Here is a 57,671-nt window from a genome sequence, read left to right on the forward strand (position 1 = left end):
CAGCGAGAGATGCTTACGGAAGATCCGAAGAAATTTATCAAAGATAATTTTAAACTGGATCCGGACAGGAATGTAAAAATTATTGATAAAATAACAATTCCATTATAATTTCAGTTTCAAAACAACGATAACCTCAAAAACCAAACTCATGGAAACTAATTTAAAAAAACCGGCTCATGATGATCATAACGGAGTTCTGATCTCCTATTATCAATTGCGAATGTTTATCGGACTGTTAGGATTTCTCCTTTCATTTCTTCTTATTTTGACCACTTATTTTCTGAAGGATGAACATCCGTTCAAAGTAAGTATCAGTCATTATTACTATAGTTTCGGACATGTGATCTTTGTTGGGACCTTATGTATTCTGGGTGGATTATTTGCTACCTACAGAGGGAAAGACAAATATGAAAACATGCTTTCCAATTTTGCCGGGGTAATGGCCGTTTTGGTTGCTGTATTTCCCACAAGATTTAAAGGGTATGGAGGAAATATTTACATCAATATCGATAAAGTAAATTACCAGGACTGGTTCAGCTGGGTGCACTATATCAGTGCTGGATTGCTTTTTCTGTCATTTGCCGTTTTCTGTCTCTATTTCTTTCAAAAAAGTGATAAAAAACAGGAAGGGAAACCTATTTCTGAAGAAGAAGCACTTAAAAAAAGCCGTAGAAATCTGTATTATAAAATCTGTGGCTGGGGAATACTGATCAGTCTTGCCTGCATTGGCCTTATTGCTCTTTTGGTGGATGATTCGGCTTCTGATAATCAATTTTTAATATATTCTACCCTTATTTTTGAAACCACATCCCTGTTTTTCTTTTCTACTTCCTGGCTGTTAAAATCCAGTGAATTCTGGAACAAAAATATCCCGTTGGTAACCTATTTCAGATGATAATCTGTCGGTATATAAAGGGTTGAAAGTCTGTGTTTACAAAAGAATTTATCTATGATTGTGTTTACTTATTCTAAATAGGTGAAAAATGCGTAAATTTGTAAACAATTTATATTTATATGTTGACGAAAGAAAAGGTTCAGGATTTCCTTAAAGAAATAGAAGTAGACGACTTGGTGAGTAATTTTCAAATTATGGGTAATGATGTTTATATTGACATGACTGCTCATTCGCCTGCAATGCACGAAAAGAAAAAACTGGAGGCTGCCATGAAACAGGCTTTTGCCAGTGAGTTTGGAGAAGACGTTCATTTAAAACTTAAGATCGTTTCTCCGGAGCCTAGTGAAATTCAGCAAAGTCAGATCAAAGGAAAACAAATTCCGGGAATTCAAAATATTATCGCTATTGCTTCCGGTAAAGGAGGAGTGGGAAAATCTACAGTGTCTGCAAATATGGCAGTAACATTGGCTAAAATGGGATTCAAAGTAGGATTATTAGATGCTGATATCTATGGTCCTTCAGTTCCTACGATGTTTGATACAGAAGGTGAAAAACCAATTTCTGTAGAAGTGAATGGTAAGAGCCTGATGAAACCTGTTGAGAATTATGGCGTGAAAATGCTTTCAATCGGGTATTTCTCAGGAGCTAATCAGGCGGTAGTGTGGAGAGGTCCTATGGCTTCAAAAGCATTAAACCAGATGATCAGAGATGCTGCATGGGGAGAACTGGATTTCTTATTAATAGATCTTCCTCCGGGAACAGGTGACATTCACTTGTCTATTATTCAGGAAGTGCCGGTAACAGGAGCAGTGATTGTAAGTACACCTCAGCATGTTGCATTGGCAGACGTAAGAAAAGGAATTGCGATGTTCCAGATGGAAAGTATCAATATTCCGGTTCTTGGATTAATCGAAAATATGGCGTATTTTACACCGGAAGAACTTCCTGACAATAAATATTATATCTTTGGAAACCAGGGAGCGCAATATTTAGCTGAAGATCTTGGAATTCCTGTATTGGGAGAAATTCCGTTGATCCAAAGCATTAGAGAAGCAGGAGATGTAGGAAGACCGGCTGCGCTTCAGGAAGGATCTAAAATTGCAGAGATCTACACAGAAACTGCCAGAAAAATGGTAGAAAGCTTAGTGGAAAGAAACAAAAGTCTTCCTCCTACTGAAGCCGTGAAGATTTCAACAATGGCAGGATGCTCTCCAAAAGCAAAATAATAATAACTTTCAATAAAATTTGAAGAAACCGAATCGAACTGAAAAATATGGAAACAAACATAACACACGAAGATACAGTAACAAGAGTAATGGAAGCTCTCGAAAGCATCAGACCATTTTTGAATAAAGATGGAGGTGATATTGAGCTTATTGATGTGAAAGATAATCAGGTGTTTGTGAAACTTTTGGGTAACTGTTCCGGTTGTTCACTGAATTTTTCAACCTTAAAATTAGGGGTTGAAAATACCATCAAACAACATGCTCCGGAAATCGAAAAGGTAATCAACGTAGAGTAAAATTATATCTGAGATATTTTTAAAAAGACAGGCTTTTTTAAGGCCTGTCTTTTTTATATTAAACCTCACAGGTTTTCAAAACCTGTGAGATTTCTGATGATAAATTTAATTCAATAGAACCTTTATATTGTAATCTTCAAAGATCTCTACAATTTCTATAAACTTTGTTTTAAGTATTGCTTTACTCCTTTTATGATTGAGCCAATTGATTTCTGAGATGGATTTTACTCCAAAATCTCCACGCAGACAATCATACAAAGAATATATATTGCGTCCGAAGTATCCTGAGATCCCATGTATTTCCTCTCCCAGTGTACAGAAAAAACCATCTAAGCTGTGAAATTCATTTCCATCAATTTGAATGTTAATATTTTCTCTGATTATTTCAGGTTTACAAGAATGTAAAGCATACACAAGCCATCCTTGAAGTTCGTCTTTTCTAAAATTTTTCCAGATATTTTTTTCAATCATTTCATTATTGAATTTCATATCCATGGCTTTTTGATACCCTTTAGGACTGGTCCATGCAAAACCACTTAGAATGATATTTTTTTTGGATTTGCTTATTTTTATACTACTGATAAAAGTACCCGATATGATGTTATTTTCCTGATCAAGGTTATAAATGAAACCATTGTTTTCATAAATTTTAGAGGCGTTTTCTATAGCAGAAATAAGACTGGGTACGTTATGAACATTCACCAGCCTTATTTTTTTATAAGCAATAGGATTAGCTCCTTCAATATTCTTTACCTGATCTATGAAAGTGATAATTTCAGGATCATTTCCTGTATCTAATGCAAATCCAAACATGCAATTAGTCTTTTTAAAATATTTTTATTGTTTTACCACTTTATTTCCTACTCCCGTAATGGAAACATCAGGTTTTCCGGACTTTGTTCCGGAAGTTCGGTAATAGACTACATTGTCACCACCTTCCATGGAGATTTTGTCCACTTTATCAACATATACTTTATTACCTGTTCCGGAGACCTCAATCTTCTTTGCACTTCCTTTGATTGTTAATGTATTATCACCACCTTCTACCTCAACTGTCCCTCCATTGAGAGCATAATTGAGGGTGTGGCCTACACCTTCCACATGTACAACTTTATTACCTTCTGTTTTTTCTACGCCTTTTTGGGATTCTACTTTTCTGGATTGTGAAAATGCGGTTCCTGTTCCTAGTAAAAGGAGAATCAAAATTCCTCCTGTTTTCATATTTTTCATTGTGAATTGGGTTTTTGTTGAAGGTAAATATAGATATAAAATGATTTTTTCAAGAATTTTAAAAGTTAAATCATCTTAAATTTCGCCATAACAAAAAAGCCTCGGATTTTCCGAAGCTTTACAATAGAATGGTATACTGTAATTTATGTTTACTTTACTATGACTCTCTTAATTTGTCCTTCTGACGTTTTTACAAGATAAACACCGGTAGAAAGATTGGAAGTGCTTATTGTTAATGCATTCTTCTCTTTTCCGATTAATTTTCCGGACATATCATATAATTCGTAATCTTGCTTTCTGTTAAAGTAAAGTGTATTTCCTTTGTTGACAGGATTTGGGAATACGTTGAAAGTCGACTGTTCAGTTTTTACCTCGCCGGTTCCAAGTGTTGCTGGCATCGCTACTTCATACATGGATAAAGTTCCGCTGATCTCATTGGCGATAATCACATAACCTTTATTCGTAGTTGTATTTTCAGGAGCGATGTAGATGATTCCTTCAGGGCCATTATCCCCTCCGTATGCTGAGGTAGAACGGGAATGTTTATAATCTGTGAACGTAGGATTATTAGGATCTGTGATGTTATAAACCATAACTCCTCCAGTTCTTTCTAGTGTGATGAAAGCATAAGTCTGTCCGTTTATCTTTCCTAGTGCTACACCTTCCGGTTCAGGACCTTTGGCACGGCTTCTGTTTTTAGCACCATTAGATTCATTATCTGCATTGAAAATTAATGGATGATTAGCGGCAATATACCGTTCAAACTGATCTCCACTGTCGTAGACAATCTGTTTAGTATCTGCATTGAAAATGGAGAAAGAACGGGCTCCTAAAGCGGCCATTTCTTCAAACTCTGCATCTCCGTCCGTATTTCCTGTAGCTGAGGAAACCCTGAACCTTCCAAGATTATAAGAAGCCTTTAAAATATTGGAATTCGGAAACAATACAGGATCTAAAGTATAGTTGTTTGCTCCTACGGTCGTTCTTTCACTGTATCCTGAAAGATCTTTTTCGTCACCTTCATTGGCTGTTACAATATAATTTGTGCTTCCTACTTTATAATTTTGTACTGCATCCGGTACATAATAAGCTTTTACGGGCCAATTGGCAATTAAAACCTCTCCGTTATTGTCCGAAGCATCAAATCCATTACCAGGAAGGCTCATGTCTTTTTTGCCCAATCCCCAAACTCCTGTGATGGTTTTAGTAGCCAGATTAACTTCGGCAATGGCATTGTTTTCCTGAAGCGTTACCCATGCTTTCTGACTGTCGGCACTGATGGTTACGTATTCAGGCTCCAGATCCTGAGAAAGCGTGTTATTCGTTCTTACTTTTCTTAAACCGGTAGCCGTTAATGCTGCTACCTGAGAATCAAAACTGTTGAAGTTAAGAGTCGTTACATTGCTTTGGGTAAGACTTCCTATACCTCCGGAAATATCAATGATGCTGATGGTTCCTTCAGGATCTACCGTATAGGCGTCATTAGGTTCTCCTTCATTGGCAGTAACCACTTTTGTCCCGTCAGGAGAGAAAGTTATCATATCCGGTAAAGCTCCTACAGTTACCTGCTTCAGGAAATTTCCATTGATATCAAAGAATACGACAGAACCGTTTTGCTGAGGATCGGTATTTGGGGAAGCGGCTGCAATGATTCCGTTTTTCACGGCAATACTTGTGATTCCGCCATAAGGAGTCATATTCACTGTTTTTACCACTGATGGTGTTGCCGGATTACTGAAGTCGATAATGTCAAAAACATCTGTAATGGAGCTGATCGTGAATAAACGTTGTGTTGATGGATCATGAACTACAATTTCCGTAGAACTGTTATTACTTCCTGAGGGATCAAAACTTAGGAGATAATTCAGCTGAATCTGATGGGAAGGAACCGGGGCCGGTTTATCATTATCTACAATATAAACGGTTGCAGAATTGTCTCCTGAAATAGTAGCTCCAACCGGATTTTCAAGGCTTACAACAAAATATTCTGACTGTTGTTCTGCCAAGGTGTCATCAATAATCGGAATATTAACCGTATAACTCGTTGTAGACGGAGTAATATTGATTGTTTGATTGGCTAAAGTAAAATCATTACTGTCAGCTGTACTGAATGGCGCTGGTTTTACAACAAGATTGACCGTAGAGGTTGAAGGATTGGTGATATTGATTTTAAATGCAAGGGTTCCTGCATTTTCATTCACTTTTATAAAATTCTTTTCTAAAGAAATCGTTGTTCCGACAGTTGTAAAAGTGCTGGAAGTAACAGTAGTAACTCCATTATCACTGAAGTCTTCTACCGTATTAGGTTTAAGCGCTACATAATAAGTCTGTCCCAGCGCGAGGCCGGAAGTTGGGATTACAGTGATGGTATTGTTGCTGAAAGTTGTAGTGAAGGGAACTTGGGTACCTGCAGCATTTCCAAGACGGAATTCAATAAGGTTTTGTGCATTAGAATCGTTGATCGCAGAATTATCGGTTAATCTTACATTTTCATTAAAAGATAAAGTAGGATTTACAGTAGTGGGAATGTTATTCGTATTATTAGCGGGAAGATAAGTGACTGAAGGTGGGGTAGTATCAACGCTTCCTATCGGGGCTGCGTCTACTGTAAAGTTATCAAAACGATTGTTTCCTCCTGTTCCGCCTCCCGTTGCAGAAAATTCTACCTTTAATTTAAAGTTAGGATTGTTATTGGCTCCCTGTATAGCGGAGAAATCCAGGGTCACCAGCTGTGGATCGGCATCCTGAGGACTCACCGTCTGGAATGGTACAAAAGTAGTTCCGTTGGTAGAATAAGACCAGGTTTGAGTTCCTGCTCCCTGCGCAGATCTTCTTGTAGTGAACTTAGCAATAACATTGTTGTATCCTGTCGTAGGAAGGTTGAACTGCAAAGCTCCACCAATCGGATTATTGAACCTTAAATGAGTTCCGGATGCATCACCGTTTCTGGCATTTAAATTTTGAGAACTAAAATTCTGTCCGGTACCGCCTGCAAAGTCGATTATACTTGTTCCTCCTACTACAGCTGCCAGAGAACCGTTCACCAATGTAGATGAAGGTGCAGTGACTGTAGCCGCAGAAGAGTTATCGTTAAAATTCCAGTAATGAATCAGTGTCTGTCCGAAAAGACCGCTCTGAAAAAAGAATGCGGCTATCACAGACCCTTTTAATAGGTAGTTGTTGATCATTTTTACTTCAATTAGATAAATGCAAAAATGAACTTTAAATTTCGCAACTATTTTAATGGAATTTTAAGAAATGTTTAAAAAATAGGTTTATTTCTAATAAAAGATAAAAATGTGATGGAAAAAAGAATTTTAGGATGATATTATTTGCCGGATTTGCCGGAGAAGTTTAAAATTGTTCCTGATTTATTTCCTTCCAACGGATGTTTCTGCATATAAAAATATCCTGAAACAGCAGTCACAAGCAAGAGTACAAAAATAACCAGAACAATTCTTTTTAACATGTCTCTCATATCGCTAAGTTTTTAATATCTCTAATTTCTAAAGTAGATGTAGGGTATCCGTTTTGTGTCACTTTGATCATTGCTCTACCCACTTCGTGTAAAGTTAATGATTTTGACTGAAAAAAAACAGGAAAAATCCAAATAAAAGGTTTAAAAAACCATTTTACATTCAATTGACCCTCAACTGGTTTCATAAATCCGGGACGGAAATTATAAGCCCCTTTGAAATTCATCTTTTTTAAAGCATTTTCTGTTCTGCCTTTCACGCGTGCCCACATCAGTTTTCCACTCTCTGTGCTGTCTGTGCTTGCTCCGGAAACATAGCTGAATACCATGTCCGGATTTTGGTTCAAAACAGCTTTCGCAAAGTGAATGGTTGTATCGTAAGTGATTTTGGTATAATCTTCTTCATTCATTCCTACACTGCTGATTCCGGCACAGAAAAAACAGGCATCATAACCTTTCAGTTTTTCATCATGAAGGTCTATGGATAAAAAGTCGGAGATAAGATATTCTTTCAGCTTGGGATGTGTTTTTCCAGAGGGTTTTCTGCTTACGCTCAGGATCTCGGAAACATTCGGATTTTCAAGACATTCCATTAAAACACCTTCGCCTACCATTCCTGTAGCCCCTGTAAGAATTATTTTGATTGAGTTCATTGCTTTGCTATTGATATGGGTATGACGGATGAGGATGATGTTTTACTTTAAATTTTTTTGATAAATGATGTTGTCTTAAATGTCTGGATTTAATAATTCAATAGGGGTGGGCTTTAGCCCGCCTTAAAAAATGAGCCACCTTCTATTGGCTTTAGCCAAAACTTAATAACAGAGATTGCTTTGTCACTTATGAACCATGTTCGCAAACCTTCAGCCTGTTCGCAATGATAAAATAAAAAGCCAGCACAAAAATGGCTGGCTTTCAATAGTATCGTTTGCTGTTACTTTTTATTTTGCAGCTGACTGTAAATATTATGAATCAATCCGTCTGCCACAGAAATTTTTGGGACAAAAATCCTGTTGATGTCAGACCATGACATAACATTATTGAAGATACTAAGAGCATGTACCAATACGTCGGCACGGTCTTCTCTAAGATTGTAGTTGGTCATTCTTTCTTCCACAGACAGTTCATTGAACTCTTTATAAACCTTTTTCAGATGAGCTAAAGACATCGGTTTTCCGTCTTTGGTTTTGCTCATAGAGAACACTTTGTTGATGTTTCCTCCTGATCCGATGGCAACAATCGGTTTTTTGCTGACAATATTGTCTTTGATTTCATCCTTCATTTCTTTCCAGTTTTCCATGGTAACCAGATTATTAAGAAGACGGATGGTTCCGATATTGAAAGATTTTTCGTAAACCATTTTACCGTTTTCGTAAAAGGTAAGCTCTGTAGAACCTCCACCTACGTCAATGTATAAATAGGCAAATTCTTTGTCAAGACCTTCTGCGACATGGTTTTCATAAATAAGAGTAGCTTCTTCATCACCGGAAATGATTTCAATATCAATTCCTGATGCATCTTTTACCAGATTGATGATTTCATTACCATTAGCTGCATCACGCATGGCACTTGTGGCACAGGCTCTGTAATGATCCACTTTGTATATTTTCATGAGGTCACTGAAGATTTTCATGGAATCAATAACCATTTTTTCTCTTTCCGGACCTATTTTCCCAATAGTGAAAACATCCATTCCCAGTCTCAGAGGAATTCTGAGAAGGTTCAGCTTGATGAATTCGGGTTTTCTGTTATTGATCTTTACTTCATTGATAAGAAGGCGGGCTGCATTACTCCCTATGTCTATCGCTGCTATCTTCATTTTTTAGTTGTTTTAGCTTTTAAATATTTATAGGTTTCTATTTGTGAACGACATTCTTTTTTATCATTTCTTATATATTCATTACCCAGTCTTTTATCCAGAATTCTGGCTTTTACATTATCCCTAAGCTGAATATCAAGAATATCTTTTAATTCTTTCTTAAGGTTTTTGTCAGTGATTTTAGCGGCTGCTTCAATCCTGTAATCCAGGTTTCTGGTCATCCAGTCAGCGGAAGAAATGTACATGTCTTCGGAACCTTTATTGTAGAAATACATTACTCTTGCATGTTCCAGATATTCGTCTACAATACTTATGGCTTTTATTTTTTCTTTAAAATCCTTTTGGTTTACGGCACAATAGATTCCTCTTACGATTAATCTGATTACCACTCCGGCTTTGGCTGCATCATATAGTTTTTCTATCAGCAGTCTGTCGCTCATAGAGTTTACTTTTACGATGATTTCTGCCCTTCGTCCGGCTTTGGCTTCTTCAATTTCTTTATCAATATGGTGAACAATCTTTTCACGCATAAATTGAGGGCAAACTAATAAATTTTTACAAGTTTTCAAAATCGGAATGAAATCATCTTTCGGTTTTTTCAGTACATTGAATACTTTATTGATGTCTGCCATGATTCCACGGTCTGCAGTCAGCAACAAATGATCTCCATATATTCTTGCCGTTTTTTCATTGAAATTTCCGGTACTTACAAATCCATACTGGATGGTTTTATTGTGTGCTCTTTTTTTGATGATACACAGCTTGGCATGTACTTTTTTGTTAGGAATCCCGACAAGAACATTGATTCCTTCCGGTTCCAGCATATCTTTCCATTCCAGGTTGGATTCTTCATCAAACCTTGCCTGAAGCTCCAGCATTACAGTCACTTCCTTACCATTTCTGGCAGCATAGATCAGGGCATTGATAATTTTTGAACTGCTTGCCAGACGATAAGCAGTAATTTGTATAGATTTTACATCCGGATCCATAGCGGCCTCACGCAGAAGGTCAATCACCGGATTGTATTTGTGGTAAGGGAAAGTAAGAAGAATGTCTTCTTTTAAAATAACATCTGTCACTCTTTCTCCGTGTTCAAACGCCTGATGCGTAAAAGAAGTTCTTTCCACGGGTCTTTCATACTTTTCAAAAACATCTGGAAAATCCATGAAGTGCTTGAAATTATGAATTTTTCCTCCTGGAATGATGCTGTCTTTTTTGGTTAAATTCAGTTTTCTGATAAGGAGCTCCAGCAAAGCTTTATCCATATCTTTATCAAAAACAAAACGGGTAGGTTTTCCTTTTCTTCTGTTTTTAAGCCCTTTTTCTATTTTTTCTGCGAAGTTGGTTTTGATGTCATTGTCAAGATCAAGCTCAGCATCTTTTGTTACTTTAAAAGCATTGGCAGAGAATTCATCATATCCGAAATAAGAAAATATATGCGGAAGATTAAAGGTAATCACATCCTCAAGTAACATCACATTTTTCTCTTCCGGATCTTCCGTTGGAAGTAATACAAATCTTCCTACAAAACGGGACGGAATTTCAATAATTGCATAATTGCTGGAATACTGCCAGTCTTTTTTTCTCATTGCAACACCCAGATACAGACTCTTGTCTCTAAGATAAGGCATTGGCGTATTTTCGTGAAGAAGAATCGGAATCACATTAGATTCTACCACTTCATCGAAATATTGGCGGACAAACTCCTTTTGTTTTACAGTCAGGTTTTTGGAGTTTTTAATAGAAACTTTATGATCAGCCATTTCAGTCTGGATTTTTTTCCAGGTTTTATCAAAATTCAGCTGTTGTCTCATCACAATTTCATTGATGCGCTGAAGAATTTTGGACGGCGGCTGGTAGAAAGATTCGGCAATCACTTTTTCCTTAAAATCCATGGCACGCTTTAATCCTGCAACACGCACTCTGAAAAATTCATCTAAATTGTTGGAGAAAATTCCGAGGAAACGTATTCTTAAATGTAAGGGAACTTTTTCATCCATGGCTTCCTGCAAAACTCTTTCATTAAAGGCCAGCCATGTGATATCTCGTGGATTAAAGTGTATTGACATTCTAAATGTGTATATTTTATCAAAAATAATAATTCGCCAAGATTCTTACTCTATTTCTTAGGTTAAACTTTGATTAATTTTTAAAGATTGGTGAATTAATTTGCTGTGTTGATAATGAATATATTGATAATCAGTCTGTTTTGTAAATTTTAATATTGAGAGTATCCTGATTTTATGGAGCAAATGATATTGAATGTATAGGAAAAGGTTATACTGTAAAAGATTTCATGACAGAGAAGGATCAATGAATGTGTTTAAGTATCTGTTGAAAATGCAGAGAGTCCTGATATGTGGCATTCTGCTAAAGTTAATATGAAAAAATTACCATTTTAAATCATACAAAACCTCGATTTTATCGGGTTTTTTATTTTTATTGTGTCATTTTGTCATAATTCTTTGAATGGTACAGATATTGAGAAATTGAGAGTGTAAATTAAATTAAAAATAGAAAAAATATAAAATATTATGAGTAAAATAATTGGAATTGACTTAGGAACAACCAACTCTTGTGTTGCTGTAATGGAGGGTAAAGACCCTGTTGTTATTCCTAACGCAGAAGGTAAGAGAACTACTCCTTCTATCGTAGCTTTTACGGAAGACGGAGAGAGAAAAGTAGGTGATCCTGCAAAAAGACAGGCTGTAACGAATCCAACAAAAACTGTTTACTCTATCAAAAGATTTATTGGAACTCACTTTAAAGATGATGCTTCTGAAATCACAAGAGTACCTTATAAAGTGGTTGCCGGACCAAACGATACTGTAAAAGTAAAAATCGACGATAGAGAATATACACCACAGGAAATTTCTGCAATGACACTTCAGAAAATGAAGAAAACTGCTGAAGATTATCTTGGACAAGAAGTAACAAGAGCGGTAATTACTGTTCCTGCATACTTCAACGATGCACAGAGACAAGCTACTAAAGAAGCTGGAGAAATTGCAGGTCTTAAAGTAGAAAGAATTATCAACGAACCTACAGCTGCAGCATTAGCTTACGGTCTTGATAAAAACCATAAAGATCAGAAAATCGCAGTATATGACCTTGGAGGTGGTACTTTCGATATCTCTATCCTTGATTTAGGAGACGGTGTATTCGAAGTATTGTCTACAAACGGTGATACTCACTTAGGAGGTGATGACTTTGATGATGTGATCATCAACTGGATGGCTGATGAGTTCAAAGCTGAGGAAGGTGTTGAATTAAAATCTGATGCAATTGCTCTTCAAAGATTGAAAGAAGCTGCTGAAAAAGCTAAAATTGAATTATCTTCTTCTCCTCAGACTGAGATCAACTTACCATATATCACAGCTACTGCTACAGGTCCAAAACACTTAGTGAAGACTTTAACAAAAGCTAAATTCGAGCAATTATCTGCTGATCTTGTAAGAAGATCTATGGAGCCTGTTGCTAAAGCATTAAAAGATGCTGGTTTATCAACTTCTGATATTGACGAAGTAATCTTGGTAGGTGGTTCTACAAGAATTCCGATCATCCAGGAAGAAGTAGAAAAATTCTTCGGTAAAAAACCATCTAAAGGAGTGAATCCGGATGAGGTTGTAGCTATTGGTGCAGCTATCCAGGGAGGTGTATTGACAGGTGATGTAAAAGATGTATTACTACTTGACGTTACTCCACTTTCTTTAGGTATCGAAACAATGGGTTCTGTATTCACTAAATTAATTGAAGCGAACACTACGATCCCAACTAAAAAATCTGAAGTATTCTCTACAGCTTCTGACAACCAGCCAGCTGTAAGCATCAGAGTAGGACAAGGTGAAAGATCTATGTTCAACGATAACAAAGAAATCGGTAGATTCGATCTTCAGGATATTCCACCAGCACCAAGAGGAGTTCCTCAAATTGAAGTAACATTCGATATTGATGCTAACGGTATCCTAAGTGTATCTGCTAAAGATAAAGGAACTGGTAAAGAGCAGTCTATCAAAATCCAGGCTTCTTCAGGTCTTTCTGACGAAGAAATCGAAAGAATGAAGAAAGAAGCTCAGGAAAACTCTGCAGCGGATGCTAAGAGAAAAGAAGAAGTTGAAATCTTCAACAAAGCTGACGGATTGATCTTCCAGACTGAAAAGCAATTGAAAGAATTCGGTGAGAAACTTTCTGCTGACAAAAAAGCAGCAATCGAAGCAGCTCACGCAGAATTAAAAACAGCTTTCGAAGCTAAAAATGCTGATGACGTAAAAGCTAAAACTGAAGCGTTGGATGCAGCATGGATGGCAGCTTCTGAAGAATTATATGCAGCTGGTCAACAGCCGGGTGCTGATGCAGGTGCTGGAGCTCAGAACGCTGGTGGAAACGCCGGAACTGAAGATGTACAGGATGCAGACTTCGAAGAAGTAAAATAATTATTGATTAATTTCAGTTATAAATAAAAAAAACAGCAAACATTGTTTGCTGTTTTTTTTATTCCTAATCCTCTTACAGTTGTAAAATTCAACATTTAAGTCGTATTTGGGTTGACGATTTTAAGCCATGTCTTCGTTAAGATGAAAAATTTATATAATATTGAAAGGAGAGGAATAAGCTGCTTTCAATGTTTTTTTTTGATGATAAAAATTTGGCTTGTTTTATGCTATATTCACCAAGTTAATTAAAAAAAAATGACAATATGAAAAAGAAGTTATTCACCTTATTAGCTTTTGGATTATTTACAATAGCTATTAATGCTCAGGAAACTGTAAAGCAGGAAGCTAAAAATGTAGGCAATGCTATTCAGAGAGGAGCAAAAGCAACAGGAAAAGGAGTGAAAGATGGTGCAGAATGGGTTGGAGATAAAACTCAAAAAGGGGCAAAAGCTACAAAAAAAGGTGTTAAAAACAGCACAAAATGGGTTGGAAAAACGGCTACCAAAGGTGCAAAAAGTGTGAAGAATGTTGCTGTGAAAGGCGCAGATGCAGTTTCAGATGGTTATAAAGATGTAAAAGCAGATTTAAAAAAATAATTTTTCTGAAGAATAAAAAAAAACGACTCTTATTAGAGTCGTGGTTTTTTTTTTTTTTTTTTTAGAGTAATAATAAAAAAAAAAAAAATAATAGTTGGGGGTGGGGTTTTTTTTTTTTTTTTTTTTAATTTTTTAAATCTTTTTAAAAAAAATTTTTTTTTTTAAAAAAAAAAAAAAAACGACTCTTATTAGAGTCGTTTTTTTTTTAATATTACTTATCCAGATTAAATAAAAACCACTTTCAGATTATAGAAGGTGGTTTTTATTATTATTTCTTAGAATATATTATAAGAAAAAAAGTTGAGGCTGCTCATTATAATGTGCCTTTGAAGTCATTATTTGTGGTGATTTGTATTATTATTTTATTCTTTATGTAGGGAATTGTATATCGATATTCTTTAATTTTAAGTTAAAATAACTTAAATAATTTCAATAACTTACTTTTTATTTAGAATAATTATAATTAATTTTGCCGTCTAAATATTTTAAGGGTGAAATTATCGTTATTAGTTGGTGTTGCTTTTCTGGCAGCAGGCGGATTCTTGTCTGCCCAAAAAGTTGAGTTTTATCATAATGGGGAACTTAAAAGGGGAACCATAAATACCAACGGTTATTCTCCGTTGAAATGTAAGCTTATCATTGCTGATCAATTTAAAATGTCTTTTATAGGACAATGTGAAATAAATTTTCGGAATGAGAAAAATAAACGAGAAAAAATCACCTTAAAAGACGGAGAGGAGCTGAAGCTGAAAATAATTCCTGATAAAGAAAGTCCTTTAGGAAAGTCTGAAATCAGAATAGAAGGAGTACAGCTTACTGCAAGAAAAAAACAGTTTTCTGAAATTGCTATCCAACAGGAAGCCCTTCAGAATTTACAGTCTTTTTCTCTTGGAGACGTACTTCAGCAATTACCTGGTCAATACGTACAACAATTTGATAACACGCAGTTTAAAAATATTGTTTTCAGAACGGCCAGTGGTGCTTCAGTAACAGGCTCAGGAAATATTCCCGGAGGTGATGATTTTGGGAACAGGGCATTTGGAGTACAATTGATGGTCAACGATATTGCATTATCCAATAACGAAAACATGCAGAGCTATGATTCTGCCAACAGCGGTCCTTTCGGAATAAGCTTTAATACTACCACTAATGGAGGAAACTTAACGCCAAGCCAGCCGAATTATGGTGTCGATTTAAGAGAAATCCCGACTGAGAATATCGAAAGTATTGAAGTAATACAGGGAGTTCCGGATGCCAAGTACGGGGATTTAACATCAGGACTTATTAAAGTAACAACCATTGCTAAAGCATCACCGCTCCGTTTGGATGCTTCCCTTAGAGAAGGAACTTATCAGGTAGGGCTTACAAAAGGTTTTAAGCTTAAAAACAATAATGCGCTTAATGTGTCTGTAGACTACATGAATTCACTTTCTGATCCAAGAACCAGTCTGGTAGGATATGACAGAACGAATGTGAATTTCCTATGGTCATCAAGAAGTAAAAACGGGTTTACCAATAAACTTTCAGCATCATTTTCTACCAATACGAGTAAAGGAAAGAGAGATCCGGATGATCTTGACGGAATGATCATCAATGTAGACAATAAAAGCTTTTCATTAGGAAATAATATCAGTTATAATTTTTACCAAAATGGAAGAAAACCATTTTTCAGAACGATAAATGCAGATGTAGGAATCAGTTATTCAACACAGCTTACAGAGCGCAGGTACTGGCTGAACCAAGGTGCGCGCCCTTATGGAAACTCAACCACAGATGGGGTTTATTATGCTCCTTATACACCGCCAAGTTATGAGAATCAGGCTTTTTCCGAGGGTAAACCTCTTAATATCTTCACGGATGTAAGTGTAAACGGTAGTAAGATTACAACCTCAAAATGGGTTCACATGTACAGCATAGGTGCCAATTTCAGATATGGAAACAATTTTGGAAAAGGGCGGTATGGAACAGCAGGACAGTTTACAACATTCAGTGCTGCAGGACAGGGATCCAATGGAATGAGAGATTTTAATTACCGTGATAATGTTTTTGCCACCAAGCAGTATGCATTTTATATCCAGGATAATATTACGAAAGCTTTTGCCAACAAACATATCTTAAAAACCAATCTGGGACTTCGTTACGATCTGCAAAATTCATTTTCTACTTATTCACCAAGGGTTAATACCTCATACCAAATGGGGAAATTTTCTGTGAGAGGAGGTTTTGGACTGACTTCCAAGGCTCCATCATTGAATCAGATCTATACCGCACCAAGATATTTTGACTTCCTTCTTGGGGATTATCGTTTGCCGGGATATTACTCGGCTGCTATCATGCAGACCGTAGTGACTCCGGGGGATAATGCCAATCTTAAACCGTCACGAAGCTGGAAAACCGAAGTGGGAGTTGATTACAGATTTCCTTTTGCAACGGTTAACCTTACGGCTTATTACAATAGACTATTTGACGGATTTACCACAGCAAGTGTTCATAAAATCATGGACAAAGCGAAAGTGAATGTCAATATATCAGGAACCAATGTGCCTACTTTCGAAATTGTCGGAACGGAAAAATTTAACTATCTCCAGAATCGAATTGTGAATGGATACTCATCAGTGGATAAAGGACTGGAGCTGATGGCAAGTTTCAAAAAGATAGAAGCCTTAAATCTTGTAATTGGGTTCAATGCCAGTTATGTAGAAACTTCCGGTCATAAGGATGAAGGTCTTTATAAAATCAGTGCTCCTGCTATTGTTGATAAAGATTATGAATACGGAATTTACAATGATTCAAGAAATAAAAGTTCCATGGCCAGAGCCAGTTTCAGTTTTGATTATCATCTTGCTTCATCAGGATTGATTATTGGTCTTAGAACAGATCATTTCCTTTCAGACAGAAGACTGAATGGTGCTAATGATATTTATCCGATAGGCTATATCAAACATGACGGAGAATCACAGATGATTCCTGAAAACGACCGTACCAATCCGAAATACCAAGGACTTTTCCTGAAGCCTTCAGAAGAAAAATTATCAGGGTTATATAACAAAACCTTGCATAATATCCATTTAAGAGTCACTAAAGATTTCTTAAGCGGTTTCAGACTGTCCATCTATGTAAGTAATGTTTTCAATTTAAAAGCATACGACGAAAGAGGAACCGTATACGGAAATTTCACTTCTACCTCATTCGGAGGAAATATTTCATACAGATTTTAATACTATTAAAAATAAACTTGAACATAATGAAACGATTAATACTATTACTAATAATTCCTGTCCTTGTACTTATAGGCTGCAACAGAGATGATGACTTTGGAAAGAATAACGAGATCAAACCTGTTCCGTTTACTGTAAATATTAAATATGATGCATCCAAATATCCATCCGTTGCAGATAAAGGGGTAGCGAATGTAACCGTTATCATGAAGAATACAGCAACAGGAGATCAGATTACAGGGAAAACAGATGCTAACGGTGATCTTATATTAAATGCTGTTTTACCGGGAAACTATAGCGTTCAGGCAGAACTGCAGTTAAAACAAAGTGAATATGAGCAGCAGATTGGAGAAGAAACAAGCTATGAAATTGTACACTTTGGAGGTTTTGATGAGAAAGTAACGATTAATGCCAATACATCTTCAAAATTGATCAGAATTACCAGCGGAAACCTTGGAGATCTTGTTATTAAACAATATTATTATGCAGGTTCAGATACAAAGCTGGGAGCCAATTTCAGAGATCAGTTTATTGAAATTCATAACAATTCTGACCAGACTATTTATGCTGACGGTTTATATCTGGTTTTTCTGGAAGGTAATACGAATAACAATCCGACCACTTATACTTTATCTAACGGACAGTACGACTGGAGCAAAACTGCCGGTGGCGGATCTGCTGCCAATACAGACTATGTTTATTCCAACATACTCATTAAAATACCTGGAACTGGAAGTCAATATCCGATTTTACCGGGAAAAAGCATTGTTATAGCCCAAACAGCTATTAACCATAAAATGCCTTTTGATGATATTAACGGTACAGGAGTCGCCATTCAGGAGCCTGACAGAACGGTAGATCTTAGCCATGCAGACTTTGAAACCTATATGGGAGACTATAATACGAGTATCGGGAAGAAGCCTTTTGCTTGGGATATTCAGAATATTATGGTGCCGGATATGCTGGTTTCATACTGGAGTATTGCCTCCAATGACTTAATTCTTAATGTGAATTCAATGTTAGGTTTAGGGATTCTGAGAGCAACTGATACAGAAGTGACAACATGGAAAAAAGTAGCCTCTCCAAAGGCGCCAACCGGAACGCTGTTCCTGCAAATCCCCAAAAACTATATCATAGACGGAATTGATATTACAGACAAAGAGCAAAAAGCACCAAAAGATTTTCCTGCAGACATAGACGCATCAAGAACTTTTATTGTGAATGCAGTAGGACAGGCAGAAGGCACTTTTACAGGACTTTCTGTGATCCGTAAAACAAAGGAAATTATCAATGGACGTGTGGTATTGCAGGATACAAATAATTCTGCCAATGATTTTGTAACGATTAAAGCAAACCCTCGAGGATATGCACAATAATAAAAATAAGACGATTAAAGTTTTTCAATACAGCATTTTGGGATTGGCTGCATTAAGCAGTCAGTTCTTTCATGCTCAGGCAACTCAGTTAGACAGTATTAATATAAGTTCTGTAGAAAAGAATATCAGGATCAATGATCCCTATATTGCATTTTTCCAGCCTTTGGATTTTTCACGTACAACCTTTCAGTATTCTTCTACAAAACAAAATTTTAAGAGAGTACAGACTGCGGGAGAAACGGGAAGCTTTAGTTTCCTTTCTGAAGGTGTTTACAAGCTCAATGATAAAATTGCACTATCAGGAAGACTTAAAGCAGACAAAACTACCGAAGAAGATGTTCCTTATATTTTAAGTGATGAGAGAACTACCAATTCTTCCTTTATCTATAACCCCTCTTATTATTGGGTTCCTCGTACGGCAAGATGGCAGAAACAAAGCTATTTTATCAATGGACAGTTTGCCTATAATCCTGTAAAACCAGTGATTCTTCAAGTAGGAGGAGAAGGTGTTTATGCTAAATCTTACCGCCAGAATGCAGATCCGAGACCTAAAGTAGACGATTATAAATATAAAGCATTTGCAAAATTAGGATTGAAATGGAAGCAGCATGCTGTTTTTGGAAAGCTGAGCTATGTACATCATTATAAGGGAAATGATATCATGTTTGTGAATATGAAAGGAAATGTACCTGCCAATGACAGTATTTATATCCGTTATAATGAAGGTTATGGTAATCAGTACATTGGAAATACCCAATATAAAACTTCCGAATATAAAATGGGAGGATATATCTGGGGAGGAGAATATGCTTATAACACTGCTAATACTCATTTTTCCGCAGGATATGATTATAAAAATCTGATTGAACGTTTCTACAGGGTTTTTGAATATCAGGATGCAAGTTTCAACTGGCAGAAAGACTATACAAAATATTCCGGACTGAAAACTGATCTGCATAGCTTTTATCTTAATTTCCTAGGAAATTATAATGGTAAAAAATGGGCATCCATGATGACTTATCAGGATCAGCTGGATACGAATTATAATTATCCTTTGGAATACACATCATACCGTCTGGAACAGAAAAACCTTTTCTGGCAGAATAGCGTAGTTTGGTTCAATCATAAAAATGAAGCTTTTAAAATTCTTTTTGATGCAGCCTATGGAAAAAACCATGTAAGGGATTTATCTGTAGTGATGGACAGAAAACTGTCTTTTTTCAATTACCGTATCGGAGCAGAAAAGGAATTTGCTTTACAGCCTTCGCATAAACTGGCAATCGGGCTTTCGCAGAATCTTTATGTGCCTTTGGAAAAAGAATTCAATTATCAGCCTTATCAAAGCACAAAAGAGAATATCTTTGCAACGAAGATAGCTCAGCCGGACTTTGCCTATGATGCAACGCCTAAAATTGGTCTTAATTTTAATACAAGTTATATTTTTGATCAGAACAAAATCAGGTATGAGCTGTTTGGGAGTTTTTCTCAGACCTGGCTGATGAACAGTACTTATAAAAATCAGGTAGACTACAATGGCAGAGCCAATCATGTTGCCCTGGTAGGATTGAATGTTTATTATTAAAAAAATAATGAAAGACAGATATATTGCTTTTCTGGCAGTTGCCGGAATAATATCTTTACTAAGTTATACTTCTAATGACCCCACGGGATATTCCGTGGAAGAGCTTCGTACGCTATACAGCAGCGGAGATCAGAGCAAATGGCCCGTTCCCCATTTATTTGATGAAGCCAAAGAAGGTTTTCAGGATATCGGACCTTTGTCTAAAATGAGTTTTCCTGAAGACAACCCTTATTCCGAAGATAAAATGGAACTGGGAAAAATGTTATTCTTTGATCCGAGACTTTCCAAAAGCGGACAAATTTCCTGCGCCAACTGTCACAATCCTGAAATAGGATGGTCGGATGGAAGCAGAGTTTCCTTTGGTCATGACCGACAGACGGGAACCAGAAATGCACCTACTCTGGTGAATATAGGATATGCCAAAACATTCTTCTGGGATGGCCGTTCAGCTACTTTGGAAGAGCAGGTGAAAGCGCCTATCGAAAATCCGGTAGAAATGAATCTCCATATGTCCATGGCGACGAAAAATATCAGAAAAATTAAAGATTATAAACCTTTCTTTGTAAAAGCTTTCGGGAATGGAGAAGTAACGGAGGAGAAAATAGCAAAAGCCGTGGCAACATTTGAACGTTCTCTGATCAGTCCGCCATCAAAGTTTGATAAATTCGTTTCCGGGAAAAAAGATGCTTTAACGGATTCTGAAATCAATGGTCTTCATTTATTCCGGACTAAAGCGAATTGCATCAACTGTCACAATACTCCTTATTTCTCCGATCAGAAGTTCCATAATTTGGGACTGACTTATTACGGAAGAAAATATGAAGATCTGGGAAGATATATCGTTACGAAAAAAAATGAAGATGTAGGAAAATTCAAAACGCCTACACTGAGAGAAGTTTCGGAGAACAAACCTTATATGCATAACGGACTTTTCCCTGAGCTGGCCAATATCGTCATGATGTACAACGCCGGAATGGGCAGAGAAACCCCAAAAGCAGATCAGATGAATGATCCTAAATTTCCCCACAAATCAGGAATGGTAGAAAAACTGAATTTGACAGATGATGAAGTATTTGATATCGTAGCATTTTTGAAAACTCTGAACAGCTACAAATACAAAATGCGCCCACCAGAATTACCGAAATCTTAATCGTTATAATAAAACTCTTCCAATCGGGAGAGTTTTTTTGTGAAAGATAGTAGTCATTTCTTTTTTGTCAGATTCCATGACTCATTATTGGTTTGAATATATGTAAATAATTAATCGTAATTATTCTTTAATGCTGTAACAAATCTTTAATTATTAATATTTTATGAAAATTGATTAATGAATTATGAAAAGTAGTTTTAATTTGTATATTTGATTTTTATTTAGAATAAATAAAAATATAGTTTTAAAAATAATTAATGATTACAATTTTATCCATCTAATCCACATTTTCACTAAAAAACTATGGAACAACAAAACAAAAGAATCCTCACTCTGGATTTAATAAAAGGTATAAGCGTCATTGGAATGATCATTATACATACCTTATTGGTGTATGCCAATGTAAAATCACAATATGAAACAGCCATCGGCAGTTTTATTGTTTTTCTCGGAAGAGGAACTTCCATTTTCCTGATCTGTATGGGAATCACCTTCATGACTTCCAGTCATCAAAGTCTTAAGAGCGCATTAAAGCGAGGTGTTTTACTGGTATTTGCAGGTCTGTTCATGAATTTTATGAAGTTTATGATCCCCGTGATTTTTAATTTTGCTCCCGATAATTTTATGCAAAAATACGGATGGCATGCACCTATTGAACAGCAGTATGTATATCTTGTACAGCTGGGAGATATTTTACAGCTGGCAGGAATGTCTTTATTGTTCGTTGGGTTTATCAGAGAGTATATTAAAAATAAATATATCATGCTGGCTATAGGTTTATTCGTTGCCCTGATCTCCAGAGAAGTGAGCGCAATTAACCTGGACTATCCTATGATCAATTATGTTCTCGATCTTCTTTTTAATACGGATTATCCGGCCTATGTTTATTTCCCGGTTTTCCCATGGATGGCTTTTATTATCATAGGAATGTTTTTCGGGAAATGGTTTCAGGAACTGAACTATAATACCAAACAGATATTTAGAAAGATGCTGTATGTGGGACTTTTGTTCATTGCGATAGGGGCACCATTGGTTTTTCTGTATGGTGACTATAATTATAACGGTTTTTACCATATGGGGCCTGGCGGGGTTATTTATTTTGCAGGCTGGACGTTGTTCTTTTTATGGCTGATCAATACCATTACGGCCAATGTGAAAGAAAATGGCTTTATGCGTGTCCTGAAATACTGCAGTAAAAACTTAACTTCAATGTACATGATCCAATGGATACTGATCTCATGGGGAAAAGGTATTTTCGGATACAGACAGCATGAAATTGGCTATGTGTCAGTACTCATTGTGTTGTATATCATTCTCACTTTTTCAGTTCAGACTCTGGTGGATCTTATAAGAAAGAAAAAAACTTTAATTGATTTCAGACCGATTTCACCGAATAAAACCGCGTTAAAATAACGCCAATCCTATTTTTTTTTAAATTATGATCAACCACAGTAAAAAATTTACTGTGGTTTTGTTTTATCAGTGGTTTAAAGAATTTCTACTTCCTCAGGCACTATAAAAAGAATGGTACAGCCTTGTTCAGACTTCACGGAATGTTTAAAATTTGGTGGAGTATACAAATAATCTCCCTTTTCAAGTTGGGCTCCTGCAATTGTGGCATCACCTTCCATGATAAACAATTCTTCTCCGGCAGGATGATTGTGATAAGGATAGCTGGCCCCCGGTTCAAATTTTAAAAGTATACTGGTAGAGCGGTTTTTTTCAGCATCAAATTTTAAAGATTTTACAAAAATACCTTCATAATGAATCCCTTTTTCAATTAAAGGCTGCCATTCTTTTTGTTCTGTTTTTACGATGTAATCGTGGATGTTGGTGTTCATGATATATAAATTTTAATTGTTGTTAATGTAGAAGCTGGTCTAAACTCCATGTGTAACGGGAAAAAGTACTCAGGAGAAAAGCTCCGGCGCTGAATGCAAAAACCGAATAATCCAGAGGCTCTTTAATCCCAAAAGAAATGCTCATAGCAGTTGCAAAAAATAAGGTGAGAACAGAGGCGCACCATGCAGTTTTTTTTACCTGAAAACCCACAAGAAGCAGAATCCCAATTGACAATTCAGCAGTTGTAGATAATACTGCAATAGAAGCTGCCCAAGACTGTGGTAAAAATGAATTGGTTTCAGCAGTATAATGAACAAAATTTTTCCAGCCGGAAGATCGTGTTCCCCAAAGATTCAGTCTGCTTGCCACAGCAGATAAAAATCCGAAGGCCAAAGCAATTCTTAATAAAAAAGTGGCGGCATCCTGTTGAGTTTTCATACGTATAATTTTTAGGTCTTAATTACAGTACAAAGTTCAGCGAAAGCCGTCGTATAAAGAATAGACAATTCCGGAAAAAGCATATAATATTTGAAGGAAGCGGAAAGAGGAGAGCTGGAGAATGGAAGTTAATATGAAGCTGCTGATTTCTTCTTTCAGATTTCCTTTACTGTTTTCTGATAATCTTTAGGAGAACGTGAAGTATGTTTTTTAAAGAAATTAGAAAAATAAAAAGGATCATTGAAACCAAGCTGATAAGCAATTTCCTTTACCGTTAGTTTTTCATAGAGTAAAAGTCTCTTGGCTTCAGAAATAGTAAGACTGTAGATCACATTCTGAGCGGTTTTGTTGGTATGGAGCTTTGAGATCTCATTCAGTTTTGCTTCAGTGGTTCCAAGGATATCAGCAAAATGAGAGATCTGATAATTGTTTTTAAAATGATCCCTTACACTTTCAAGAAACTTTAGAAATAAAGCATCCGGTTTCCAGATTTCATCGCCATTGGCTATTTTACTGCGGTTGATTTCCACCAACAGCAATTCAACAAGAGAATGTGTAGAGATCAGGTACTGGTAAGGCTGTTCCTGAATTTCTTTTTCTATGATATTCAATGTTTCAGAAAATATTTCAGGATGTTGTACCGTTATCATTTCATTCATTCCGAAATGACAAAAAAGCCCGTTGTGAAAGATAAGTTCAATATCACTGTCACTTTTACAGAAAAAATCCAATGTGAATTCCAATGCAGTAATTTCTCCTTCCACAGATTTTAATTGATGAAACTGTCCCGAAGTAATGGTTACAGCCTGACCGGTTTTCAGAATAAAAATATTTTCGTCAATAAGAATTTCAGCACTTCCATGATGACACCAGAATAAAGTGTACCTGATGACTCTCCTTGGCTCAGGATGCCCTGACTGATCAGAATATTTTTTTATTTCTATCATGGTGTGAATCTGTTACTGGTTTATATTTCTTTTTTACAATAGTAAAGGAGCACTTTATTATAGACTAAATTACGAAATGTTTAACTAAATTGATTAATTCATGAAGTTATATTGTTAGAGAAAAATACCTAAATTCGTGTAGATTTAAAATAAAAATTCAGAATGAAATACTCTAAAATTATTGTCATTGTTTCTCTATTGCTGTTTCAGTTGGGAGCAGCGCAGGAAAAAGCAGATGTTGTATTAAATAAGGCTCTCACGGAAGCTAAAGCAGGTAAGAAAAATGTTTTATTGGTATTCCATGCTTCATGGTGCAAATGGTGTAAGATGATGGAAAAGAATATGGATCTTCCTGAAACCAAACCCATTTTTGATAAAAGATTTGTTACTGCTTATCTTGACGTTCAGGAAAGAGGAGATAAGAAAAGCCTTGAAAACCCTGGCGGACAAGAGCTGATGAATAAATATAAAGGTGAAAATGCCGGACTTCCTTTCTGGCTGATTCTAAATCCAAAAGGAGAGGTATTGGCAGATTCTTTTGATGCCAAAGGAGAAAATCTGGGATCACCAGCCACTCCGGAAGAAGTAACCGCTTTCATTGCCAAGCTGGGGAAAGCTTCAAAACTAAGTAATGAAGAAGCCCAGACCATAGAAAAGATATTTGTGAAAAAATAAGACTTAAAAAAATAGAAAAATCCCTCCAATAAGTTCATTGGAGAGATTTTTATTATATGATCAGTTGACTAAAGCTTCTTATAGTAATATTCAATATTTGTCCATAAAACCTGATCTCCTGACTTTACCATTTGAGAAGGATTGGAAAAAATATTTCCAAAAACATTTTCGTATTGGGTAGTCCCAAAATGTGCGCTTTTAGTGATCAGCAGCCCTTCTTCATCGGTTCTGGGTACTCTCTTAATGTATCTGTACGTTCTTTTTAATGTGAACGAAGACGTATTTTTATTGAAATCACCAATGTAAGTGGGTTTATTACTATTATTCTCTTTGATGAGTACAGAGTCATTGACAATCGTGAAACTATAAGTAAAATCTGTAGATGAGGTTTCGGAAATTAACCTGATCGTTTTGTTGGTAAGATCAAAGCTTATTTTTTTCCAGGCAGGTTGCTGGTAAAGACTCCAGTAATCGTTGAGATAAGATTCGTCCGGCATAGATTTTTCCCCATTGGATCCCTTGTACAGAACTGTATTTTTTACATCATAGCTTTTAAATTCAAATTGATACATTTCTTTATCAATTGGTCTTGGATCATCATGGGTATTGTCATTATTTTCACAGGAGATTAATGACAATGCCATCATCAAGGCATAAAAGTAGTATTTCATGGGTACATTTTTACAAAAATAGGGGTTTCACAGATATTGGTAAAATAAAATAGAACGGAAGTTGTATTTAATGGAGTGAAAAGTGAAAAAAATAAGGCGAAAGGGTAAAAAATTAAATTTACCATTTCGCCTTTATGCTTTAATTTATTTGCCAAAATAGATCTGATCTTGCTTCTGCTGCTCATTATAAATGATCTGGAAGCTGACAGGCATATATTGATAAAGGAGTTTCCAATGTTGGATTTTTGCGTGCTTTTTGAAGCTTTCAAAAGATCTTACGAACATGTTTTCAATCATGTCTCTTACATAAGAATTCCCATTTCTGTAAAGCCAGTCCATCAGCTTAATATGATGGGCTATAATACTGATTTTAGACTCCTGTAACAGGTTCTTTAAGTAGTTTACGGTTGCCTGCATAATTCCTGCAAAATTGTCCTGAACAGACAACTGTATGATTTCATTACGAAGTGGCGGATAGAAAAATTTTAAGTACTCAACAGCTAATTTTTGATTAATAGTTTGCATTTGTTCTTTCATCATAATTAATAATTTTTCAAACACTTATTAATGCAGCGAAATGTATACCAAAATTTATAAACATGCCGCAAAAATAAATACACCTACAATCACAGCGATGTGAGTGAGTAGTATCTCTGCATTGTGTCTGTTAGTCGTGGTTTTCCAGGTTTTCCAGTCTGAAATTCTTCTTATTTTATTTTTCATAATCTATTGATTGTGAGTTATTTTGATTTTTGTTTAATTTAAACACTTTGTAATAAAACGGCTTAATAATGTAACAAAACCTTTATATGCCGTGAGTGTAAATTTGTCTCGAATATACTTTTTGCAGGTTGGCAGAAATATGGCTAAAAATCACTTTTCTGTATTCCTCACTGCAGAAAGCGGTACAATTGTCCAGAGAATAGATAAAAGTAGTCTCAATAGCATTCTTTAATACTGTATCTCCGTCAGTGTATATTTTGTCCATTTTCTGTAAACTTCTGAACAGCAGGTTTCTGTCATTTTGGCGGATCATATTTTTAATACGTTCCGTAAAAGTCCGGATGATGCTGTATGAGTTTTGGATTTTAATTTCTTTTACTTCCTTTTCAAAATCGGGAACCACGTCTGTGATTTCCTTTACTGCTTGTAGATAGTTCATAATAGTATATTTTAATGGTGATTGTTTTCCAGTAATTTGATGATGGCACCAAAGATGAAAATGGTTAAAAAAGCGAAAAAGAGCATATGATAAGGCTTCAGCCACTTTGGAGTTTCTGGTCCTTTGCTTTTTAACCTTCTGAGCTTGTCTATTCTGTTTAATGTTTTTAAGTCCATTTTCTATGTTTTCAAATCATGATGCCAATGGTATTCCGTTGGAAATAAATTTAATTTAATGAACTGAAATACAGTTTATTGTGGTTTTTATGTGTTACTTTTTAAACAAAAAAACATGTCAAAATGATAAGGTTTTTATCAAATTGAAAATAAAAGAGAAAATTATTGCTGTCACTCTATTACAAAAGAGCGGCGGAGAATTCCCCTCCCTTGGAGGGGTGGCGAAAATTCAAAGAATTTTTGACGGGGTGGTAAAATTTATCCGGTACAAAATGACATTTTTTAAGTTTCGCAGAAAGAATAAGAATGAATATCTTTGCAGTCCAAATATTCAGAAAAATGTTTTCAAAAATAATAGTACACAGAGTCGGAAATAAGATCAACGGGGATTCCCTGACGATTTCACAGGAGGAATTGAAACTGGAAGAAGGAATGGCAGAAATGCTTGAAGATTACTTTTTAGGCTCCTTTAAGTCGGAAGAAACGTTCCATTTTTACAGTGACACTTACCTGGTAAATAATCCGGTTTACAGTGCAGTATCAGAAATTTTTGATGATAAAGCTAAGTTCATCTGGGAATCTGAGAACATTGCAAAACACCTTTTTGAAGCGGCTGAAAACCCAAGAGTTCAGAGTGGAGAACTTTTCATTGTTCTTTTTGAAGATGAAAGTGACCGCCCGGATAAAGTAGACAAAATCGGAATCTTTAAAACAGAGAAGAGAGAATCTTTCCTGAAAATTAATCCTTCCGAAGAAACTTTTGATATTGAAAAAGATCAGGGAATTGGCTTATCTAAAATTGATAAAGCTGCTTTGATTTACAACAACAATAAAGAAACCGGATATGTACTTTCTGTAGTTGACAACAACAAAAATGGAGATATGTATTACTGGTTCGAAGATTTTCTGAAAGTAAAACAGCGTGATGATGAATATTTCCACACGCAGGAAGCTTTGATGGTCTATAAAGATTATATCACAAAGCAACTTCCTCAGGAATTTGAAGTTTCCAAGGCAGATCAGGCAGATTTCCTGAATAAATCTATCAATTTCTTCAAAGAAAAAGAAGAATTTAAACTGGACGAATTTGCCAATGAAGTACTGGGAGACGAACATGTAATTGAAAGTTTTGTAAACTTTAAAACAGACTACGAACAGGACATGCAGGTAAATATCGCTGAAGAATTTCCCATCAGTGAAGCAGCGGTAAAAAAGACACAGAGACACTTTAAAAGTATTATTAAATTAGATAAAAACTTCCACATCTACATCCACGGAGACAGACAAAAACTGGAAATGGGTGAGGATGATAAAGGAAAATACTACAGACTGTATTTCGAGAAAGAGGTGTAAAAAGAAGTCGGCCAATCCATAATAATATCATAACTTTATCAGACCACACAAAATAACAGTTATGAAATTCATGATCATTTTCTGGGCCGTCTACATCCTTTTTTTCTGTATACCTTTTCCGATATTCATTTATATGATGACTTCGGAAGAAACAGCAGAACCGAGAAATTCATTAGCCGTGAGCTATGGATATCTCGGTTTTTCTTTTGTAGTATGGGGCTACATTCTTGTTTACTTTGTTCATAATCTTTTTATTAAAACATTTAAAGAAAGAAGCACCATTCAATCAATTTTGCAAAATGGTGTTCCAAGAGAGGCCAAAATTATTGACTACAAGCTTCTGAAATATGATCCAAAGTCTAATATCAACATCATTGAGATTGTTCTTTCTTTTGCTAATCTGAGGAATGTTCAGATCGAACACAAGATGATGTTTCATGATATAAAGCCTCTGGAAAAAAGATTTGATACAGGAAATACCGTTACAGTTTTACTCAATCCCAATCCTTCAAAAAATCCTTATTTTATTCTGGCCGGTCAGCAGACCCAGTTTAACTCTTCGGGAATGATTCTGAGATTTATATTCATAGTGTTGATGATCGCTTATGTGATGGGGCTGTATTATTATTTCTATACCAAAGAATCTTATGATTTTGGGTGGAGTTTTCTCACCTTTATGCACCCGATTATTTTCAGCGGTGTGATGATTCTTATTTTCGTATTGATTTTCCAGTTTATTTTTGGAAAGTTTTTCAAGAATGAAAAAGAAGAACGCCTAATGTTTATGGGACGAAATGCTAAAGCCAATATCATCAGTGTAAGCCAGACTGGACTTACGGTAAATGATCAACCCCAAATCATGTTTCAGGTAAGTTTCAAAGATTTCAGAGGAACGGAACATATCACTGTTTACAAGAAAATTGTCAGCCTTTTGAATCTCTCTTCTGTACCGAAACAGGGAACCGTTGAAATTATATATGATGAAAATGATCCGAAGAAAATTATTATTCCTAAAGGTATTTAGAGTAGAAAAACTAAAATGAGAAAGGGAAAAAATGCTAAATTACTTTTGCCTTATTCATTATCTTTGCTTCCTTAGCCTAAATCATATGAAAACAACAATTGTCGATTTAACAAAACCGATTCAGTATAATGCAGGAGACCCATGGTTCATGCGGGTAAAAATCAAACATAAAGCCCATAGGAAATCACACTGGTTGATTAGGTTGGCATTGAGACTTCCATCAAGACTTTTCCCTAAAAACTGGACAGGCTGGGCAGATGATACCATTAAAAATATGGGACTTCATGCCACTACTCATATTGATGCTCCATGGCATTATGGGCCTGTTGTAGAAGGGAAACCCGCTAAAACGATAGATCAGATTCCGCTGGAGTGGTGCTATGGAGACGGAATTGTAATCGACTGTACCCACAAAGAAGATTTTGTTGCCATCACCATTGATGATCTGAAAAAAGATTTGGATAAAAACGGAATCACGATAAAGGAAGGAAATATTGTACTGATCAGAACCGATCGTGATAAAATGATGGGAACCCCGGATTTTGTAGAAAAAGGAACAGGAATGAGCAAAGAAGCTACAGAATGGTTGATTGACCAAGGCGTAAAAGTAATGGGAATCGACCAATGGGGCTGGGATCTTCCTCTGAAATATATGGCTCAGAAAGCCAAAGAACTCAATGACCCCGAGTTCTTCTGGGAAGGCCACCGTGTAGGAATCGAAAAAGAATATTTACACATCGAACAGCTTACCAATCTTGGAGCGCTGCCTCCATCCGGATTTAAAATCTGTGTATTTCCCCTTAAAATTGTGGGTGGTTCTGCTGCTCCGGCGAGAGTGGTGGCGATGATGGATGCATAAAAAGAAAAAAATCACCTTTGGCAAAAAATAAAAGGACGAATTTGATGATTCAAATTCGTCCTTTTACCTATTATTATCTTTGTTTTTTCAGACTAATTTTTCTTCCTGAAAAACAAAGCTCTGTTATACTCAAAATTCATTCTTGCTATATTCAGGACGGAAATTCCCTGAGGACATTCCACTTCACAGGCTTCCGTATTGGAGCAGTGCCCGAATAATTCCGTATCCATTTGGGTAATCATATCCAAAACTCTCTTGCTTCGTTCTTCTTTTCCCTGAGGAAGGAGTGCCATGTGTGTGATTTTTGCAGAGGTAAACAAGGCTGCACTTCCATTTTTACAGGTAGCAACACAAGCTCCACATCCGATACATGCCGCAGAATCAAAGGCTTCCTCAGCGGTTTGGTGAGTCACCGGAATAGAAGTCGCATCAGGTGCCTGACCTGTATTGACAGATACAAAGCCTCCCGAAGAGATAATTCTGTCAAAGGCAGAACGGTCTACTTTTAAATCTTTTTTCACCGGAAAAGCTTCGGAACGGAATGGTTCTATCAAAATGGTTTCTCCATCCTTAAAAGACCGTAAATGAAGCTGGCAGGTAGTTGTATTTTTCAAAGGACCATGGGCAATACCGTTAATCATCATCCCACATTGTCCGCAGATTCCTTCACGGCAGTCGTGATCAAACTCTACAGGCTCATCCCCTTCAATGATCAGTTTTTCGTTTAAGGTATCCAGCATTTCTAAGAAAGACATATGAGAATTCAGTCCTTTCAGGTCATAACCGACCAGTTTTCCTTCACTTTTTCTGTCTTTCTGTCTCCATATCTTAAGATGTAAATCCATAATTTTTGTTTTTTATTTGTAACTTCTTACCGTTGGCTGAATCTCTTCAAAGATCAAAGGTTCCCTGATCAGTTCAGGTTCGGCATTTTCACCTGCCCATGCCCATGCCGATATAAATTGGTATTCTGCATCATTTCTCATGGCTTCTCCGTCCGCAGTCTGGAATTCTTCTCTGAAATGAGCTCCACAGGATTCGTTACGGGTTAAGGCATCATAGCACATCAGTTCTCCTATTTCGAAATAATCGGCTACACGGCCTGCTTTTTCCAGTTCGGTATTCATTTTATCTCCCTGTCCGGAAACTCTTACATCTTTGTAGAATTCCTGTTTTAGTTTTCGGATTTCCTGAATGGCGTATTTCAGCCCTTCTTCATTTCTGGCCAGTCCGCAATAATCATACAGGAGTTTTCCTAATGTTTTGTGGAAATAATCAACGGTTTTAGTTCCTTTGATATTGATAAAATCGTTGATCTGTTTTTTAACTGCATTTTCCGCCTGTTCAAATTCAGGAGTATCCGGTGAGATTTTTCCGGTGTGAATTTCATCAGCCAGATAATTGGCAATGGTGTAAGGAGCAATGAAGTATCCGTCTACAGAAGCCTGCAGAAGTGAATTCGCTCCTAATCTGTTCGCTCCGTGATCTGCAAAATTAGCTTCACCCAAAGCAAACAATCCCGTGACAGTAGTCATCAGTTCATAATCTACCCAAAGTCCGCCCATTGAGAAGTGTGCAGAAGGGGAGATCATCATGGGTTCTTTATACGCATCATATCCTGTTATTTTAAGATACATATCGAATAAGTTCCCATATTTTTCCTGAATCTTACCTTTTCCCTGTTCCTGTATCGCTTTTGAAAAATCAAGATAAACGGCATTTTTCAACGGTCCAATTCCGAAACCGGCATCAATTCTCTCTTTGGCTGCACGGGACGAAATATCCCTCGGAGCAAGATTTCCAAAAGCCGGATATCTTCTTTCCAGATAATAATCTCTTTCATTTTCAGGAATATCATTGGGAGGTCTGTTTTCACCTTCTTTTAACGGAACCCAGATTCGTCCGTCATTACGTAATGATTCGGACATTAAAGTCAGCTTAGACTGATAATCTCCGGATTGCGGAAGGGAAGTAGGATGCACCTGAATCCAGCTTGGGGAAGCCATTAAAGCCCCTTTTTTATGGGCTCTCCAGATTGCAGAGCCATTACAACCCATGGCAAGAGTGGACAGGTAATAGATTTTTCCGTAACCTCCCGTTGCCAATATTACAGCGTGTGCTGCATGTCTTTCAATGTCTCCTGTGTCTAAGTTCCTTACGATAATTCCTCTGGCTTTCCCATCAACAGTAACCAGATCCAGCATTTCGTGTCTTGAAAATAATTGTACAGAACCTTTTCCGACCTGTCTCATCAAGGCCTGATAAGCACCCAGAAGAAGCTGCTGTCCCGTTTGTCCTCTCGCATAGAACGTACGGCTTACCTGAACGCCTCCGAATGAACGGTTATTCAGATATCCTCCATATTCACGTCCGAAAGGAACGCCTTGCGCTACAGCCTGGTCGATGAGGTTCAGAGAACATTCTGCCATTCTGTATACATTGGCTTCACGGGCTCTGAAATCTCCTCCTTTCAAGGTATCTACAAACATTCTGTAGACACTGTCGCCATCGTTTTTATAATTTTTTGCAGCATTCACACCTCCCTGCGCTGCCACAGAGTGTGCTCTTCTCGGGCTGTCCTGGAAACAGAATGATTTCACATTGTATCCCATTTCTCCCAAGGAAGCTGCGATTGAACTTCCTGCCAGTCCGGTTCCTACAACAATGACATCCAGTTTTTTACGGTTGGCAGGGTTAACGAGTCTTGCTTTCTTTTTATAATTTCCCCATTTATGTTCCAATGGGCCTTGTGGTATTTTTGAATCTAAAATCATGATCGTTCTGTTTATTGATAAGTAAAAAATACATAGATGGGCATCAATGCAAAACCTACACAGATAATGATTGAATAAGCAATCCCAACAGTCTTAAACCATTTTACAAACTTAGGATGGTAAAGTCCCAGTGTTCTTACAGCACTGTGTATCCCATGAATAAGATGATAACACAGAGCGATCATTGATAAAACATAAATGATAACATACCACCACTCTTTAAAGACATTCACGACCAGAATGTAGAGATCTTTATTTCCGTTTTGATCCAAAGGAGGGGTTCCGAATTTGTAGATATACCAGAAATTCTGAAAATGAATTACCAGAAAGATCAGAATCAACGTTCCTAGAATTCCCATATTTCGGGAAGCCCATTTGCTGGCTCTTCCACGTCTGTCTTTGTTGTAATCTCCACCAGACTTTCTGTTTTTTAACGTGATAATTAATCCGTCTACTGCATGCAGAATGATACTGGCATACAAAACGTAGGAAACTATTTTGATGATAATATTTCCTGATAAAAAATGCGAATACGCATTAAACTGCAGGTGTGCCTGCTCTTGCGGAAGGAAAAGCTGAAGATTTCCAAGGAAATGAATCAACAGGAAGAATCCCAAAAAGAGTCCGGTAAGGCACATCAGCATTTTTCTTGACAATGTTGATAACATATTTTTGATTTAATGATTAATAATATCCTAAGACTTTCATCCACAATCCTCCTACAACCATATAAATGATCAATAGAACGATTCCTATTTCAAGACCTCTTACCCACCAGGCTTTCAGGTCAACATATCCGCTTCCGAAGAATACCGGAGCCGGACCGTGCCCGTAATGCGTAAGCACTCCATAAATAGATCCCATGAAACCAAGCATCATCGCCAATAACATAGGTGGAATTCCCAAGGAAACACCCACGCCAAGCAATGCAGCATACATCGCAGCTACGTGAGCCGTAGCACTGGCAAAAATATAGTGACTGAAGAAATAGACTATAATAATCACCGGGAAGGCTACCTGCCAGCTCAAACCTCCAATTTGTACTTTGATAAGATTACTGAACCAGCCAATGAATCCCAATTCATTTAAAGAACTTGCCATCATTACCAATACGGCGAACCAAACGATAGTATCCCATGCTCCCTTTTCTCCTTTTACGTCTTCCCAGGTTAATACTGAAGTTAACAGCAATAAGGTTAATCCGATGAATGCTGTAGTGGTAGCATCAATAGAAAGTGCACCGCCAAATATCCAAAGCGCTAACAGAATAAAAAATGCAAGCAGCATCAGCCATTCGTTTCTGGAAATAGGTCCCATTTCTTTTAATTTCTGAGCGGCCATTTTCGGAGCATCACCTGTTTTTTTCAGTTCAGGCGGATATAATTTGTACAATACCAACGGAACCACAAAGAATGCTACTGCACCGGGAATGAAACCTGCGGCAGCCCATGACATCCAGGTAATATCAATACCAAGGTTGGCTGCAAATTTCTGACACATCGGGTTACTTGCTGTTCCGGTAAGGAACATGGAAGAAGCGATAAGGTTCATGTAGTAACTGTTCAACGTTAAGAATGATCCTAATTTTCTATGGGTTTCCGGTTTTTCAGGAACGGAATCAAAGCTTATTGCCATAGATTTCATGATCGGGTAAATAATTCCACCTCCTCTTGCTGTATTACTTGGAATAGCAGGAGCCAGACAAACATCGGCAAGTCCTAATCCATATGCCAATCCCAGTGAGCTTTTTCCAAAAACTCTGATGAATAAGAAGGCAATACGGTTTCCCAATCCTGTTTTAATAAACCCTCTGGCAATAAAAAATGATATCCCGATTAACCAGATTACTTTGTCTCCGAAACCGGAAAGGGCTTTAGTGATAGATTTTCCTGCGTCTCCCGGAGCAACAACTTGTGTAAGGGCTGTAAAACCAATGGCCATCATACACATAGTACCCATGGGAGCGGCTTTAAGTATGATTCCTAAAATGGTGGCTGCAAAAATGGCAAACAGATGCCAGGCATTCTCTGCAACACCTTTCGGAGCAGGAATGAACCATATGATCAACGCAACAACAAATGTGATCGCTACGTTTTTAATATTAATTTCTTTCATGATACTAACTATTTAATCGTTTAAAATCTGCTCTGTACTTGTACAATGAACAGATTGTTATTGTATTGTGATGTATTTTCTATTTGATACTTGTAGCGGTCAAACTGTACGCCCAGCTGAATTCTTGCGCCATAGTTTTTCAGAAATTCCAAACCGAACATGGGGGTAATCGTTTGTCTTGGGTTGGAAGCCATTCTGAAATTGGTATCAAGATATTCGTAACGGCAAGACAATTCGAAGGCACTCAGATTTTTGTGATTGATCTCATATCTTAAATTCGGAAGGAAATAAGCACCTCGGATCAGATACTGATCAGGATTATCAGGACGCAACTCAGGAGCAATGGAATTGTAAAGAACGTGGTTGGTAGCCTGTTTAGCTTCCAGCTGCATATCAAGGCTCCATTTCGGATCAAACTGGATCAGTGAGCTGAGATCTACTCCCAGAGCATATACTTTTTTGCTGAAAACTTCCCCGGTACCCGCGTTGAGTCCTACGTTGAAATTATATTTTTTGGAAAGTCCAAAAACCAGACGGGTAGAATATTGTTTTCCGTTATCGTTGTCATTGATTTGATTCTTTCCGTTTCCGTTAACTATAGAAACTGCATATTGGAATGGTATTTCTCCAAGCTGAAGCTGTCCTGTGGCAGACATCCCGATCTGGAAACTTGTCCAGCCCAGTTTTCCGAATTCTGTGTATTGATTGGACCAGTCTAAAGATTTAATAATGTCAATAGGATAAGTCTCTTCAATACCGAACCAAGGTCTGAACTGTCCTACGGTAATTGCTAATTTAGGATTGAAAGTGTACTTCAGATAAGCATTTTCAAGAACTCTGCTTTTGGGATCATTTTTAAAATCGGCAAGGTTGGCTAAAACAACTACTTCCGTACGTTTGCTGATCTGTGCCCGAACCTGAACCCTCATGTATTTGAGCATGAAATTGTTATCAGTTCCGGAACCATCGGTATGATGAAGTCCGTTTACATCAACATCTTTACTCATCCCTACCAGATAACGCGCCTGAAAGAGGCCTTTGATCTGCAGCTGCGGATATTTTACATTGTCTTCTTCCTGTGGAGGAGGTGTGGTCTTCAGAGAATCCTGATTTTGCGCATAAGCAGATAACCCGCAGGCCAGCATGCATACGATCAGGCTTTTCTTTTTAGTCGAAAAAAAGGCCATATCTTTTTTGTTTTTATTGTGGAACTTTATTTACCCCATATTTCTTACTGTAAATGAACCTGATGACAGTTGTTTGAAATCATCATTTGGCATACTTAGATCCTTTCCTCTGCTGAAGACAGAATGTTTTACTTAGCGTAAGGATTTTTGTGGTGAAATATCTATTTTAATCCTAAGAATGTGAATGGGGCAGATTCTTTAAAATTTGCATTGGATTTACCGTTATAGGTGTTGTTATTACTCAGATCCAGTTTCATCACCTTTCCTTTAGGGCTCAAATCAAAATCTTTAAGGTCTACCCAAAAGGTGTTTGGAGTAAAAACCGTTTCAAAATAATACACCAGGTTTTTCTGATCCGAAACAGAACGCCATCTTGTTGATGAAATATTCGGTTCCGTTGCAGAAGTGATTCCGTAAGGAACAGAGCAGTTTCTGATCACGCTGAAAACACTGGCTACCGCTGTACGGGTATCTGCAGTCTGCGGAATTGCATTGATGTAATATGAAGCTCTTACAAAACGGTCTGCAGCACGGTTAGTTCCCGGAAGCATTACCGTTCCCGGAATCCCTTTCCAGTAATTGTTAAGTGCCAGCTGTTCTTCAAAAACAGGAGAGTTGGTCATTACCGTATAAGACGGATCATGATGAATAACCAGTTTTCCGTCAATATATTCAAATACCGCATTGTCTCCTGAAGCATCAGAAATGGAAAGATGAACGGTTGTAAATCTTTCTGTTCCCGGAATATAATCACTTACAATAACGAACGGTTCTTTTCGTGAAAATTCTACCGCTTCTTTTACCGTAGCAAAATTATCAAGATAATATTGTGCCCATAATGAAATGGCAATTCCCTTTTTACTTCCTTTTCCATCAAATTTTGGATATTGGGATTCTCCTAACCAAAGTAAGTTGGCAACCAATCCTTTCTCATTCATCCCATCTGCAGAAGCTATGTCCCATGAAGAGCTGATAAGACTCCCGTATTTGGTGGTCCACTTTACAGATTTAGAGCCTACCTGCCCGTTGCGGTCTATTCCTTTTGGAAAAACCCAAAGGTTGGCCGGAATCTCATCACGCCAATCCATAGATCGGGCTGTGATAACGGTATTCTGGGGACCTTTGTAGACGACCCTTGTGCAGGCTTCTGATGGATTCCATAATCCCATAGAGAGGACCAGAGAAAATAAAATTAATGGGAACTTTTTCATAATAGTATTATTTGAATTTAAATTTTATATTGAATTTATTATGAATAATTCAATGTATTTTTATCATATTCATTATTTGGTGATATAAATTTAACAAAATTTGTTTAAATAAAACAATTATTAAGGTTAATAATATGCAATCCATGCTATGAATCATGGTTAAAGATTGAACAGTTTGATTATTAGATTTTTTTTTGTATATTTTAGAGATATGGCATAAAAAAAGGTAAAAAATGAAGAATATTTTAATGTGCTTTTAATACTTTTTTCCCTTGGAAATCTCCCATGAATGCTTGAAAGTGTGAACTTTAAAATCGGATACCACAAAAGTGAAAATTGTTTAAAAAATCATTATATTTGATTAATAGACTGAAGAGATATATGAATTTTGTAGAATGTCATGAAGAACCTATCCATATTCCGGGTTCTATACAAAGTTTTGGTTACTTGATTGGCATTGATGCGGATTCCCGTACCATCACTTTTTTTAGCAGGAATATCTCGGATATATTTACAATCGAAAGTCCGGAAAAGCTTTTCGACAGGAAGCTTACAGACTTTCCGGAAAGTTTTCAGAGTATTATCAATTCGGAAATATATACTTCACTGGAAAGATTTACCAGACGTAAAAACGAAACCTATTTTGACAAGATTTTCATCGGCGAAAAAGAATATCACTTTTCTGTTTTCAGGAGTGAAGCCCATATCTTCCTGGAATTTGAAGAAGTACTGATCAATCCTGACAAACGGATTTCCAATAAATACGATAATTTTTACATCATTGATAATGAAAAGGAACTCTGGAATCATCTTCTGGAAACCTTGACGAAGGTAGTGAACTATGACCGCATGATGGTTTATAAATTCATGATGGACGGTTCCGGGAAAGTAATTGCGGAAAGGAAAAATGAAAACATGGAAAGCTTTCTTGGTCTTCATTATCCGGAATCTGATATTCCGAAACAGGCACGCGATCTTTATCTGAAGAAAAGAAAAAGAATTTTCAGCAATGTGTTTGCCGATACTGTTCCCATTTTAAGCAAAAGCCTTGAAAGTATTGATCTTACCTTTTCAGCATCCAGAGGGATGTCGCCTATTCATGGGCAGTATCTTAAAAATTCAGGAGCTGCTTCAAGCTTCAGCGTTTCTATTATTATTGATGATCATCTCTGGGGGTTGGTAACCTGTCAGAATGTAGAACCAAAGCATATCGACCTGGAAGATAGAGTACAGGCCGGAATTTTTACAGCACTGGCAGCAAATGCCTATTCATCATTCAAATCCAAACGTGAGCTGAATTACCGCCTGGAACTGAATGAAAAAATAGCTGAACTAAAAACGAAATTTTTAAAACACAATCATCTGCTTGATTCTCTTATTGAAAGTAAAACAGAGATACAAAACTTACCGGAAGCAGATGGATTAGCCATTATTTCGGATGACAGCATTATAACATCGGGAAGTACACCGGACATTGAAAGCATTGCAAAAATTATACAATGGGCATTGGGACATACCAATGACCGTATTTATGTAAGCAGAAGCTTCCTTAAAGATCAGGGTGAAGAACTGAAACTGTCTACAAATGCTGCAGGAGTGATCATCTATTTTATCGAAAGAGATAAAAACGAGATGCTGATCTGGTTCCGTAAAGAGTTTGATGAGCATATCGACTGGGCGGGAAATCCTGAAAAAAGAGTAGCTGTTTTTTCTCAAAACGGAGAGGAAAGACAAATGATATCGCCCAGAACCTCTTTCCAGATTTTTACAGAAAACATTAAAGGGTATTCCACAAGATGGAACTCCCGAAATATAAGTGCAGTGCATGCTGTACGGGATTTAATTTTAGAAACATCCCACAAAAACTATAATGCTATCAAAAGCCTGAATGATGAGCTTAAGAAAGTGAATGAAGAGCTTGACAGTTTTTCTTATACTATTTCTCATGATTTAGGAACTCCACTGACAGTAATGAAACTGAATGCACAGATGCTTCTGGGAAATCTTGCCGGAGATACTGAAAAAAGCAAAACAAAGATTAATACGATTATTGAGGAGATTGATAGTATGGCTGAAATGATGCAGGATGTATTGCAGCTCAGCCGTGCTAAGCACAGTGAAGTTCAGCTTGAAAGTCTGAAAACAGCTTCTACGATCTGCAAAATTTCAGAAAATGCTAAAATGACGTACGGAAGCCCGACCAGTGAGGTTATTATTAAAGAATGTCCTGATGTTTTAGGAGATAAGACAATGCTTCACCAGGTATTTCTGAATATTATCAATAATGCCGTAAAATATTCTTCTCACAAAGAGAATCCAAAAGTGGAAATAGAAGGAACGGAAGATGGGGAGGTTATTATTTACAGAATTTCCGATAATGGTATTGGTATTCCCGAAGAGGAAAAGCATAAGATGTTTAAGATCTTCAACAGAATGGATAATGCCAAGAAATTTAAAGGAAACGGGATCGGATTGTCTATTGTGCACCGTATCATGAAAAGAATTGGTGGAAATGTGGATTTTGAAAGCAATGGAGAGGGTACTTCTTTTATTTTAACGTTCAAAAAGCCCTATATTTGAGAAACTTTTAAAACGTTATTTATGGTATCAGAATATCTTAAACAGAATACAGCAGATTATCACGATGCGGCAGAGAAACTTTTTAATTCTGAAAAGATTTTTAATAAAACCTTCACCCTGGAGGATTATAAAAAAATTATCCATACCAATTATCTGATGCTTCTGCACAGTGAAGATAAAATCTTCAGCAGTCTTTCTGATAAGTATGCAGAAAAACTTCAGCTGGATGCGAGAAAAAAGCTTTCCCTTATCGAAAAAGATCTGAAAAGCCTTTCTCTGAATAATCAGGAAGCTTCTCATCCTCTTGAATTTAATAATGAACATGAAGCGCTTGGAGCGATGTATGTGATTGAAGGTTCTACGCTTGGAGGAAATGTGATTGCCAAGCAGCTATCTAAAACGGAAGGTTTTGATGAGGTTACCTTCAACTTTTTCGGATGTTATCAGGAGAATACAGGGCCAATGTGGAAAAATTTCAAGGAAATTCTGGATACTGAAGTAGCAGAAGAAAACTACAATGACGTGCTTTCCGGTGCTAAAAAACTCTATACGTTTTTACTGAACGTCAACTAATTTATTTTAATTCTAATTAAATTCCTGAAAAATTGCTCAATTTTTCAGGAATTGTTAAATTTGGGGAGTTTCAAATTTAAACTTAACTAACAAAAAATAATTTTTAAAAAGTAACAATATGAAAGTAACTGTAGTAGGTGCAGGCGCTGTAGGAGCAAGCTGTGCGGAATACATCGCAATGAAGAACTTCTGTTCAGAAGTAGTTTTGGTAGACATTAAAGAAGGGTTTGCTGAAGGGAAAGCAATGGATTTGATGCAGACAGCATCTCTTAACGGATTTGATACAAAAATTACGGGTACAACAGGAGATTACAGCAAAACTGCAGGTTCTCATGTAGCGGTAATCACTTCCGGGATTCCTAGAAAACCTGGAATGACAAGAGAAGAATTGATCGGTATCAACGCAGGTATCGTGAAAGAAGTTACTGAAAACTTAGTAAAACATTCTCCGGAAGTAATCATTATCGTGGTTTCTAACCCAATGGATACTATGGCTTACCTTGTTCACAAAACTTCAGGTCTTCCTAAGCACAAAATCATTGGAATGGGTGGTGCATTAGACTCTGCAAGATTCAAATACAGATTGGCTGAAGCATTAGAAGCTCCAATTTCTGATGTAGACGGAATGGTAATCGCTGCTCACAGTGATACGGGTATGCTTCCATTATTGAGCAAAGCTACAAGAAACGGTGTTCCTGTAACTGAGTTCTTAAGTGATGAGCAACAAAAATATGTAATTGAAGAAACTAAAGTAGGAGGAGCTACTCTTACCAAATTATTAGGAACTTCTGCTTGGTATGCTCCAGGTGCAGCAGTTTCTGTAATGGTTCAGGCAATTGCATGTGACCAGAAGAAAATGATTCCTTGTTCTTTAATGCTTGAAGGAGAATACGGACAAAACGATATCTGCTTAGGAGTTCCTGCTATCATTGGAGCTAATGGAGTAGAATCAATCGTAAATGTAACATTGACTGCTGAAGAGCAATTGAAATTCGCTGAAGCTGCTAATGCAGTAAGAGAGGTGAATGGAGATCTGAAATTTTAATAATTACCCGCTTTAAGCAGGAATTAAAATAATAAAGCCCGGCTGTTTCAATTTGAAACAGCCGGGCTTGTTTTTTGAGCAATATTGAATCATTAAGAAGAATGAAGAAGGTATGATTGATTAAGAAAAATCAAATGATTTTTTAGGTTTAATAGTTTGAGGGATTCGGCGCGGCCGGAGGCCGCGCCGAATCCTATCATCATAAAATTTTCAATACAAGATCACCTCGTGGTATTCACAAAACGACTTACAGCATTCACAAACTCATTATTTTTCTCATAATACAGAAGATGTCCGCCATCAATAACAACTACTTTTTGATTGGGAAACCGGAAAGTCTTATAATGTTGAGTTCCGACTGCTTTATCTTTTTTTCCTGTTATAACAAGCACAGGAACTTTGATATCTTTTGTGATCGGAGCATAATCGGCGTAGTATTCCGGAAAATCTTTAGGTTTTGAGATAACAGCCATTCCGAAGTCGATGATACGGGGATGGAGAGAATCAATTTTATCAGATTCTTTTATGGTTTCGATATCTTCAGTCAGGAATTTATATCCGATTCTTTTTTTTCTTAATGCACTGCTGATTTTTGAGAGTTCTGAAGAAAGACTGTCTTTAGGGATTTCTCTGTTTCTTGCCTGTAAAAGGCTGTTTCCGTATTCAATCTGTTCTTTTACAGATTCATCATTCAGGAAGTGGAGTGTTACATTGGCAAGAATGAGTCCTTTGGTATGCTGGGGATATTTTTTTGCATAATTAACAGCTATAATTCCGCCAAAAGAATGAGCCAGTAGGAAGATCTTTTTCAATTTAAGATGCTGTCTCAGTTCTTCAATATCCTGAATCATTTTGTCAAGGTGATAATTTTCAGAAGTGCCGGATTCGCCTGAGCCCCGCTGATCCATATAAATCATCTGCATATTTTTTTCCAGATTGTTTCCGCCCATCAATTCAAAAGATGGATATCCCTGTCCGGGACCTCCGGGAATATAAATACAGGCTTCTCCTTTTCCGGAGACTTTATATTTGATCTTTACATGATCTGAGGTTTCATAAAAGCTTTCAGATGTGTGATTCTGAGCTGAAACTACAGTCAGGGAAACGAAGAAAAAGAGTAGGAGGGCAATTGTTTTCATATTATTATAACAATTGTGAAGGGGTGTTTATTACTAGAATAACAAATAATCAATGTTTACCCCTATGAATGAAGTTTTAGGAGCACATCAGATACATCTCCTGGAATTTGTAAAAGCGAAACTCATTAAGCTAAAAGAATCTTTGGGAGAAAGAGATGGTGAATACTTTATTTGAAGTTTATCAAAAAATACGATCACCAGCTACTTTCACAACATAATATACCCCTTGAGTAAGGGGGGATATCCGGTTATATAAGAGGCTAAAGGGAATTTCATAATGGTCTCTAACCACTTTGATTAAGGCTATAGATACTTATACAACTGGCTAGAGGTCGTTACCTAAAAGGCCGGAGGCACTTATGAACTGACGATAGACACTGGATGAGGTGTCTGGAGACAGTTTACGAAATGGTTACAGCAAATTAATGAGTGGCTGCAGAGACTTACTGGAGTGACCGAGAGCACTTCCGAACCTGCTGAAGACAGTTTATAAAATAGTTCCCAACACTTTAATAAGTAGAAGAGGGATATTTTACCAGACATTTTTTAACCTTTACTTTACAGAATGTATTATCTTTGAATCTTCACAAATTGATTAAGAATGGACTACAAAATACATCAGGGAAGAAATGTAAAACGTTTTAGAGAAATGCTGGGAATAAAGCAGGAAGCATTGGCTCTTGATTTAGGCGAAGACTGGAACCAAAAGAAGATTTCTTTACTTGAACAAAAAGAAACCATTGAAAACCAACTGCTCGAAAAAATATCCGAAGTACTGAAAATTCCCGTAGAAGCTTTTCAAAATTTTGATGAAGAACAGGCTGTGAATATTATAGCGAATACTTTTCAAGATGATGCTGTTGCTTATGCTGAACAATACAAATGTAACATCAACCCAATAGATAAAATTATCCAACTTCACGAAGAAAAAATCGCTTTGTATGAACGTATGCTGAAGGAAAAGGATGAAATGATGAGCAGGCTGGAAAAATTGCTTGAAAAGTAAGAGATAAAAGATAAAAACCACTGCTGGAGCAGTGGTTTTGTTTTTTTGTGGACACGAGCGAGACGCTCAAGCCAGCGGGGGGCTCTTTCCCATTATATTTATATTTAAAATTAGAGTATTGAAAATCAATACTCTAATTTATTACCAGCACGTTTGAAATATTATTTGAAATTTCAAAAATTAATAGTAATCATATTTTATTGCAAATACCCAAAACACAATACATAAAAATGTAAAAATTAACACAATTTTTCTCGACTCTTTTACAATTTTTTTATTTGCATAGAAAGTATTGATTTTTTCCGTCAAATCGTCATCACCAATTAATTTAGAAGTTACGAAAATGTATCCAAAAGCGATTCCTATTATTATTGGATACAGGAATACTTTTGAAGGGAGTCCAATAGTTTTATCTACTATCATTAATGTTGGAAATTCTAATAATAACCATAAAGGAAACCCCAAAGATAATATTGAGTAAAAATTTTTATTTTTATGTGTTTTATAATAAATATGTGTTTGCAAATAACACTCATAATAAGCGTATAGATAAGCATTTTTAATTTTATTCATAATTTATATAACTAGAGTATTGAATTTTCAATACTCTAGTTTGTTGGAATATTCCCTTGGTTTATATTCTTTAACCCAATTCTAGATTATTTTCATTTGGAGATGTAAAATCAAAAAAAACTTTTGAATAGTCTTCTGCGAAAACAAACAGCCTATTCGTAATATTATACCTTACAACAACAACAAATTTTACATATTCAACAGATTCGTTTTTAATTAAAAGAAGATTATTTAAGATCTCATATGTTAATTCTTTTATACTTTCGCTTTTAGCTAGTTTATTTCTTCCTTTATAAGACATAATTACATCATCCAACAATAAAGGATGATTTGAATATGAGATTTCAAAATCATCTAATTGAGGATCATATTCTTGTATTTTACGATATATCAATTTTTCCATTTTTTTAGTAACATTTTGTTTTATTATTGAGAGATAGGGAGAGCATATTCTACTAGAAGAAGATGCACATAATATGTTCTTTTACCAGTAAAATGAAGTTATATTTAATTGTTTATATCCCGCCATAATATTCCTAATATTTGAGTCTCTTTATCATTGATAAATATAGTAAAATCCTTTTCGTTATAATCAAAGTTAGAAATAATCACACTTTTACTATTAAATATATTAAGATTGTTTAATAGTTCATCATAGCCTTGAATTTTTAAATTTTCATTTACAGTATGATTGATTTCATTTCTTACAGAGTATATAGAATTTGCTTTATTTTTATCGATAAGAATATATTCAAATTTATCTATTGATTTTAAATAATTATATATGGTTACATATAAATAATTATCACTTTGCTTTTTAAATAAATTCAATATTCTTTGAAAGTTGCTTGTTTCCATTTACTTGCGTTTTACTATTGTTGGTATCTGTAACTTCAAGAGCTCCTTCGCTGTTTTTTGCAAAACTTATCCTGGTTGAACTACGTTCGCAGCCTTCGTCAAAGCTACTCTTTCACTTGTATGTCAAGATGATCTATGTACTGGTAAATATATTGGTTTCTCTAGAAAACAGAATAAAAGCCACTGCTTTTTGCAGTGGCTTTTGTATTTTACTCACAGGCCCGAGTGATACGCTCGCTCCAACGGAGGAATGCTTTCTTTAACGGAGAAGATAAGTGTAAATTGTTTTATTACAGTCCATTACCTTTCGTAAAATCTCTTTTTAATTTATTTTTAAAATCTTCAAAGTCGGCATGAAAAAAATAGGGTGGAGGTGTAGCAAACCGAAATATTAGCTCGTCCATAAAAAAAGCTACTCTTTCCCAACAGTTATCTTCGTATTCATCATAATTATATTTATGATGTATATTCTTGCTAAATTCAACAAAATCTTTTTCTGTCAAATGATATTTATTTTTATACAAATTTATGTATTCAAATATTGAAAAGAAGAAATCTCTATACTGATCTATAGTGAGTCTAGAGAGATTTTCTGGATTAAATTCAATATATAATTTTTCTAAAATTTTTCTTATGATAATATCTCTTTCTTCCATATATTTAATTATTTTACGGGTTGCCAAGCTGGGGCAGTACTTTGAATCAATGCTCTAAATGTTCCTACATTCATAGGGATCGCAGGTCGAATCTGTCCATAGTTTGGAACATCGGGATTCAGAACTGGTAACCCTACTAAACCATAAGACATTAAAGAGCTTGCTGGTATTCTAAAAATTGTTCCTTTTCCTCTGCTAAAATCAGGAACATTAGGTGGTATTACATCACCATAGCCTACAGTAACAGATAAACCATTTGCGAAAAGGGGTGTTATCATCGTAGAGTTAGAAAGAAGATTAACATCTCTATCTCTTAAGCCTAGTTTATCTAGACCTTCTCCAACCATAGGCATACCATTTACATTTCTCATATTTCTGTATAAATATAAATTACTAGATTCATCAGCAGGTTCATCTGTTATTCCTGTAACAGGTACATTCCAGGGTAAATCTCTTGTCCAGTTATATTCTGGATCTTTCATCATTGTAGGTGTTAAGACGGCTCCTAAAGTTGTTGCTCCAATTGCTACTGAAGCTGCTTCTACAGTTGAAAAAAATTCTGCAATTCGTGTTGCTTCTCCAACTTCAACAGTAGGAATTCTAGAAATTGTAGCCCCAGGTGCAAACATGCTAATTCCTGCACCTTTATTTCTTCCTAACAGTCTTCCAAAGAAATTACCTATCCGATTAAAAATATTAGGTTTTGGCCCTTGAGCAGGTCCACTACCGCCACCTTGCCCATCATTACCCAGGGCTTTAGTCTCTATCATTGTACCTCCTTCATTACGGTAATACAATGGCATATTTCTTTCGTCAGTCAAACCTGTTCTACCTAAGAAATCTAATATAGCACTTCCTGAATTGTATCCCCCCTGTAGGTTATCTATCGTAAGTCTTCCATCCGGATCTATAAACCTTATTGGGTTGTTGTTTCCATAATGGTATGGGGTAAACCTTCTGGATGCTTCAGCTAATGGATCAATCACGCCCCATCTGCCTAAATCCGGCATGTACATTCTTGCTCCGTAATCAAACATCCCAGTTTCCTGAAGTTCTTTCCCATTATATTTATAAGAGTAATAACCTCCAAAACTGGATATACTTAACATTCCTGAAATATGGTTGAGGCCAAAAGGATAATAATTGTTGGTATCTGTAACTTCAAGAGCTCCTTCGCTGTTTTTTGCAAAACTTATCCTGGTATTTCCAAGATGATCCCTGTATTGGTAAATATAGCGGTTTTCTGTGAAACTGTAGACTCCTTCTGCAGTGGGAACAAAATCTAAATTCCACACTCCCTGTCCTGGAAGCCCAATACCATTTACTCCTTTATAAGCCTGCTGTTCAAAAGCATTTCCGGTTCTGCATGTTAAACATATTCCGCCTCCTGCAGTATAGCTGTATTGGAAACCATCCAGATAATCCGTCATCTTGGTACTCGTTGATCCACGAAACGGTGTAGTAGAAAATGTTTTTCTTAGTTTGGTTCCATCTGCACGGTAAAGATAATCTATAATACTGCTTGAAGATCCTCCAAACGGACTTCCCTGCTGAATTGTATAATTATTGGAAAGATTCAGGTAGTTGTATCCAATAGATTGAATGCCCTTATCCAGCATATCTTTCATATTTCCGTTCAGATCATAAGTAATAGGGTTGTTTCCTCCTTCATATCCTGTGTCATTCAATGAGCTTTCTATGACCTTATCCAGGCGGTTTCCTGTATACTGATAGGCAAGATCATCCACAAGAGTAGAGGTAGTTCCTGTTACCGGAAAAGCATTTCTTCTCAGCGTGGCGATATTTCCGTTGAGGTCGTAGGTCAGGTTCTCATTATAATTGTTGTTATAAGGATTGGTAGCATTTGGTTCTGTATAGATTGCATCTTTCAGTCTGTTAAGAACATCATAGGAGTAAGAATATCTTTTCAAAACATTTTCAGATGAATTCTTCCAGTCTATTTCTGCTACATTCCCATTAAATTTCCCGGAAGCAATATTGGTATAAACAGGATTCTGGTATTTTATTTCATAGCCAAAAAGTTTACCGTTCAGGTTTGCCGGATCGTTGATTTTAGTAAGCCATCCTCGGATGTTATAAGTGTAATCAACAGTCTGAAGGGGAGAAGCCGCAGAAGTTCCGCCTACTTTTTTAGATTCCAGCTGAGAAAGCTCATTATACTTATTCTGGGTCAGGATCTCCGGAGTATTGCTGTCTATCTGATGGGTATGGGTAAGCAGCCTGTTTTGGTTATCGTACGTGAACGTTTCAGTAATCACTCTCTCCGTATCGGTATTTAATCTTTTGTGATAGGCTTTTGTCTGAAGTGGTACTCCCACAAAATCCAGGTTTGATTCTGTTTTGGTATAACCTCCTAAATGATTAATAGAGTATCCTCCAATGGCTCTTCCTTTGGTATCGTAATAGCTATAACTCTTAGTCCAGTTGTCATCCTCTATATTCTTTACAAGGCTCATGACGGGTAAGGTTCGTGTGCTTACATTTCCTGCCGGATCATCTGTCATAATTGTTTTTCCTGCAATATTTGAAGGGAATGAAGGATTGAAACTATACTGCGGATAGGTGTCATAGTAGTTTACAGATAATAACTTTACCCAAACAACATTAGGATAGGTTTGGTTCGGATCGTAAAAAACATCCATACCTTCACGGTTAAAGAATGGGAAGTCGGTTCTTTTAACATTATTGGAAACAAAATTATTGGCTAAAGCCTGTTCTGAAATTCTGTTTCCTCCGGCTGAGATTCCGGTAAAGGCCACTCTTCCGAACTGGTCATATTTGGTATATAACCATTGTCCTTTTTGGTTTAGCTCAGCATCCTGGCTTCCTACCAATCTGTTTTGTCTGTCATAGATCATAGATTCCAGGCCTTTTCCCGGAAGTTTCTTTTCTACGAGTCTTCCTTTATTGTCATATTTGTACTGATAGCAGAGATCATCCAGAATCTGCTGCGTTACAACATTGTTATTAGAGGTAATCTGAGCCTCTGCTTTCGGAGAAATGACATAGATAAGCTGCCCATAATCGTTGTAGAGATAATAGGTATCTGCATTTTCTGTAGCGCTAATAACTTTTCTAGCCAGAACAGTTTGTCCCAATCCATTGGTAAATTCAATGGTTTTATTACCATCTTCATCCGTTCCTGAATTTTTCACCAATACTTTTTCATTATAGAAAGAAACGGTAGGAACAGATGAAACTGTTGTCGCGCTGACCCATGAGTTGGTAAAAGAGAACTTCTTAACTTTGTCTGAGTTTTTGTTGATTTCATAGGCTGCTTTTCGGGTATGACCTGAATTCATAGCCCACTCAGCTCCGGGGCTTGCGGTTTCGAGCACTCTCGCTAGGGGAGAAGCTTCCAGTTTTTGTTCGGAATACGCGTTGGGAACTCCGTAATAAGTATTGGCTGTGGCTTCAGAAACATTCTGTATTCCAAGGTTGGAAGTGGGCATTGGAACCGGTAAAATACTTCTGGTTTGTCTTCCCAGCTGATCATAGGTAACCGGCATTACAATATCCTGCCCTAAAGGAGTAGATTTTACCTGAATGGTCTGTTTGGGTCTTCCCAAACCATCAAAATATTGTATGGTTTCTGATTTTTTACTGCCGTCTTCAGATAGAGAAACTTTGCTGTAGACATAGTTCTCTGTCGTAGTCTGTGCAAAAACAGACATAGAAAGAGCCAAAGCGAAAACCGAAACATATTTTTTCATCTTCAGTTTTCCTGTATGGGTTATGTTTGTATTGTTTTTCATCGTTTAGTTTTTGTTGTTGTATTGGTATTCTTTTACCATAATTCCTTCATTATTGAAGACTTTCTGCAGCCTGCCGAAAGAATCATACTGATATTTTGCGGCCATACCATTGGGCGAAATTGTAGTGGTCATTCCAATCATCGGGTCATAAGTATAGGCTGTGATCACGAAATTTTTAAGAGCAGCATCTTTTCTGAAGGTATTCAGTGCATTGATCAATGCTGTTTCTTTTGCAGCTTCATTAGCCGGAGTGGCATCAGCATCTTCGTTAGAGGCATTCACAATGGATGTGATAAGTGCAGCAGGAATGTCCGAGAGCTTTGCACCTTCTATTTTGGCAATTGGCATGGTCTTGTTATATCCCCAGATTACGGTAGTAGGCATTCCTCCTGTAGAAGAGTCCGCAGCATCCGGAAATGCTCTGTACTGCACAAGATTTCCTTTGTCATCATAAATATCATTAACGGCATTTTTAATGGACTGGGTAAGATCATCAGGTAAAAATCCGATTACAGAAGTTGGATATAAGTGCGTGGTATCATCATATCGGGTTTCTGTTTTAGAAAGGGTAACCCCATTTTTTTTGGATTCAGTAGTAATTACCCTGTCTCTGATTCCTGCTACAAATAAACGCATAGCAGCTGGCTTAGGATATTTATAATTTTCTTCCAGAATATCTCCTTCAGGAGTAATCGTTTTTTTGCCTGTAATATTAAGATTTGTGGTTTCTCTTGTGGATTCTATTGTTGAAGAAATAGCATCCTGTCCTACAAAAGAAGTAGTGGTATTGGTCTGCTTGGTAATAATTGAGTTCTTTACTGTACCCCCTGAATTCATTATGTCATTAAGTTGATAAGGATTTCCTATAGATGTTAATTGATAGGTATTTTCTTCTTTTGTTACCAGCGTATTATTGGCATCAAAAACTTCTTTTTTATCTAAAAGACCATTAACAAGGATATTGTAATGAGATGCCGGACTTGCTAACCCTCCTTCAGGATCTATATTCTCAGGATGATCCTTCAACGTTTCAAAATAATATTTTGCATATCCTTTATTCTGACCAATGGTTTCTTTTACATTCTTATAAACCACGGGACTGTCCTTCAGCCAAGCCAAATAACCACTTGTTTTGGCATTATCGCCAAATTGCTGATAAGAGTAATAACGGGTTTCAGAATCTACAGGAATTCCATTTTCAAGAAATTCTATTTTTTTGATTCTGACTCCATTTCCGGTAGTATAGTTGGGAAGGGGAATAGATCTGTATCTGATTCTTTTGATGGTAACAGTACCGCCGCCGCCTGTTCCCAGTACTTTGAAAGTATTGGTTCCCGGCATAAATTTCATATTACCATCATTTCCTAGTACTGATGAGGTTAGCTCAATATCAACAGAAGGAGTCAAGCCTGGATCCCATACCGGAGAATCGGTGTAGTAAGCGGTGACGTCTACACAGTACATAAGATAACTTCCTCCCTCGGAGTCGTCCGGGTTTGAAGGAATGTTGAAGGTGTAAGTATCTGAAAAATGAGTGTCAAAATTAAAAGTACCTACAGTTTCCAAAACCTGTGCATCTTGATCTATAAATTCATACGGACGGATGTACTGATCACCGGAAATAGTCCAGGGATCTAGTATATTAGTCTTTTTAACCTCATACTGATTGGGTTCAAATTCATACCTTGTTTGTCCACCTGTAGGATATTTTATGGTGCTGAGAAGCCCTACATTTAAAAACTTTGGACTATCAGGATCATTAAGGCAGTGGCATTTAAATTCTGTCCAGTTGCTTCCTGTAAAAGAACTGTTGTTATATTCAAAACTTGTTTTTTCAAATTGCGTAGATGTTCCATATTTTTGAACTGAATGAAGCATTCTTCTGTCATAGAAACCATCAGGCACTGCCTCCGCTGTACATGAGGATAGTAAAGGTTCAGTATAAGTAAATCCGCTATCCTCACTTTGCAGGGTATATTTCTGAATCACTTTTCCGGCTTTGTTTTTCAAGGCTACGGTTTGAAGCTGATAAGGGTCTGTTAATTTCTTTCGAAGAGCCTCATTAAAATTATAGCTGAATTCAATGGAACCAAAATCTGGTGAAGTTACTTTGCTGATTTTCAAACTTTTCATAGTGAGAGTCTGATCGTTAGGTACATAGCTATCCTCAATGTATGTGAAAAGTAGTGGTTCATTCTGATAAACATCCTTTATTTTAGTAAGATAATAAGCTGACACATACGAGGTAGAGTTATTATTCTTTTTAAAAATATTCTGATCTTTATTATTAAAAAAATAAGTATTTCCTGATGGATCAACAACTTTAAAAGTATCTTCTGCTTGATTATAAGTAAGATCCAGATTGGTATGAGTGATATAAGTAATTTCTTTTTGTCCCGAAGCATTAGCTTTTAACAAAAACTTACCATTAAATCCCATAAAGGAATAATAATAAATATCGGTAGGTATACTATTATATTGGTTTATTGATCTGTAAATAAGACAGCTTGTCCCATACAAAGACCAACCTAACCCGACATCAGAAGCTTTGCTTGTTTTACCTGCATTGCCGGGGTGGTAAGATATTCCTACGTTAACCCCTATTCCAGGGTTATGAGTAGCTAGTGCAAAGAAAGGAATATTAATGTCCGGAACCCCTGTGGATAATGATATAGGAGCATTGATGAAACTAGACATTGATGCTGCAGAAGGTGCCGAGGTGAAACTTTCGCCTGATGCACCTTGTGAGAATAATAATCCTGAACAAAATGTAAGCAGGAATACTATAATCTTATGTTTTTTTCTCATGATGTTATTTCTTAATTAATTTGGCATTCGCTGTTTTGTTAGTATCAGTTTTTATCGCAACCAGATAAGCTCCCTGAACCAAAGCCTGGGTATTAATCTTAGTCACTCTGTTTTTGGTTTTAATACTTTGAAGCTGTCTTCCGCTCATGTCGTACAACAGAATATCAGCTTCTTTAAAATCAAAACCAATTTCAACATAAGCATAATCTGATACTGGATTTGGATAGATTTTGATATCATACTTTTCAATTAACTGATCAACCTGTTTGTCGCCCAGCTTTACAATCTTCCAGTTTTCTTTGCCCAGCTCTTCTGCACTGGTTCCGGCCAGAACAATTGAACCATCTCTGTTAAGCTTTAAATCAGAAAGTCTTTCTTCCTTCTTTCTGGATTCTCCTTTTACATGTTTTCTCCACTGTTCATTTCCATTCTGATCAAGATAAAGCATCCAGAAAGTTTCATCATCAGTTTGGATTCTTCCTTCAGCTTGAGTATAGCCTCCCAACAAAATTCCTTTGGATGATTTATTATCTGCAGAATGTAGAACGCTCATTCCCATCAAAATATCACGGTTTTTGAAATTGTAGGATTTCTGCCACTGCTCATCCCCTCTTTCGTTTAAAGAAATCAGCCAAAGATCTGTTCCTTCTTCAATGCCTACAGTTTTGTTTCCTGATCTTTCTGATCTTGATTCTCCACCAATGATAAAGCCGTTTGAAGTTAAAGCCAGGGTTCTGATATGATCATCTCCTTTTCCTCCAAAATTCTTTTCCCATTCAACTTTTCCGGTTTTGTCTAACTTGACAATCCAATAGTCGCCTTCACCGAAGTTTTCAGTTTGCTTTGAGGTTGCAGATAGTAGGTTATGGGTTGCAGTTCTTTCAGACGGAGTATTTGTATTGATCGTTGATTGCTGATTATTTGTTTTAACAGATGTACTTCTGGAATAAATACCTAGTAATGCTCCACCATCACGAGTTGGAATCATTTTCTCCACTTCATCTAAACCTTTTCCACCTAAAATTAATTGTGATAATTCTTTTCCGTCTTTATCTAATCTTGTAATCCAGACATCTTTGGAACCATAGCCTTTTGAAGAGTTCTGTATATTACCCGCGACGAAAAATCCTAAATCTGTTGTTTGAATAACAGCTCTTGCTTCTTCATCAGAAGAACTTCCCAAGGTTTTCTGCCATAATTCATCACCAAATTCATTGATTCTGATCAGCCAGATATCTGATCCTCCTTTGGAATCCTCTTTTTTATCCAGTCCTTTTCCTGAGTAAGAGGTTCCTGCTAAAAGAAATCCGCCATCTTGAGTGGTAACTGTTGCAGATAAATAATCATGATTCTGTCCGGAGAAGTATTTTTCCCAGACTTCTTCTCCCTGCTGGTTCAGTTTTACCAGGTGAAAATCGTAACCGTTGTTTTGCTTACTTGCAGAAGTCTGTTGTTGATTGGTCTGAATTGAGCTTCCTGTGATCAAATATTGTTGATCAATAGTTGTGGTAACCTGGCTTAGAAAATCCTGGGTAGAGGATTTGATATCTTTCTGCCACACCACTTCCTGGGCAGATATGCCCAAGGCTGCACATATAGTATATGCACTGAGATAAAATTTTCTCATGTCAATGTCGTTTTCTGAGTTAATAATTAGTTTTAAAAACCGTGCAAATTTAACACTTTTTAAGACGTGAAAATTGAATTAATGTGGTATGTTTTTAAATCATACTATTAATAATTGAATTCACTTTATTTTATATTAAAATTTATCTTATTGTAATGCAAAATTATCTATGTGTCACGACAAAACCTGTCGTATTATTTTATGAATATTTATTATTAAAAAAGTCACCCGATCAGGTGACTTATATTGAAAACTACATTAAAATTTAATAAAAAAGAGCGGTAAAAACCGCCCTCAACAAAATTTTATCTAACAAATATTTTTTACATATAAACGCACCCACAGCCCGTTTCCCATTCCTGGCACAGACGCATAGGTTCATTACATCCCGGGTTGCCGCCACCACCGCCGGAAACTCTGTAACAGGTACCGTCACTGCAATAATAAGAACCTATAGTTGGCGGACAATTTCCATCCATATCACATACTGCGTACGGAGTGTCACCACCACTGATCAGGACTAGCTGATTTCTTTTTAGCTTTTTTAAATTTTTCATAGTAATCATGTTTTAATTTGTTGATTACTAATGTATAGAAAAATTAGCACACCAGCAAGTGTTCTAATTGATAAAGAGTAGATGAGTTTATTATAATACTTATTTTATTATTAATTTATTCCATATCTAAGGTCATAAAAAGAGCGAGTTCCTCTGAATTATTGTAAAGCCTTGTATTCAGTCCGGTAATATTGAATCCCATTCTTCTGTAAAATTGTATGGCAGGGTAGTTGGTGTTTTGGGTCTCCAGTTCAATAACCCTGCAGCTTAATCTTCTGGCTTCTTTAATGGCATTTTTAATCAGCATAATACCGATTCCCTCTCGTCTGTGTTTTTCATCGATCAGGATATTTTCAATATAAAAACTGTTGTTCCAGGTTCTGTGTTCACAGATGATCCAGCCTGCAAGCTCTTCATTCACATAAGCACCGAAAGAGTTTCCCTGTTCAATGATCCTATTGAGTTCCTCAAGCTCTTCAGAAGTTGTTTCCCAGATTTTGGTATAAGGTAAAGACTTTTCCTTTAAAATGAATTCAAAAGACCCTCCAAATTCAATAGAGGAAACCGAATAGATAATTTCTGTTGTATAGCCATTAAGTCCCCAGTTTACACTTGGGTTAGAAGACAATTTTTGTAGTTTTCTTATTTCCACATTATATATTTTAAGGTTATTGAATTTCTGTACAGATTTCTACCAGATAATTGTTGGGATCTTTGATATAAGCTGTTTTCTGTCCCCATGGTTTTACTGCAATATTTTCATAAAGAACAGCTCCGTTTTTAATTGCTTTTTCTACCAAAGCTTCTACATTATCTGTGGTAAATCCCAGTTCTATTCCGAAAGGCTGGTCTTGTGTTTTTGCTGTTATAAATCCTTTTTTTATATTGGAATTTGCAAGACTGACAGAGGCGAATGACAGGCTCGTTTCTCCGGTCAGCAGTTCACCATAATCCTTTTCAGGGGTGATGAATTTTATTTCGGAATCGAAAGTGTTTTTATAAAAATTCATGGATTGCTCTACATCTTCCACATACAGAATAACATATTTGAATTTGATCATAATATTCAATTAAAAGGGGTTTATTTTTTGTTTACAATATATTCTTCATCCAACATCAGTTCTACATTGGGACCCTGTAAAGGATACTCTTTGAAGGTTCCGAGATGGCTAAAATGAAGAGGATATTTCTGAGTGAGCTGCCTTACTTTAGTTCCAAAAGAATTGATATTCACCTTTTGAACAGAATCTTTCTTCTGTCTGCCATTACTGAAAAAAAGCATGAGATTACAATGGTCTTTAAATTCGAAATCATTATAGTAAAATACATGGATGTTTTCTTCTCTGCAGATCTGCGCCAGGTCATTAATTAACTCTTTTTTATTTTTTAAAGGTAAGTTACAATCAATTCTGACAGAATAGTTTTCAGCATTGCTTTTCCTGAAATCAGAACTTACCATTTGAATAAAACGATGCTCAATACTTTTGAATTCTTCTTTTTCCGGACTATAGTTTTTGCTGGATTGAATGGCAAAAGGAAGGCTTGAATCTACTAATACTGCATTTTCACGGATCATAAGCTTTTCGATCTCTAAGGCAAATTGAAAATGAAAATCAAAAAGCATATAGTCTTCAATATTGATGATCAGTTGGTTTTCATTGATATCTATATGTAAATAGGTTTCTTTACAATGAGTTTTAAGTTCTTCCAGCTTTTCAAGAAAACTATCTTTATTTTCAATTTGAATTCTTGCAGCCAGCTCAGCAGGATTATCGGCATGCCCACCAAACCCCGGATAAAACTTGAAAAACTGAAAGTCATATAATTGATCCGGAAATTTAAAATACCAGTATACGCCTAGAATCATAGCAGATTGATTGATGAATTGTAGAATAATCAAAATTAAATAAAATTTCACACTCCAAAACTTTCAAAACCCTTAAATTTGTTGGCAATAAAAATTTACTTGGATGCTTAGGAACATTTCAATTGCGGCAGCTACTTTATTGTCCGTAGTTACAATCAATGCGCAGAAGAACAGAAATACCCAACTGGAAAGACCCAAATTAGTTGTAGGCCTGGTAGTAGACCAGATGCGTTGGGACTATTTGTACCGTTTTTATAGTAAGTATGGGAATGATGGTTTCAAAAGACTTTTGAATACAGGATATTCTTTGAATAATGTACATATTCCTTATGTACCTACTATTACTGCTTTGGGACATACTTGTATTTATACAGGATCGGTTCCGGCTATTCACGGGATTGCAGGAAATGACTGGACAGATAAAGAAACGGGAAAAGGAGTGTACTGTACTGCGGATGAAAGCGTTCAGCCCGTAGGAACTACCAATACAAAAATCGGAAGCCACTCTCCGAAAAACCTTTGGTCGACCACAGTAACTGACGAATTGAGACTGGCAACCAACTTCCAGGGGAAAGTAGTAGGGGTTTCTTTGAAAGACCGTGCATCTATTCTTCCTGCAGGACACACTCCAAACGGAGCTTTCTGGTTTGATGACAGTACAGGAAATTTCATTACCAGTACATGGTATATGAATGACCTTCCTCAGTGGGTAAAATCATTTAATTCTCAGAATCTTCCTGAAAAACTAGTAGCCAACGGTTGGAATACTTTACTTCCGATCAACGAATATACAGAAAGTGCACCGGACAATTCCTCCTGGGAAGGTCTCTTGGGAAGTGCAAAAACACCTACTTTCCCTTATAGCAATTTAGCAAA

General features: G+C 36.5%; 54 protein-coding genes (2 of these 54 cut by a window edge). 21 read left to right on the plus strand and 33 right to left on the minus strand.

What is annotated here, in order from left to right:
* The 4 genes from LKL37_RS13375 to LKL37_RS13390 all read left to right on the plus strand — a co-directional run.
* A protein-coding gene (locus LKL37_RS13375) for a metallophosphoesterase family protein (protein WP_431611046.1) crosses the window boundary here: on the plus strand, window positions 1–108 show its 3' portion. The gene continues 1,842 nt to the left of window position 1, outside the view; only the last 108 of its 1,950 coding nucleotides appear in the window; its start codon lies beyond the left edge, outside the window; the stop codon is at window positions 106–108.
* Window positions 109–148: 40 nt separating this feature from the next.
* Window positions 149–895: a hypothetical protein gene (locus LKL37_RS13380; RefSeq protein ID WP_431611047.1), complete on the plus strand. Its 747-nt coding sequence runs from the start codon at window positions 149–151 to the stop codon at window positions 893–895.
* Between the two features lie 119 nt (window positions 896–1,014).
* Complete coding sequence (locus LKL37_RS13385; protein ID WP_414844588.1) at window positions 1,015–2,121, plus strand: Mrp/NBP35 family ATP-binding protein; 1,107 nt, start codon at window positions 1,015–1,017, stop codon at window positions 2,119–2,121.
* Window positions 2,122–2,168: 47 nt separating this feature from the next.
* Window positions 2,169–2,417 (plus strand): NifU family protein, encoded by a 249-nt coding sequence (locus LKL37_RS13390; RefSeq protein WP_002977212.1) that lies wholly within the window; start codon window positions 2,169–2,171, stop codon window positions 2,415–2,417.
* Window positions 2,418–2,522: 105 nt separating this feature from the next.
* Here the strand turns inward: LKL37_RS13390 and LKL37_RS13395 are convergent, their stop codons facing one another.
* The 7 genes from LKL37_RS13395 to ppk1 all read right to left on the minus strand — a co-directional run bounded on the left by LKL37_RS13395 (window position 2,523) and on the right by ppk1 (window position 11,010).
* Window positions 2,523–3,230 carry a barstar family protein gene (locus LKL37_RS13395; RefSeq protein ID WP_431611048.1) on the minus strand — a complete coding sequence of 236 codons (708 nt, stop codon included), beginning with the start codon at window positions 3,228–3,230 and terminating at the stop codon, window positions 2,523–2,525.
* A gap of 24 nt (window positions 3,231–3,254) precedes the next feature.
* On the minus strand, window positions 3,255–3,647 hold the full coding sequence (locus tag LKL37_RS13400; RefSeq protein WP_431611049.1) for a DUF3060 domain-containing protein: 393 nt from the start codon (window positions 3,645–3,647) through the stop codon (window positions 3,255–3,257).
* 149 nt (window positions 3,648–3,796) lie between these two features.
* Complete coding sequence (locus LKL37_RS13405) at window positions 3,797–6,835, minus strand: choice-of-anchor I family protein (RefSeq protein WP_431611050.1); 3,039 nt, start codon at window positions 6,833–6,835, stop codon at window positions 3,797–3,799.
* A gap of 140 nt (window positions 6,836–6,975) precedes the next feature.
* Window positions 6,976–7,125, minus strand: coding sequence for a hypothetical protein (locus tag LKL37_RS13410; protein WP_156106575.1), 150 nt, complete (start codon window positions 7,123–7,125; stop codon window positions 6,976–6,978).
* Window positions 7,122–7,775 (minus strand): NAD-dependent epimerase/dehydratase family protein, encoded by a 654-nt coding sequence (locus LKL37_RS13415; protein WP_431611051.1) that lies wholly within the window; start codon window positions 7,773–7,775, stop codon window positions 7,122–7,124. The genes LKL37_RS13410 and LKL37_RS13415 overlap by 4 nt, the downstream gene beginning before the upstream one ends.
* A gap of 281 nt (window positions 7,776–8,056) precedes the next feature.
* A complete protein-coding gene (locus LKL37_RS13420) occupies window positions 8,057–8,941 on the minus strand; it encodes an exopolyphosphatase (protein ID WP_431611052.1) in 885 nt (294 codons plus the stop codon).
* A complete protein-coding gene (ppk1, locus tag LKL37_RS13425) occupies window positions 8,938–11,010 on the minus strand; it encodes a polyphosphate kinase 1 (RefSeq protein WP_431611053.1) in 2,073 nt (690 codons plus the stop codon). Before ppk1 ends, LKL37_RS13420 begins: the two co-directional genes overlap by 4 nt.
* A 465-nt stretch (window positions 11,011–11,475) precedes the next feature.
* Between ppk1 and dnaK the strand changes: the two genes are divergently transcribed.
* From dnaK to LKL37_RS13460, 7 genes are all read left to right on the plus strand, one after another.
* Window positions 11,476–13,374: a molecular chaperone DnaK gene (dnaK, locus tag LKL37_RS13430; RefSeq protein WP_431611054.1), complete on the plus strand. Its 1,899-nt coding sequence runs from the start codon at window positions 11,476–11,478 to the stop codon at window positions 13,372–13,374.
* A gap of 263 nt (window positions 13,375–13,637) precedes the next feature.
* Window positions 13,638–13,970: a hypothetical protein gene (locus tag LKL37_RS13435; RefSeq protein ID WP_431611055.1), complete on the plus strand. Its 333-nt coding sequence runs from the start codon at window positions 13,638–13,640 to the stop codon at window positions 13,968–13,970.
* 491 nt (window positions 13,971–14,461) lie between these two features.
* Entirely contained in the window at window positions 14,462–17,188 is a 2,727-nt protein-coding gene (locus LKL37_RS13440; protein ID WP_431611056.1) for a TonB-dependent receptor plug domain-containing protein, read from the plus strand.
* A 26-nt stretch (window positions 17,189–17,214) separates the two neighbouring features.
* Window positions 17,215–18,564, plus strand: a complete 1,350-nt coding sequence (locus LKL37_RS13445) for a DUF4876 domain-containing protein (RefSeq protein ID WP_431611057.1) — start codon at window positions 17,215–17,217, stop codon at window positions 18,562–18,564.
* Window positions 18,554–20,146 (plus strand): DUF6850 family outer membrane beta-barrel protein, encoded by a 1,593-nt coding sequence (locus LKL37_RS13450; RefSeq protein ID WP_431611058.1) that lies wholly within the window; start codon window positions 18,554–18,556, stop codon window positions 20,144–20,146. The genes LKL37_RS13445 and LKL37_RS13450 overlap by 11 nt, the downstream gene beginning before the upstream one ends.
* 7 nt (window positions 20,147–20,153) lie before the next feature.
* The gene (locus LKL37_RS13455; RefSeq protein ID WP_431611059.1) at window positions 20,154–21,296 is read left to right on the plus strand and encodes a cytochrome-c peroxidase; all 1,143 of its coding nucleotides are present in this window, start codon (window positions 20,154–20,156) and stop codon (window positions 21,294–21,296) included.
* Window positions 21,297–21,599: 303 nt separating this feature from the next.
* Complete coding sequence (locus LKL37_RS13460; protein WP_431611060.1) at window positions 21,600–22,709, plus strand: heparan-alpha-glucosaminide N-acetyltransferase domain-containing protein; 1,110 nt, start codon at window positions 21,600–21,602, stop codon at window positions 22,707–22,709.
* Between the two features lie 74 nt (window positions 22,710–22,783).
* Here the strand turns inward: LKL37_RS13460 and LKL37_RS13465 are convergent, their stop codons facing one another.
* The 3 genes from LKL37_RS13465 to LKL37_RS13475 form a co-directional block, all read right to left on the minus strand.
* A complete protein-coding gene (locus LKL37_RS13465) occupies window positions 22,784–23,137 on the minus strand; it encodes a cupin domain-containing protein (protein WP_431611061.1) in 354 nt (117 codons plus the stop codon).
* 22 nt (window positions 23,138–23,159) lie between these two features.
* A complete protein-coding gene (locus LKL37_RS13470; RefSeq protein WP_431611062.1) occupies window positions 23,160–23,576 on the minus strand; it encodes a DoxX family membrane protein in 417 nt (138 codons plus the stop codon).
* 155 nt (window positions 23,577–23,731) lie between these two features.
* Window positions 23,732–24,523, minus strand: a complete 792-nt coding sequence (locus tag LKL37_RS13475) for a helix-turn-helix domain-containing protein (protein ID WP_431611063.1) — start codon at window positions 24,521–24,523, stop codon at window positions 23,732–23,734.
* 162 nt (window positions 24,524–24,685) lie between these two features.
* Here LKL37_RS13475 and LKL37_RS13480 point away from each other — a divergent pair, with 162 nt between their 5' ends.
* Window positions 24,686–25,198 (plus strand): thioredoxin family protein, encoded by a 513-nt coding sequence (locus LKL37_RS13480; protein WP_431611064.1) that lies wholly within the window; start codon window positions 24,686–24,688, stop codon window positions 25,196–25,198.
* A gap of 68 nt (window positions 25,199–25,266) precedes the next feature.
* Here the strand turns inward: LKL37_RS13480 and LKL37_RS13485 are convergent, their stop codons facing one another.
* From LKL37_RS13485 to LKL37_RS13505, 5 genes are all read right to left on the minus strand, one after another.
* Window positions 25,267–25,869: a hypothetical protein gene (locus LKL37_RS13485; RefSeq protein WP_431611065.1), complete on the minus strand. Its 603-nt coding sequence runs from the start codon at window positions 25,867–25,869 to the stop codon at window positions 25,267–25,269.
* Between the two features lie 144 nt (window positions 25,870–26,013).
* On the minus strand, window positions 26,014–26,409 hold the full coding sequence (locus tag LKL37_RS13490) for a DUF7674 family protein (protein ID WP_105700954.1): 396 nt from the start codon (window positions 26,407–26,409) through the stop codon (window positions 26,014–26,016).
* A gap of 51 nt (window positions 26,410–26,460) precedes the next feature.
* Entirely contained in the window at window positions 26,461–26,592 is a 132-nt protein-coding gene (locus LKL37_RS13495; protein ID WP_262486817.1) for a hypothetical protein, read from the minus strand.
* A gap of 82 nt (window positions 26,593–26,674) precedes the next feature.
* Window positions 26,675–27,031, minus strand: a complete 357-nt coding sequence (locus LKL37_RS13500; RefSeq protein WP_431611066.1) for a DUF7674 family protein — start codon at window positions 27,029–27,031, stop codon at window positions 26,675–26,677.
* Between the two features lie 11 nt (window positions 27,032–27,042).
* Window positions 27,043–27,207, minus strand: coding sequence for a hypothetical protein (locus LKL37_RS13505; protein WP_431611067.1), 165 nt, complete (start codon window positions 27,205–27,207; stop codon window positions 27,043–27,045).
* Window positions 27,208–27,546: 339 nt separating this feature from the next.
* Between LKL37_RS13505 and LKL37_RS13510 the strand changes: the two genes are divergently transcribed.
* The 3 genes from LKL37_RS13510 (at window position 27,547) to LKL37_RS13520 (ending at window position 30,443) form a co-directional block, all read left to right on the plus strand.
* The gene (locus LKL37_RS13510) at window positions 27,547–28,560 is read left to right on the plus strand and encodes a nucleoid-associated protein (protein WP_105700952.1); all 1,014 of its coding nucleotides are present in this window, start codon (window positions 27,547–27,549) and stop codon (window positions 28,558–28,560) included.
* 133 nt (window positions 28,561–28,693) lie between these two features.
* Window positions 28,694–29,584 (plus strand): hypothetical protein, encoded by an 891-nt coding sequence (locus LKL37_RS13515; protein WP_431611068.1) that lies wholly within the window; start codon window positions 28,694–28,696, stop codon window positions 29,582–29,584.
* Window positions 29,585–29,669: 85 nt separating this feature from the next.
* Window positions 29,670–30,443: a cyclase family protein gene (locus LKL37_RS13520; RefSeq protein WP_431611069.1), complete on the plus strand. Its 774-nt coding sequence runs from the start codon at window positions 29,670–29,672 to the stop codon at window positions 30,441–30,443.
* A 92-nt stretch (window positions 30,444–30,535) separates the two neighbouring features.
* On the opposite strand, the gene LKL37_RS13525 is transcribed toward LKL37_RS13520, so the two are convergent.
* The 6 genes from LKL37_RS13525 to LKL37_RS13550 form a co-directional block, all read right to left on the minus strand.
* On the minus strand, window positions 30,536–31,288 hold the full coding sequence (locus LKL37_RS13525; RefSeq protein WP_431611070.1) for a succinate dehydrogenase/fumarate reductase iron-sulfur subunit: 753 nt from the start codon (window positions 31,286–31,288) through the stop codon (window positions 30,536–30,538).
* Window positions 31,289–31,300: 12 nt separating this feature from the next.
* Window positions 31,301–33,217, minus strand: coding sequence for a fumarate reductase/succinate dehydrogenase flavoprotein subunit (locus LKL37_RS13530; protein ID WP_431611071.1), 1,917 nt, complete (start codon window positions 33,215–33,217; stop codon window positions 31,301–31,303).
* An 11-nt stretch (window positions 33,218–33,228) separates the two neighbouring features.
* Window positions 33,229–33,885: a succinate dehydrogenase cytochrome b subunit gene (locus LKL37_RS13535; RefSeq protein ID WP_431611072.1), complete on the minus strand. Its 657-nt coding sequence runs from the start codon at window positions 33,883–33,885 to the stop codon at window positions 33,229–33,231.
* A 16-nt stretch (window positions 33,886–33,901) separates the two neighbouring features.
* A complete protein-coding gene (locus tag LKL37_RS13540; protein ID WP_431611073.1) occupies window positions 33,902–35,332 on the minus strand; it encodes an anion permease in 1,431 nt (476 codons plus the stop codon).
* 20 nt (window positions 35,333–35,352) lie between these two features.
* The gene (locus LKL37_RS13545; RefSeq protein WP_431611074.1) at window positions 35,353–36,519 is read right to left on the minus strand and encodes a porin; all 1,167 of its coding nucleotides are present in this window, start codon (window positions 36,517–36,519) and stop codon (window positions 35,353–35,355) included.
* A gap of 161 nt (window positions 36,520–36,680) precedes the next feature.
* Window positions 36,681–37,730: a linear amide C-N hydrolase gene (locus tag LKL37_RS13550; protein WP_431611075.1), complete on the minus strand. Its 1,050-nt coding sequence runs from the start codon at window positions 37,728–37,730 to the stop codon at window positions 36,681–36,683.
* Between the two features lie 381 nt (window positions 37,731–38,111).
* On the opposite strand from LKL37_RS13550, the gene LKL37_RS13555 reads away from it, so the two are divergent.
* The 3 genes from LKL37_RS13555 to LKL37_RS13565 all read left to right on the plus strand — a co-directional run bounded on the left by LKL37_RS13555 (window position 38,112) and on the right by LKL37_RS13565 (window position 41,928).
* Complete coding sequence (locus tag LKL37_RS13555; RefSeq protein WP_431611076.1) at window positions 38,112–40,310, plus strand: ATP-binding protein; 2,199 nt, start codon at window positions 38,112–38,114, stop codon at window positions 40,308–40,310.
* Window positions 40,311–40,331: 21 nt separating this feature from the next.
* Entirely contained in the window at window positions 40,332–40,883 is a 552-nt protein-coding gene (locus LKL37_RS13560; protein ID WP_431611077.1) for a biliverdin-producing heme oxygenase, read from the plus strand.
* Between the two features lie 118 nt (window positions 40,884–41,001).
* A complete protein-coding gene (locus LKL37_RS13565; RefSeq protein WP_034699354.1) occupies window positions 41,002–41,928 on the plus strand; it encodes a malate dehydrogenase in 927 nt (308 codons plus the stop codon).
* A gap of 221 nt (window positions 41,929–42,149) precedes the next feature.
* Here the strand turns inward: LKL37_RS13565 and LKL37_RS13570 are convergent, their stop codons facing one another.
* Window positions 42,150–43,067, minus strand: a complete 918-nt coding sequence (locus tag LKL37_RS13570) for an alpha/beta fold hydrolase (protein ID WP_431611078.1) — start codon at window positions 43,065–43,067, stop codon at window positions 42,150–42,152.
* Between the two features lie 52 nt (window positions 43,068–43,119).
* Here LKL37_RS13570 and LKL37_RS13575 point away from each other — a divergent pair, with 52 nt between their 5' ends.
* Both LKL37_RS13575 and LKL37_RS13580 read left to right on the plus strand, forming a co-directional pair.
* Complete coding sequence (locus tag LKL37_RS13575; RefSeq protein ID WP_431611079.1) at window positions 43,120–43,242, plus strand: hypothetical protein; 123 nt, start codon at window positions 43,120–43,122, stop codon at window positions 43,240–43,242.
* Window positions 43,243–43,668: 426 nt separating this feature from the next.
* On the plus strand, window positions 43,669–44,073 hold the full coding sequence (locus tag LKL37_RS13580) for a helix-turn-helix domain-containing protein (RefSeq protein ID WP_431611080.1): 405 nt from the start codon (window positions 43,669–43,671) through the stop codon (window positions 44,071–44,073).
* Window positions 44,074–44,253: 180 nt separating this feature from the next.
* On the opposite strand, the gene LKL37_RS13585 is transcribed toward LKL37_RS13580, so the two are convergent.
* The 11 genes from LKL37_RS13585 to LKL37_RS13635 form a co-directional block, all read right to left on the minus strand.
* Window positions 44,254–44,646 carry a hypothetical protein gene (locus LKL37_RS13585; RefSeq protein WP_431611081.1) on the minus strand — a complete coding sequence of 131 codons (393 nt, stop codon included), beginning with the start codon at window positions 44,644–44,646 and terminating at the stop codon, window positions 44,254–44,256.
* Between the two features lie 70 nt (window positions 44,647–44,716).
* Entirely contained in the window at window positions 44,717–45,049 is a 333-nt protein-coding gene (locus LKL37_RS13590; protein WP_431611082.1) for a hypothetical protein, read from the minus strand.
* 104 nt (window positions 45,050–45,153) lie between these two features.
* Complete coding sequence (locus LKL37_RS13595; RefSeq protein WP_431611083.1) at window positions 45,154–45,504, minus strand: hypothetical protein; 351 nt, start codon at window positions 45,502–45,504, stop codon at window positions 45,154–45,156.
* Window positions 45,505–45,794: 290 nt separating this feature from the next.
* Window positions 45,795–46,160, minus strand: a complete 366-nt coding sequence (locus LKL37_RS13600; RefSeq protein WP_431611084.1) for a hypothetical protein — start codon at window positions 46,158–46,160, stop codon at window positions 45,795–45,797.
* An 8-nt stretch (window positions 46,161–46,168) separates the two neighbouring features.
* Window positions 46,169–49,936 (minus strand): DUF6443 domain-containing protein, encoded by a 3,768-nt coding sequence (locus LKL37_RS13605; RefSeq protein WP_431611085.1) that lies wholly within the window; start codon window positions 49,934–49,936, stop codon window positions 46,169–46,171.
* A gap of 3 nt (window positions 49,937–49,939) precedes the next feature.
* Complete coding sequence (locus LKL37_RS13610) at window positions 49,940–52,744, minus strand: hypothetical protein (protein WP_431611086.1); 2,805 nt, start codon at window positions 52,742–52,744, stop codon at window positions 49,940–49,942.
* A gap of 4 nt (window positions 52,745–52,748) precedes the next feature.
* Complete coding sequence (locus LKL37_RS13615; RefSeq protein ID WP_431611087.1) at window positions 52,749–54,371, minus strand: T9SS type A sorting domain-containing protein; 1,623 nt, start codon at window positions 54,369–54,371, stop codon at window positions 52,749–52,751.
* A gap of 323 nt (window positions 54,372–54,694) precedes the next feature.
* A complete protein-coding gene (locus LKL37_RS13620; protein ID WP_105701808.1) occupies window positions 54,695–54,928 on the minus strand; it encodes a hypothetical protein in 234 nt (77 codons plus the stop codon).
* Window positions 54,929–55,043: 115 nt separating this feature from the next.
* Complete coding sequence (locus tag LKL37_RS13625) at window positions 55,044–55,580, minus strand: GNAT family N-acetyltransferase (protein WP_431611088.1); 537 nt, start codon at window positions 55,578–55,580, stop codon at window positions 55,044–55,046.
* A gap of 16 nt (window positions 55,581–55,596) precedes the next feature.
* Window positions 55,597–55,989 (minus strand): VOC family protein, encoded by a 393-nt coding sequence (locus LKL37_RS13630; RefSeq protein WP_105701798.1) that lies wholly within the window; start codon window positions 55,987–55,989, stop codon window positions 55,597–55,599.
* A 20-nt stretch (window positions 55,990–56,009) separates the two neighbouring features.
* A complete protein-coding gene (locus LKL37_RS13635) occupies window positions 56,010–56,795 on the minus strand; it encodes a hypothetical protein (protein WP_431611089.1) in 786 nt (261 codons plus the stop codon).
* 103 nt (window positions 56,796–56,898) lie between these two features.
* Between LKL37_RS13635 and pafA the strand changes: the two genes are divergently transcribed.
* A protein-coding gene (pafA, locus tag LKL37_RS13640; RefSeq protein ID WP_431611090.1) for an alkaline phosphatase PafA crosses the window boundary here: on the plus strand, window positions 56,899–57,671 show its 5' end (the start). It continues 874 nt past the right edge of the window; 773 of the gene's 1,647 nt are visible here — the first part of the coding sequence; it begins with the start codon at window positions 56,899–56,901; the stop codon falls past the right edge of the window.

Source organism: Chryseobacterium sp. 'Rf worker isolate 10', assembly GCF_050753305.1.
Classification (GTDB): Bacteria; Bacteroidota; Bacteroidia; order Flavobacteriales; family Weeksellaceae; genus Chryseobacterium.

Bases quoted from the DNA above. Each gene is read 5' to 3' on its own strand.
- LKL37_RS13380 (WP_431611047.1), top strand. From the start codon at position 149: ATGGAAACTAATTTAAAAAAACCGGCTCATGATGATCATAACGGAGTT.
- LKL37_RS13385 (WP_414844588.1), top strand. From the start codon at position 1,015: ATGTTGACGAAAGAAAAGGTTCAGGATTTCCTTAAAGAAATAGAAGTA.
- LKL37_RS13390 (WP_002977212.1), top strand. From the start codon at position 2,169: ATGGAAACAAACATAACACACGAAGATACAGTAACAAGAGTAATGGAA.
- LKL37_RS13395 (WP_431611048.1), bottom strand. From the start codon at position 3,230: ATGTTTGGATTTGCATTAGATACAGGAAATGATCCTGAAATTATCACT.
- LKL37_RS13400 (WP_431611049.1), bottom strand. From the start codon at position 3,647: ATGAAAAATATGAAAACAGGAGGAATTTTGATTCTCCTTTTACTAGGA.
- LKL37_RS13405 (WP_431611050.1), bottom strand. From the start codon at position 6,835: ATGATCAACAACTACCTATTAAAAGGGTCTGTGATAGCCGCATTCTTT.
- LKL37_RS13410 (WP_156106575.1), bottom strand. From the start codon at position 7,125: ATGAGAGACATGTTAAAAAGAATTGTTCTGGTTATTTTTGTACTCTTG.
- LKL37_RS13415 (WP_431611051.1), bottom strand. From the start codon at position 7,775: ATGAACTCAATCAAAATAATTCTTACAGGGGCTACAGGAATGGTAGGC.
- LKL37_RS13420 (WP_431611052.1), bottom strand. From the start codon at position 8,941: ATGAAGATAGCAGCGATAGACATAGGGAGTAATGCAGCCCGCCTTCTT.
- ppk1 (WP_431611053.1), bottom strand. From the start codon at position 11,010: ATGTCAATACACTTTAATCCACGAGATATCACATGGCTGGCCTTTAAT.
- dnaK (WP_431611054.1), top strand. From the start codon at position 11,476: ATGAGTAAAATAATTGGAATTGACTTAGGAACAACCAACTCTTGTGTT.
- LKL37_RS13435 (WP_431611055.1), top strand. From the start codon at position 13,638: ATGAAAAAGAAGTTATTCACCTTATTAGCTTTTGGATTATTTACAATA.
- LKL37_RS13445 (WP_431611057.1), top strand. From the start codon at position 17,215: ATGAAACGATTAATACTATTACTAATAATTCCTGTCCTTGTACTTATA.
- LKL37_RS13450 (WP_431611058.1), top strand. From the start codon at position 18,554: ATGCACAATAATAAAAATAAGACGATTAAAGTTTTTCAATACAGCATT.
- LKL37_RS13455 (WP_431611059.1), top strand. From the start codon at position 20,154: ATGAAAGACAGATATATTGCTTTTCTGGCAGTTGCCGGAATAATATCT.
- LKL37_RS13460 (WP_431611060.1), top strand. From the start codon at position 21,600: ATGGAACAACAAAACAAAAGAATCCTCACTCTGGATTTAATAAAAGGT.
- LKL37_RS13465 (WP_431611061.1), bottom strand. From the start codon at position 23,137: ATGAACACCAACATCCACGATTACATCGTAAAAACAGAACAAAAAGAA.
- LKL37_RS13470 (WP_431611062.1), bottom strand. From the start codon at position 23,576: ATGAAAACTCAACAGGATGCCGCCACTTTTTTATTAAGAATTGCTTTG.
- LKL37_RS13475 (WP_431611063.1), bottom strand. From the start codon at position 24,523: ATGATAGAAATAAAAAAATATTCTGATCAGTCAGGGCATCCTGAGCCA.
- LKL37_RS13480 (WP_431611064.1), top strand. From the start codon at position 24,686: ATGAAATACTCTAAAATTATTGTCATTGTTTCTCTATTGCTGTTTCAG.
- LKL37_RS13485 (WP_431611065.1), bottom strand. From the start codon at position 25,869: ATGAAATACTACTTTTATGCCTTGATGATGGCATTGTCATTAATCTCC.
- LKL37_RS13490 (WP_105700954.1), bottom strand. From the start codon at position 26,409: ATGATGAAAGAACAAATGCAAACTATTAATCAAAAATTAGCTGTTGAG.
- LKL37_RS13495 (WP_262486817.1), bottom strand. From the start codon at position 26,592: ATGAAAAATAAAATAAGAAGAATTTCAGACTGGAAAACCTGGAAAACC.
- LKL37_RS13500 (WP_431611066.1), bottom strand. From the start codon at position 27,031: ATGAACTATCTACAAGCAGTAAAGGAAATCACAGACGTGGTTCCCGAT.
- LKL37_RS13505 (WP_431611067.1), bottom strand. From the start codon at position 27,207: ATGGACTTAAAAACATTAAACAGAATAGACAAGCTCAGAAGGTTAAAA.
- LKL37_RS13510 (WP_105700952.1), top strand. From the start codon at position 27,547: ATGTTTTCAAAAATAATAGTACACAGAGTCGGAAATAAGATCAACGGG.
- LKL37_RS13515 (WP_431611068.1), top strand. From the start codon at position 28,694: ATGATGACTTCGGAAGAAACAGCAGAACCGAGAAATTCATTAGCCGTG.
- LKL37_RS13520 (WP_431611069.1), top strand. From the start codon at position 29,670: ATGAAAACAACAATTGTCGATTTAACAAAACCGATTCAGTATAATGCA.
- LKL37_RS13525 (WP_431611070.1), bottom strand. From the start codon at position 31,288: ATGGATTTACATCTTAAGATATGGAGACAGAAAGACAGAAAAAGTGAA.
- LKL37_RS13530 (WP_431611071.1), bottom strand. From the start codon at position 33,217: ATGATTTTAGATTCAAAAATACCACAAGGCCCATTGGAACATAAATGG.
- LKL37_RS13535 (WP_431611072.1), bottom strand. From the start codon at position 33,885: ATGTTATCAACATTGTCAAGAAAAATGCTGATGTGCCTTACCGGACTC.
- LKL37_RS13540 (WP_431611073.1), bottom strand. From the start codon at position 35,332: ATGAAAGAAATTAATATTAAAAACGTAGCGATCACATTTGTTGTTGCG.
- LKL37_RS13545 (WP_431611074.1), bottom strand. From the start codon at position 36,519: ATGGCCTTTTTTTCGACTAAAAAGAAAAGCCTGATCGTATGCATGCTG.
- LKL37_RS13550 (WP_431611075.1), bottom strand. From the start codon at position 37,730: ATGAAAAAGTTCCCATTAATTTTATTTTCTCTGGTCCTCTCTATGGGA.
- LKL37_RS13555 (WP_431611076.1), top strand. From the start codon at position 38,112: ATGAATTTTGTAGAATGTCATGAAGAACCTATCCATATTCCGGGTTCT.
- LKL37_RS13560 (WP_431611077.1), top strand. From the start codon at position 40,332: ATGGTATCAGAATATCTTAAACAGAATACAGCAGATTATCACGATGCG.
- LKL37_RS13565 (WP_034699354.1), top strand. From the start codon at position 41,002: ATGAAAGTAACTGTAGTAGGTGCAGGCGCTGTAGGAGCAAGCTGTGCG.
- LKL37_RS13570 (WP_431611078.1), bottom strand. From the start codon at position 43,067: ATGAAAACAATTGCCCTCCTACTCTTTTTCTTCGTTTCCCTGACTGTA.
- LKL37_RS13575 (WP_431611079.1), top strand. From the start codon at position 43,120: ATGTTTACCCCTATGAATGAAGTTTTAGGAGCACATCAGATACATCTC.
- LKL37_RS13580 (WP_431611080.1), top strand. From the start codon at position 43,669: ATGGACTACAAAATACATCAGGGAAGAAATGTAAAACGTTTTAGAGAA.
- LKL37_RS13585 (WP_431611081.1), bottom strand. From the start codon at position 44,646: ATGAATAAAATTAAAAATGCTTATCTATACGCTTATTATGAGTGTTAT.
- LKL37_RS13590 (WP_431611082.1), bottom strand. From the start codon at position 45,049: ATGGAAAAATTGATATATCGTAAAATACAAGAATATGATCCTCAATTA.
- LKL37_RS13595 (WP_431611083.1), bottom strand. From the start codon at position 45,504: ATGGAAACAAGCAACTTTCAAAGAATATTGAATTTATTTAAAAAGCAA.
- LKL37_RS13600 (WP_431611084.1), bottom strand. From the start codon at position 46,160: ATGGAAGAAAGAGATATTATCATAAGAAAAATTTTAGAAAAATTATAT.
- LKL37_RS13605 (WP_431611085.1), bottom strand. From the start codon at position 49,936: ATGAAAAACAATACAAACATAACCCATACAGGAAAACTGAAGATGAAA.
- LKL37_RS13610 (WP_431611086.1), bottom strand. From the start codon at position 52,744: ATGAGAAAAAAACATAAGATTATAGTATTCCTGCTTACATTTTGTTCA.
- LKL37_RS13615 (WP_431611087.1), bottom strand. From the start codon at position 54,371: ATGAGAAAATTTTATCTCAGTGCATATACTATATGTGCAGCCTTGGGC.
- LKL37_RS13620 (WP_105701808.1), bottom strand. From the start codon at position 54,928: ATGAAAAATTTAAAAAAGCTAAAAAGAAATCAGCTAGTCCTGATCAGT.
- LKL37_RS13630 (WP_105701798.1), bottom strand. From the start codon at position 55,989: ATGATCAAATTCAAATATGTTATTCTGTATGTGGAAGATGTAGAGCAA.
- LKL37_RS13635 (WP_431611089.1), bottom strand. From the start codon at position 56,795: ATGATTCTAGGCGTATACTGGTATTTTAAATTTCCGGATCAATTATAT.